Origin of the sequence: Nostoc sp., assembly GCF_036919675.1 — a bacterium.
Taxonomy (GTDB): domain Bacteria; phylum Cyanobacteriota; class Cyanobacteriia; order Cyanobacteriales; family Nostocaceae; genus Nostoc.
The window spans coordinates 1-57671 of sequence record NZ_JBALCP010000120.1; the positions used below are offsets into that span (position 1 = coordinate 1).

The 57671-nt window shown below is 41.3% G+C and carries 47 protein-coding genes and 3 pseudogenes (1 of these 50 running past the window's edge); 21 read left to right on the top strand and 29 right to left on the bottom strand.

Annotated elements, in window-relative coordinates:
* Positions 1 to 119 precede the first annotated feature (119 nt).
* Positions 120 to 650 carry a hypothetical protein gene (locus tag V7K49_RS26840; protein WP_335208347.1) on the bottom strand — a complete coding sequence of 177 codons (531 nt, stop codon included), beginning with the start codon at positions 648 to 650 and terminating at the stop codon, positions 120 to 122.
* A 540-nt stretch (positions 651 to 1190) separates the two neighbouring features.
* Between V7K49_RS26840 and V7K49_RS26845 the strand changes: the two are divergent.
* From V7K49_RS26845 to V7K49_RS26860, 4 genes and pseudogenes are all read left to right on the top strand, one after another.
* Positions 1191 to 4502, top strand: a pseudogene (locus tag V7K49_RS26845) (phycobilisome rod-core linker polypeptide); the annotation flags it as partial.
* Between the two features lie 386 nt (positions 4503 to 4888).
* Positions 4889 to 5377, top strand: coding sequence for an allophycocyanin subunit alpha (apcA, locus tag V7K49_RS26850; protein WP_334865130.1), 489 nt, complete (start codon positions 4889 to 4891; stop codon positions 5375 to 5377).
* Positions 5378 to 5442: 65 nt separating this feature from the next.
* Positions 5443 to 5931 (top strand): allophycocyanin subunit beta, encoded by a 489-nt coding sequence (gene apcB / locus V7K49_RS26855; protein WP_069068902.1) that lies wholly within the window; start codon positions 5443 to 5445, stop codon positions 5929 to 5931.
* A 222-nt stretch (positions 5932 to 6153) separates the two neighbouring features.
* Positions 6154 to 6360, top strand: a complete 207-nt coding sequence (locus V7K49_RS26860; RefSeq protein WP_334826620.1) for a phycobilisome linker polypeptide — start codon at positions 6154 to 6156, stop codon at positions 6358 to 6360.
* Between the two features lie 503 nt (positions 6361 to 6863).
* On the opposite strand, the gene V7K49_RS26865 is transcribed toward V7K49_RS26860, so the two are convergent.
* Positions 6864 to 7868, bottom strand: a complete 1005-nt coding sequence (locus tag V7K49_RS26865) for a hypothetical protein (RefSeq protein WP_335208348.1) — start codon at positions 7866 to 7868, stop codon at positions 6864 to 6866.
* Between the two features lie 496 nt (positions 7869 to 8364).
* On the opposite strand from V7K49_RS26865, the gene V7K49_RS26870 reads away from it, so the two are divergent.
* From V7K49_RS26870 to V7K49_RS26895, 6 genes are all read left to right on the top strand, one after another.
* A complete protein-coding gene (locus V7K49_RS26870) occupies positions 8365 to 9132 on the top strand; it encodes a class I SAM-dependent methyltransferase (protein WP_335208349.1) in 768 nt (255 codons plus the stop codon).
* Positions 9129 to 9860, top strand: coding sequence for a TenA family transcriptional regulator (locus V7K49_RS26875; RefSeq protein WP_335208350.1), 732 nt, complete (start codon positions 9129 to 9131; stop codon positions 9858 to 9860). The genes V7K49_RS26870 and V7K49_RS26875 overlap by 4 nt, the downstream gene beginning before the upstream one ends.
* A 225-nt stretch (positions 9861 to 10085) precedes the next feature.
* Positions 10086 to 10637, top strand: coding sequence for a heme NO-binding domain-containing protein (locus tag V7K49_RS26880; protein ID WP_335208351.1), 552 nt, complete (start codon positions 10086 to 10088; stop codon positions 10635 to 10637).
* Between the two features lie 10 nt (positions 10638 to 10647).
* A complete protein-coding gene (locus V7K49_RS26885; protein ID WP_335208352.1) occupies positions 10648 to 12096 on the top strand; it encodes a sensor histidine kinase in 1449 nt (482 codons plus the stop codon).
* 547 nt (positions 12097 to 12643) lie between these two features.
* Complete coding sequence (locus tag V7K49_RS26890) at positions 12644 to 13846, top strand: FtsW/RodA/SpoVE family cell cycle protein (RefSeq protein ID WP_335208354.1); 1203 nt, start codon at positions 12644 to 12646, stop codon at positions 13844 to 13846.
* A gap of 38 nt (positions 13847 to 13884) precedes the next feature.
* On the top strand, positions 13885 to 14730 hold the full coding sequence (locus V7K49_RS26895) for a class I SAM-dependent methyltransferase (RefSeq protein WP_335208356.1): 846 nt from the start codon (positions 13885 to 13887) through the stop codon (positions 14728 to 14730).
* Here V7K49_RS26895 and V7K49_RS26900 read toward each other — a convergent pair.
* Positions 14705 to 17020 carry a COG1470 family protein gene (locus V7K49_RS26900; protein WP_335208357.1) on the bottom strand — a complete coding sequence of 772 codons (2316 nt, stop codon included), beginning with the start codon at positions 17018 to 17020 and terminating at the stop codon, positions 14705 to 14707. The two genes, V7K49_RS26895 and V7K49_RS26900, sit on opposite strands and share 26 nt — an antisense overlap.
* A 13-nt stretch (positions 17021 to 17033) precedes the next feature.
* Positions 17034 to 19271 carry a hypothetical protein gene (locus V7K49_RS26905; RefSeq protein ID WP_335208358.1) on the bottom strand — a complete coding sequence of 746 codons (2238 nt, stop codon included), beginning with the start codon at positions 19269 to 19271 and terminating at the stop codon, positions 17034 to 17036.
* Positions 19272 to 19775: 504 nt separating this feature from the next.
* Here V7K49_RS26905 and V7K49_RS26910 point away from each other — a divergent pair.
* Entirely contained in the window at positions 19776 to 24047 is a 4272-nt protein-coding gene (locus V7K49_RS26910) for a DUF4347 domain-containing protein (RefSeq protein ID WP_335208359.1), read from the top strand.
* A 166-nt stretch (positions 24048 to 24213) separates the two neighbouring features.
* Here the strand turns inward: V7K49_RS26910 and rpiA are convergent, their stop codons facing one another.
* Positions 24214 to 24921, bottom strand: coding sequence for a ribose-5-phosphate isomerase RpiA (gene rpiA / locus V7K49_RS26915; RefSeq protein ID WP_335208360.1), 708 nt, complete (start codon positions 24919 to 24921; stop codon positions 24214 to 24216).
* A 191-nt stretch (positions 24922 to 25112) separates the two neighbouring features.
* Here rpiA and V7K49_RS26920 point away from each other — a divergent pair, with 191 nt between their 5' ends.
* Together V7K49_RS26920 and V7K49_RS26925 are read left to right on the top strand one after the other, a co-directional pair.
* Complete coding sequence (locus V7K49_RS26920; RefSeq protein ID WP_334865106.1) at positions 25113 to 25592, top strand: hypothetical protein; 480 nt, start codon at positions 25113 to 25115, stop codon at positions 25590 to 25592.
* 153 nt (positions 25593 to 25745) lie between these two features.
* Positions 25746 to 26426: an S-layer homology domain-containing protein gene (locus V7K49_RS26925; RefSeq protein ID WP_334865104.1), complete on the top strand. Its 681-nt coding sequence runs from the start codon at positions 25746 to 25748 to the stop codon at positions 26424 to 26426.
* Positions 26427 to 26460: 34 nt separating this feature from the next.
* Here V7K49_RS26925 and V7K49_RS26930 read toward each other — a convergent pair whose 3' ends face one another.
* A complete protein-coding gene (locus V7K49_RS26930) occupies positions 26461 to 27726 on the bottom strand; it encodes a hypothetical protein (RefSeq protein ID WP_335208362.1) in 1266 nt (421 codons plus the stop codon).
* A gap of 426 nt (positions 27727 to 28152) precedes the next feature.
* Between V7K49_RS26930 and V7K49_RS26935 the strand changes: the two genes are divergently transcribed.
* Complete coding sequence (locus V7K49_RS26935; RefSeq protein WP_334725560.1) at positions 28153 to 28773, top strand: CP12 domain-containing protein; 621 nt, start codon at positions 28153 to 28155, stop codon at positions 28771 to 28773.
* A 68-nt stretch (positions 28774 to 28841) separates the two neighbouring features.
* Here the strand turns inward: V7K49_RS26935 and V7K49_RS26940 are convergent, their stop codons facing one another.
* The 7 genes from V7K49_RS26940 to V7K49_RS26970 all read right to left on the bottom strand — a co-directional run bounded on the left by V7K49_RS26940 (position 28842) and on the right by V7K49_RS26970 (position 34420).
* A complete protein-coding gene (locus tag V7K49_RS26940; RefSeq protein ID WP_334865177.1) occupies positions 28842 to 29957 on the bottom strand; it encodes an LptF/LptG family permease in 1116 nt (371 codons plus the stop codon).
* Between the two features lie 305 nt (positions 29958 to 30262).
* A complete protein-coding gene (gene lptB / locus V7K49_RS26945) occupies positions 30263 to 30991 on the bottom strand; it encodes an LPS export ABC transporter ATP-binding protein (protein ID WP_334865099.1) in 729 nt (242 codons plus the stop codon).
* Between the two features lie 28 nt (positions 30992 to 31019).
* Complete coding sequence (locus V7K49_RS26950) at positions 31020 to 31514, bottom strand: LptA/OstA family protein (RefSeq protein WP_334865097.1); 495 nt, start codon at positions 31512 to 31514, stop codon at positions 31020 to 31022.
* A gap of 233 nt (positions 31515 to 31747) precedes the next feature.
* Entirely contained in the window at positions 31748 to 32140 is a 393-nt protein-coding gene (locus tag V7K49_RS26955) for a DUF309 domain-containing protein (protein WP_334865095.1), read from the bottom strand.
* Positions 32137 to 32502: a ferredoxin thioredoxin reductase catalytic beta subunit gene (locus V7K49_RS26960; protein ID WP_334792480.1), complete on the bottom strand. Its 366-nt coding sequence runs from the start codon at positions 32500 to 32502 to the stop codon at positions 32137 to 32139. The genes V7K49_RS26955 and V7K49_RS26960 overlap by 4 nt, the downstream gene beginning before the upstream one ends.
* Before the next feature lie 215 nt (positions 32503 to 32717).
* On the bottom strand, positions 32718 to 33878 hold the full coding sequence (locus V7K49_RS26965) for a DUF58 domain-containing protein (protein ID WP_335208363.1): 1161 nt from the start codon (positions 33876 to 33878) through the stop codon (positions 32718 to 32720).
* Positions 33879 to 34294: 416 nt separating this feature from the next.
* A complete protein-coding gene (locus tag V7K49_RS26970) occupies positions 34295 to 34420 on the bottom strand; it encodes a DUF2281 domain-containing protein (protein ID WP_335208364.1) in 126 nt (41 codons plus the stop codon).
* A 69-nt stretch (positions 34421 to 34489) separates the two neighbouring features.
* Here V7K49_RS26970 and V7K49_RS26975 point away from each other — a divergent pair, with 69 nt between their 5' ends.
* Positions 34490 to 34621, top strand: coding sequence for a hypothetical protein (locus tag V7K49_RS26975; RefSeq protein WP_334865087.1), 132 nt, complete (start codon positions 34490 to 34492; stop codon positions 34619 to 34621).
* Between the two features lie 229 nt (positions 34622 to 34850).
* On the opposite strand, the gene V7K49_RS26980 is transcribed toward V7K49_RS26975, so the two are convergent.
* From V7K49_RS26980 to V7K49_RS26995, 4 genes are all read right to left on the bottom strand, one after another.
* Entirely contained in the window at positions 34851 to 35069 is a 219-nt protein-coding gene (locus V7K49_RS26980; protein ID WP_335208396.1) for a tetratricopeptide repeat protein, read from the bottom strand.
* Complete coding sequence (locus V7K49_RS26985; protein ID WP_335208365.1) at positions 35053 to 35316, bottom strand: hypothetical protein; 264 nt, start codon at positions 35314 to 35316, stop codon at positions 35053 to 35055. Before V7K49_RS26985 ends, V7K49_RS26980 begins: the two co-directional genes overlap by 17 nt.
* 261 nt (positions 35317 to 35577) lie before the next feature.
* The gene (locus V7K49_RS26990) at positions 35578 to 36018 is read right to left on the bottom strand and encodes a Uma2 family endonuclease (protein WP_335208366.1); all 441 of its coding nucleotides are present in this window, start codon (positions 36016 to 36018) and stop codon (positions 35578 to 35580) included.
* Between the two features lie 66 nt (positions 36019 to 36084).
* Positions 36085 to 36291: a hypothetical protein gene (locus V7K49_RS26995; protein ID WP_442948694.1), complete on the bottom strand. Its 207-nt coding sequence runs from the start codon at positions 36289 to 36291 to the stop codon at positions 36085 to 36087.
* A gap of 123 nt (positions 36292 to 36414) precedes the next feature.
* Between V7K49_RS26995 and V7K49_RS27000 the strand changes: the two genes are divergently transcribed.
* Positions 36415 to 36858, top strand: a complete 444-nt coding sequence (locus V7K49_RS27000) for a DUF29 domain-containing protein (protein WP_335208367.1) — start codon at positions 36415 to 36417, stop codon at positions 36856 to 36858.
* A 273-nt stretch (positions 36859 to 37131) separates the two neighbouring features.
* On the opposite strand, the gene V7K49_RS27005 is transcribed toward V7K49_RS27000, so the two are convergent.
* Positions 37132 to 39816, bottom strand: coding sequence for an AAA family ATPase (locus V7K49_RS27005; protein ID WP_335208369.1), 2685 nt, complete (start codon positions 39814 to 39816; stop codon positions 37132 to 37134).
* A gap of 198 nt (positions 39817 to 40014) precedes the next feature.
* Positions 40015 to 41805 (bottom strand): translational GTPase TypA, encoded by a 1791-nt coding sequence (gene typA / locus V7K49_RS27010; protein ID WP_334872603.1) that lies wholly within the window; start codon positions 41803 to 41805, stop codon positions 40015 to 40017.
* Positions 41806 to 42460: 655 nt separating this feature from the next.
* Here typA and V7K49_RS27015 point away from each other — a divergent pair.
* The 4 genes from V7K49_RS27015 (at position 42461) to V7K49_RS27030 (ending at position 45283) form a co-directional block, all read left to right on the top strand.
* The gene (locus tag V7K49_RS27015; RefSeq protein WP_335208371.1) at positions 42461 to 42937 is read left to right on the top strand and encodes a dCTP deaminase; all 477 of its coding nucleotides are present in this window, start codon (positions 42461 to 42463) and stop codon (positions 42935 to 42937) included.
* Between the two features lie 113 nt (positions 42938 to 43050).
* A complete protein-coding gene (locus V7K49_RS27020; protein WP_335208372.1) occupies positions 43051 to 43224 on the top strand; it encodes a hypothetical protein in 174 nt (57 codons plus the stop codon).
* 9 nt (positions 43225 to 43233) lie between these two features.
* Positions 43234 to 43572: a hypothetical protein gene (locus V7K49_RS27025; RefSeq protein WP_335208373.1), complete on the top strand. Its 339-nt coding sequence runs from the start codon at positions 43234 to 43236 to the stop codon at positions 43570 to 43572.
* Between the two features lie 658 nt (positions 43573 to 44230).
* Positions 44231 to 45283 (top strand): hemerythrin domain-containing protein, encoded by a 1053-nt coding sequence (locus V7K49_RS27030; protein WP_335208374.1) that lies wholly within the window; start codon positions 44231 to 44233, stop codon positions 45281 to 45283.
* 81 nt (positions 45284 to 45364) lie between these two features.
* Here V7K49_RS27030 and V7K49_RS27035 read toward each other — a convergent pair whose 3' ends face one another.
* Together V7K49_RS27035 and V7K49_RS27040 are read right to left on the bottom strand one after the other, a co-directional pair.
* Positions 45365 to 46549 carry a M20 family metallopeptidase gene (locus V7K49_RS27035; RefSeq protein WP_335208375.1) on the bottom strand — a complete coding sequence of 395 codons (1185 nt, stop codon included), beginning with the start codon at positions 46547 to 46549 and terminating at the stop codon, positions 45365 to 45367.
* 558 nt (positions 46550 to 47107) lie between these two features.
* The gene (locus tag V7K49_RS27040; RefSeq protein WP_298909169.1) at positions 47108 to 47671 is read right to left on the bottom strand and encodes a pentapeptide repeat-containing protein; all 564 of its coding nucleotides are present in this window, start codon (positions 47669 to 47671) and stop codon (positions 47108 to 47110) included.
* Positions 47672 to 47902: 231 nt separating this feature from the next.
* On the opposite strand from V7K49_RS27040, the gene V7K49_RS27045 reads away from it, so the two are divergent.
* On the top strand, positions 47903 to 48139 hold the full coding sequence (locus tag V7K49_RS27045; protein WP_335208377.1) for a hypothetical protein: 237 nt from the start codon (positions 47903 to 47905) through the stop codon (positions 48137 to 48139).
* 87 nt (positions 48140 to 48226) lie between these two features.
* On the opposite strand, the gene V7K49_RS27050 is transcribed toward V7K49_RS27045, so the two are convergent.
* The 8 genes and pseudogenes from V7K49_RS27050 to V7K49_RS27085 all read right to left on the bottom strand — a co-directional run.
* Positions 48227 to 49987 carry a serine/threonine protein kinase gene (locus V7K49_RS27050; RefSeq protein ID WP_335208379.1) on the bottom strand — a complete coding sequence of 587 codons (1761 nt, stop codon included), beginning with the start codon at positions 49985 to 49987 and terminating at the stop codon, positions 48227 to 48229.
* Between the two features lie 123 nt (positions 49988 to 50110).
* Positions 50111 to 50299, bottom strand: coding sequence for a 30S ribosomal protein S21 (rpsU, locus tag V7K49_RS27055; protein WP_012407716.1), 189 nt, complete (start codon positions 50297 to 50299; stop codon positions 50111 to 50113).
* Between the two features lie 115 nt (positions 50300 to 50414).
* Positions 50415 to 50735: an RNA recognition motif domain-containing protein gene (locus tag V7K49_RS27060; protein WP_273762368.1), complete on the bottom strand. Its 321-nt coding sequence runs from the start codon at positions 50733 to 50735 to the stop codon at positions 50415 to 50417.
* Positions 50736 to 51750: 1015 nt separating this feature from the next.
* The gene (locus V7K49_RS27065; RefSeq protein ID WP_335208380.1) at positions 51751 to 52764 is read right to left on the bottom strand and encodes an ABC transporter ATP-binding protein; all 1014 of its coding nucleotides are present in this window, start codon (positions 52762 to 52764) and stop codon (positions 51751 to 51753) included.
* Positions 52761 to 53853 (bottom strand): annotated as a pseudogene (locus tag V7K49_RS27070) (iron chelate uptake ABC transporter family permease subunit). The gene V7K49_RS27065 and the pseudogene V7K49_RS27070 overlap by 4 nt, the downstream one beginning before the upstream one ends.
* Before the next feature lie 2 nt (positions 53854 to 53855).
* Positions 53856 to 55073: an ABC transporter substrate-binding protein gene (locus V7K49_RS27075; RefSeq protein WP_335208398.1), complete on the bottom strand. Its 1218-nt coding sequence runs from the start codon at positions 55071 to 55073 to the stop codon at positions 53856 to 53858.
* A gap of 103 nt (positions 55074 to 55176) precedes the next feature.
* Positions 55177 to 56049, bottom strand: a pseudogene (locus V7K49_RS27080) ((2Fe-2S) ferredoxin domain-containing protein).
* Positions 56050 to 56083: 34 nt separating this feature from the next.
* Positions 56084 to 57671: the 3' portion of a TonB-dependent receptor plug domain-containing protein gene (locus V7K49_RS27085; RefSeq protein WP_335208399.1), read on the bottom strand. The gene runs 452 nt beyond the window's last position; only the last 1588 of its 2040 coding nucleotides appear in the window; its start codon lies off the right edge, out of view; it ends in the stop codon at positions 56084 to 56086.

Consider the following 57671-nt stretch of genomic DNA (forward strand, 5'->3'; position numbering starts at 1 on the left):
CAACCACCTCTCACCCCTTCATAATGATTATCATTATTTTTTAAATGTCAGCTTATAATTTTTTTTGAGTAATTTATTCCTTGGAAGTCCCTTATGTAAATTCCAGGCTACACACTTAATCAAAGGTCGCATTGATTAGTTTGGCAATATTTGGCATTATTTATAAATTCTGGCAAATTTCTCAAGGGAATTATCTGAAATGATGACCCACCCTGCACCTGAGCAGTAATGTAAGCAAACTTTTGCCCGCGATAAAACTGGTCACGACCAACTTTGGTGACATACCCAGACTTCTGGAAGTCATTGGCAATATTGGAATTATAAATATTTTGTAACAGTTTCACCGCTTTGGCGTTTTTTGTGGTGAATTTGAGGCGATCGTCACCACTAACGGTTATTCCTTCTTTGGTCACTGTCCCATTTTGTTCTGTGACATCAGCATAAAAGTATAATTTTCCCTTTGTACCCTCGTAGCCGTGGGCTTCGCTGTTGTATCTCAGAGTTGGTAGTTGTGATCGAGTTTTTGCCCACTTAACAACGGTGCTGATATTTTGTTCTGGAAGCGCATTTGCAGGAGTAACAGCTGAAATAACTGCGATCGCACACAGAGTAGCATTGAATAAATAGTTAAATTTAAAACTTTTGTGCATAGTATTTTCCGGTTAAAGAATGCTGATAGCTAATGCTTAAACCACGACTATTTGAGAATTATTTCCAGGGTGGCATTATTTCTTAATATTAAGTCATCAGTAGCAAAAATAACTTAACATCGACTAATGACTACTGTCCACTGACGTTGCTGAAGGGAATTTGGTTTCAACTGAGATTTTGCCCAAATTGCAATAATTGTCGGGTGGACACTGCCATAAACTTCAAAATCGAGGTTTTCGGCACCGGTAGACCGTGCCTACCCTAGTACTTGAGTTACAAAAGTTAGGTTTTATCTCAGGCAAACAAGAGTTTCCATTGTTGAGACTGGATACATTCAAGATAGAGGTTCTACACACTTCTTAATAAACCAGCCTTGAGAACGCAAAACGTTCTAATCTAAAAGCTAACTGGGTTAATTTACTGGCAGTTTTGCAGGCAGTACTCTCAAGCTCATAAAGCACAGACACAGCGATGTGTCAAGCCTCAAAGCGACCCAGACTTAACACATAAACGATTATGATGGGAGTTTTACAAATCCGATGAGTGTTAAGGCGAGTGGTGGAAGCTCAGTTGCGCGTCCGCAACTATATCAAACCCTAGCTGTAGCGACAATTACCCAAGCCGAGCAGCAAGACCGCTTTTTGGGAAGTGGTGAACTAAATGAACTGGCAAACTATTTTGCATCTGGTGCAAAGCGTCTAGAAATTTCCCAGACGCTTACGGATAATGCCGAGATTATCGTATCTCGCGCTGCCAACCGGATTTTTGTCGGTGGTTCGCCAATGGCTTTTTTAGAAAAGCCTAGAGCAGTAGAAATAGTACCTGTTAGTGCTGGTGCTAATGTTCAACAAGGGATGCAACTGGGAACTGTAACCTACGTTGAAAGTCGTGGTGGGTTCCTAGAAAATTTACGCTCAATCTTTAACTCATCCCCCAGTGGGCCGACACCTCCAGGTTTCAGACCAATTAACATTGCCCGTTATGGTCCGAGCAACATGGCCAAGAGCTTGCGGGATTTATCCTGGTTCTTGCGTTACGCTACTTATGCGATCGTTGCTGGAGACCCCAACATCATAGCGGTGAACACACGAGGTTTGCGGGAAATAATTGAAAATGCCTGCTCTGGTGAAGCAACGCTAGTAGCTTTGCAGGAAATCAAAGCCGGGTCACTTTCCTTTTTCCGCAATGATGCTGAGGCTACAGAGATTGTGTCTCAGTACATGGATGTTTTGCTAACAGAATTCAAAGCAGCCACACCTTCAAATAAACTGCGTCAACGCCCCTCTAGCGACCAGCAAGGGTTGGAACTACCGCAAATTTACTTTAATGCGGCAGAACGGCGTCCCAAGTTTGTGATGAAGACTGGGTTATCAAGTAGCGAAAAAAATGAGGTAATCAAGGCCGCATATCGGCAAATCTTTGAGCGCGACATTACCCGTGCTTATAGCTTGTCCATATCTGACCTAGAATCCAAGGTAAAAAATGGCGACATCTCCATGAAGGGGTTTGTCCGTCGTCTAGCTAAATCTCCCCTTTACCAAAAACAGTTTTACCAGCCTTTTATTAACAGCCGAGTCATCGAACTAGCTTTCCGTCACATTCTGGGACGGGGGCCAAGTAGCCGGGAAGAAGTACAAAAATACTTCTCGATTATTTCTAATGGTGGTCTGCCAGCCTTAGTAGATGCCTTAGTAGATTCTGCTGAATACAGCGACTATTTTGGCGAAGAAACAGTACCCTACCTCCGGGGTCTGGGTCAAGAAGCACAAGAATGTCGCAACTGGGGCCTGCAGCAAGACCTGTTTAACTACAGTGCGCCTTTCCGCAAAATACCTCAGTTCATAACCACATTTGCTGCTTACGAACAACCGCTACCAGATCAGCATCCTTACGGTTCTGGGAATGACCCCTTGGAAATTCAGTTTGGGGCGATTTTCCCGAAAGAAACTCGCAACCCCAGCACCAGTCCGGCTCCTTTTGGTAAGGATACCAAGCGCATCCTAATTCACCAAGGAGCAGGGATTAATAACCAAAATAGTAATCCAAGGGCGCGGGGTGAAGCTCCTGGGACCCTTGGGCCTAAGGTGTTCAAGTTAGATCAACTGCCTGGTACTATTGGTAGAAAGGCTGCCAAAGGTTCTAGCGTCAGATTCTCCGAAAGCTCAACGCAAGCAGTGATTAGAGCTGCTTACCTGCAAGTTTTCGGTCGCGATGTCTACGAAGGTCAGCGACCAAAGGTATTGGAAATCAAGCTGGAAAACGGCGACATATCCGTGCGGGAGTTTATCCGTGCTCTGGCTAAGTCGGATGTATTCCGTAATCTTTACTGGTCATCGCTATATGTTTGTAAAGCGATCGAGTATATTCACCGCCGCTTGTTGGGTCGTCCGACTTATGGTCGTCAAGAAATCAACAAGTACTTTGACATAGCTGCCAAACAAGGCTTTTACGCGGTGGTTGATGCCATTATTAACAGCGTAGAATACAGTGAAGCATTTGGTGAAGATACAATTCCTTACGAACGGTATCTGACTCCTGGTGGTGTAGCAGGGCGACAATTGCGCGTTGGTAGCATTCGTGATGATGTTGCCGCGAAAGTCCAGAAGGAAGTAACGCCGAGCTTTGTGACACTGGGTACAGTCACAGAAAAGCGGTCAGAACCAGATATTCAGTTCCGCATTAACCAAGGTGTTAGCAAGCAACGAGAACAAACCAAAATCTTTAAGCTGGTGGCCAATACCAGTGATAAAGTTGCAGTAAAAACCTTGATCAGCGCTGCGTATCGTCAGATATTTGAGCGGGATATTGCACCCTACATTGCCAAAAACGAATTTACAAAATGGGAAAGCAAGCTGGGGAACGGCGAAATCAGCGTGAAGGAATTTATTGAAGGTTTGGGTTACTCTAACCTCTACCTGAAAGAGTTCTACACACCCTACCCCAACACCAAAGTGATTGAGTTGGGAACCAAACACTTCCTGGGACGTGCCCCACTAGACCAAGCAGAAATCCGCAAGTATAACCAGATTTTGGCTACTCAAGGTATTCGTGCTTTTATCGGTGCCCTGGTAGATAGTGTGGAATATAACCAGGTATTTGGCGAAGATACGGTGCCTTACCGTCGCTTCCCGACCCTACCTGCAGCAAACTTCCCAAATACGGAGAAGTTGTACAACCAGCTTACCAAGCAAAACGATGACGTGGTTGTACCGAGCTTTAAGCCAGTGCAAACCCGCGTCGGAGTGAGTAATGATACAGCGCTTTCGATACAGGCGATCGCAGATATATCAAGGCAAACAAATGGTATAAACCAGAGTCAGCCCTCATTTGCTGAACTAGGTCGTTCCTACAACGATGGTAGCGGACAATCTGTGGAGCTAGGTGGGCGTAAACATGCACGCATTTACCGTCTGGCGGAGAGCACCAACCAAACCGAAAGACAACAGGCAATCAACGCCATTTACTGTCAAGTGTTGGATGTTAGCGGTGAAGTGCCTGATAATTTCCGCCGTACTGACCTAGACAGCAAACTCCAAAATGGTGAAATTTCCGTCCGGGAGTTTGTGCGTGAACTAGCCAGTTCCCAAATTTATCGCCAGCGCTTCCACATCCCTTATCCTCATGCCAAGGTAATTGAGTTCCTCTTCCGTCACCTGTTGGGGCGTACACCCACAACTCAGGAAGAAATTCGCCAGTATAACAAGCTGCTAGCTGATAGTGGTTTGTCGGCTGCTGTAGAAGCAATAGTCGGAAGCCCAGAATATAGCCGCTACTTCGGTGAAGATGTTGTGCCTTACAACCGCTTCCCATCTCTGCCAGCAGGTAACTACCTCGGCAGTATACAGGCGGCTGAATAGGGAATAGGAATTGGGGATTGGTGACTGAGGAGTTAATTTTCTTCTCAATGCCCAATACCCAATACCCAATATCCCTTCGTAACCTTTCGTAATATTGCTCTCAGATTACAGCTAAAACAGGAAATTCTGAAAAGCAATATTACAAAGTGTTAAGAGCAGTCATAAATGCTCAACAGAATGCCGGAAAATGTTTTGCGGAAGGTAACTGAGTTTAAAAGCTTGTGTACTTGTGTTGACTCAAGAAAACTCCTAATTCATTAGCTATAGCAGTTATTAAACTGTTGTATCTAAAAGAACTAGAGAATAAACTCAGTGAACCAAATTAAAGTCGTACCAGTTTAATCAAATCCTGGTTTCATTCGTATTGGAGGAATCCATTAATGAGTATCGTCACGAAAGCTATCGTGAATGCTGACGCAGAAGCTCGCTATCTCAGCCCTGGCGAATTGGATCGGATCAAATCCTTTGTTGCCAGTGGTGAACGCCGTGTGCGGATTGCTCAAGTTTTGTCAGAAAATCGCGAACGGCTTGTTAAGCAAGCTGGCGATCAACTGTTCCAAAAGCGTCCCGATGTTGTATCTCCTGGTGGGAACGCTTACGGTCAAGAATTAACTGCTACTTGTCTGCGTGACCTAGATTACTACCTCCGCCTCGTTACCTACGGTATCGTTGCTGGTGATGTTACCCCCATCGAAGAAATTGGTGTTATCGGTGCCCGTGAACTGTACAAGTCCTTGGGAACTCCTATCGATGGTGTTGCTGAAGGTATCCGTGGGCTGAAGAATGTAGCTGGTACATTGCTGTCTGGTGATGATGCTAGTGAAGCTGGTAGCTACTTCGACTACCTAGTTGGCGCTCTTCTAGGATAGGGTAAAGCTGTTTACCTACTAAAACAGAAGTATTGCAATACGGTTGGAAATAAGGAATTAACAACATGGCTCAAGACGCAATTACCGCTGTCATTAACTCCGCAGACGTTCAAGGTAAATACCTCGACTCTTCTGCTTTAGAGAAGCTTAAAGGCTACTTTGCTACTGGCGAACTGCGGGTACGTGCTGCTAGCACCATCAGCGCCAACGCTGCTGCGATCGTCAAAGAAGCTGTAGCAAAATCTTTGCTATACTCTGACATCACTCGTCCCGGCGGCAACATGTACACCACCCGCCGCTATGCTGCTTGCATCCGTGATTTGGATTACTACCTCCGCTATGCCACTTACGCTATGTTAGCTGGCGATCCTTCCATTTTGGATGAGCGTGTATTAAATGGCTTGAAGGAAACCTACAACTCTTTAGGAGTTCCCGTTGGTGCTACCGTGCAAGCTATCCAAGCAATCAAGGAAGTAACCGCTAGCTTGGTTGGTTCTGATGCTGGTAAGGAAATGGGTGTTTACTTAGACTATATCTCTTCTGGCTTAAGCTAAGAACTAGTTTGCGCTTAAGAATTTAGGTGCGGCTTTATTAAGGTCTGGAAATCAACTGTGAGTGCTAGAACGTTATATTGCTTATCTTGGTAAATTATCAGTGATGAGTGTTGGTGGTCTAGTATTGATGTTTGATTTCCAGCCTTTGAATATTAAAAGATTTGCACTCAAGATTTTGAGATAAAAAAAGTTTTCACAAAGTATACAGGAGATTTTCAAAACATGTCCCGTTTGTTTAAAATTACTGCTCTAGTTCCCAGCCAAACCCGAATTCGTACCCAACGCGAACTGCAAAATACTTACTTTACTAAGCTAGTTCCTTATGAGAACTGGTTCCGCGAACAGCAACGCATTCAAAAAGCAGGCGGCAAAATCATCAAGGTGCAACTGGTAACTGGTAAGCAAGGTGCTAATACTGGCTTGTCGTAATTCTGTAAATAGAAGGTTATTTTAGGGAATTGGTAAGAGGTCAGCAAAGACCTCTTTTTTGTTGAGAATGTGTATAATTAGCTTTTATAATATATATATCTTCTGTCCACTTCCGTATGTGTACCCTGTTTGAAGTAAATATCTAGAATTTCTCAAGATGTTATTTCATTTCGGACAATAGATGGAAAACTTCTATTTTGGAAAATTAGACTATAGCGGTTCTCAATTGCATGGAATACAGACCTAACAAGAACAGCCCCAACCCTTGTAGCGTTGGGGAGTAAGATTCAAAGCCTCTGACGCCACGTGCAACAAGAGTGGCTCGCCGCCCAACGCAGTGGCTCCTTCTTTTAGAATAGAGGTTTGGAGAGGTTAGAGTGTATTGCATCCAAACGAGAAGCGCTATACCGCAAAGTTTATGAATCTAGCTCTATGGGTAATAAAGATTGATAAAGAGGTCTGGTATTAGACCTCTTTCTTTTTGTTGCTTGCATTTATGAAAGTTAAAAGTTGAACATTTCTATAAGGCGATACCCGCGAGTATATAGCGGAACCGGAGCGCCAGAATTCTGTTTTTTCCTTGCTTGTTCAGAACTTTCATCAAACACAATTAGTGTTTCCTTACCAACTTTTAGCCAGTCTTCATAGGGCACACTCATATCTTCTTCAATACCACCAATATTAGGTGCTACCATTGCCCGGTAAGCTTCATTGAATTTCCTGCGAAACCGAAAATCTACTGAAATTCTCAAACCTTCAGTTTTCCTTCTTACTGTTTGATGCAATCCGCGGGCATCATTAAAGTACATTGTACCGTGTTGCAGTTGTGCTTCCGTGTAGGAGACAACCATTGGAATATTACGACCTTCATCGAAGTCTGACATCACATGCATAGCCTGTAGTTCCATCTCACGTGGCATTTCACCCGCTTCGATGGTTATATTATCGATGTCGCCAAATAGTGGCAGAACCACTACAGTCGCATCAGCGGCAACACCTGCCCAGACATCGCTATGGCACTTTGAGCTAGCGAAGGGTAAACGCAACTTTGTCGAGTCAGTCTTACCGTAGACCATACGGAGATTGACTGGTAAATCCACGGCATCAATCAGGTCATTTGCTCCTAGTTGGTAGAAAGCTTCAGCTACACTCTTTTGAAAGAGGTTAAATGCTAGAGTATGTTCTCGCTTGGGCATCAAAAGACCAGTGCCTGTGTAGTTCGGCAAAGTATTTCTTGCTTCCAGTAGTTGTTCAAGCATTTCAGCTTCCGAAAGAATGATCGGACTATTCAGACATACTGAAATATAACCCGCAGCAGCAATGCGGATCTGCTGGAATAACTCAGGCTTTAATATGTGTTCAAACAGCAGTCGGTACTGTCGCCTTGTCGCAACCCGATCAGCAAGCTCATCAAAGAGGCGATCGCCAAGCTGAGAAAATGCGATCGCACGCTCATATTGTAAGCGATCGCACACCAATGATTCTGCTAACAGTTCTTTTAACATCATTTTTTCCAACGTTATTCTAAATTATCTAAATAACTCATGCATCCAAAGCCATTTCGTTTTTAAAACAAATCTGACTATTACAAATTAACAAGATTATTATTTTTAAACTTCGTCGAATATACTGTTTTATTTGTCCTATTTATCTTGATTAAAAGAGCGAATTTTAACCATATTAGTAAAGCATAGATAAAGTTAAAGTTTCAACCTCAAACTAGCTATGCATGAAGTAGCTCTTAACTAAGTATTTCTAACAATTTATGAAGCTCAATTATATTTAGTTGTTTATATTTTAAGAAATTAACAAGTTAAATATTTTTAACTTGGACATTACCTTAAAGGCTATCCTTCTTAAACACCAAATCAACAAGTAGATAAAAATAGGTAAAATCAACATTAGCAATAAATTATGCAAATGCTAAAACATATATATTCATGATTTGACTCTTATAAAACGAGATTGATGAAGGCAAACATAATTCAAATTAAATAGTTAAAAATGTCAAAATTGAATCACACAAACTTAACTAAAAACTTATATAATCGCACAGCATCAGAGTGGATTAGAGGAGAACCTATTTCCCTATCAGACTTTACAGCACGCCCTTTTTTACTAGAGCTTTGTGAGCCGATTGCTGGATTGCGACTACTCGATATAGGTTGTGGTGAAGGTTATTGCAGTCGAGAATTACGCCGACGTGGTGCTGCACAAGTACATGGAATAGACCTTTCTCAAGCCATGATTGCAGCAGCAAACTTGCAAGAATTAGAAGATCCTCTAGGTATTAGCTATGAAGTAGGATGTGCCACCAATCTCAAGCAGTTTAATGATGGCGAAATTGACTTAGTTGTTGCAGTATTTCTATTTAACTATTTGACAATTTCTCAGACCCAAGAATGCATGGCAGAAGTTGCACGCATTCTTCGTCCAGGCGGTCGATTTGTATTCAGCGTTCCCCATCCATCTTTTCCATATATGCGGGAGGCAGCATATCCGTTTTATTTTCAAGTCGAGGGTACAGGTTACTTCAGCAAGCGAGATCAGCAGTTTCCTGGTCGGATTTGGAAACGAGACGGCTCCTGGCTAAATGTCCAATTGATTCACAAAACTCTTGAGGATTACTTTAATGCCCTGAAAATTGCTGGCTTCAATACGATGCCAATCCTACAGGAATTGCGTGTGACTCCAGAACATATCGCATTAGACGAATCATTTTTTAGCCCATTACTTGACCAACCACTCCATCTAGCCATAGAAGTATCATGATCACACAGACATCTTCTTTAGTGAGAAATTCCTTCCATGAAATAACGGATAATCATCCTCTATGGAGCCATGAATTCCTAATCCGCTGTCGGACTGGAAATTTATTTTTACCAGACGTACAGGTACTAGCTGTTCAGATGTACAAATTCTCCAAAGAATTTAATCGGATCTTAGCTAGCATCTTGTCTTGCTGCCAAGATGAAAGTAGTCAGTTAGTCATCTTGGAAAACCTCTTTGACGAAATGGGACAGGGAGATATAACTCAGTCCCACCCAGAATTATTTCGTCAATTTACCCGCGCACTTGGTATCGACGACGAAACTCTGACAGCATTACCCACTGCACCTGAGACTCGCGCCCTGATTGAAACCTACTTGCGGATGCCACATAAGTACGGCTATTTAGCTGCACTGGGTGCCGTCTGTTATGCTTCCGAAGGGATTGTCAGCTCACTGTACACGCAACTATACAAAGGAATTGTCGGTGCTGCTCCCTTACCCAAAGAATCCCTGATCTTTTTTGAAGTCCATATTGATGTGGATGATAGTCATGCAGCGAAGCTAGCAGCAGTGATTGAACCTCGGATAACCATGAATGAGGAGGATATCAAGGTAAAGCTGGCTATTGTAGAAGCTATGGATGCCCGTGTCCAATTTTTTAACGGAATTCAGCGTCAAATCTCTAAATCTAGCTTGTATCCTAATTCATTGCTACTTCTTAATGCATAGCCGTGGGTAAAACTAATAAGTGAAAATACGGTTGTAAGAATGAGTATTTGTAGCATTAAAATGCGAACAGTTTTCCCTATTTTTTCGGTTTTTAAAGCTGTAATAAAACATTTTAAGGTTTGATTACAGAAAATTTTGTCATTTAAATAAGCCTTTTAAAGAACTAGTTGTCGAGTCTTGGCATAATTCACAAAGCAAAATTAAGTGCAGCAAGAGGAGGCTTCCATGTACGGATTAGTGAACAAGGCGATTCAAGACATGGTATGCAGTCGCTTTGGTGAAGATATTTGGAAAGAAATTAAGCACAAAGCAGAGGTGGATATAGATATTTTCCTCAGTATGGAAGGCTATCCCGATGACATGACCCACAAGCTGGTAAAAGCTGCTAGTCTCGTTCTGAGTTTATCTCCCAAACAGATTATGCAAGCTTTTGGAGAATTCTGGGTTCAGTACACAGCCCAGGAAGGCTATGGCGAAATGATGGATATGAGTGGAGATACACTACCTGAGTTTTTAGAAAACCTCGACAATCTTCATGCTCGTGTGGGAGTTAGTTTTCCCAAACTCCAACCCCCATCATTTGAGTGTACTGATATGGAAGAAAATTCTCTAACCTTACATTATCGCTCTGATAGAGAAGGGTTAACGCCAATGATTCTTGGACTAGTTAAGGGATTGGGAACCAGGTTTGATACAGAAGTTCATATTACCCAAACCCAAAGTCGAGATGACGGTGCTGAACATGATGAATTTTTAGTGATTTATAAACCAAATTGAGTGCAGTAGCATGGCTCCTCCTCACCTTACGCTTTCGCCAGAGTTGTTGGCGAAAGCTTTTCCCTTCCACTTTGCCTTTAGCCGTAATCGGGAAATTGTACAAGCTGGTGATGTCTTAGGGCGCATTAGTTCTGAATCACTAGTTGGTAAATTGATTGACCAGCATTTCCAGATAAACCGGCCAAAAATTTTGCTCGATTTTGATGCTATTAGTAAACAGTCTCGTGCCCTGTTCATATTAGAGTTTCTCCACAATGGAATGCAGCTCAAGGGTCAGATGATGTATCAACCAGAGCAGGAGGTGATATTTTTTTTAGGTTCTCCCTGGATTACAGATACAACTAGTCTGGCTCCTCTAGGTATCAAACTCAAAGACTTTGCGATTCACGACCCAATTGTTGATTTCCTGTTTCTACTGCAAGCTCAGAATACTGCTTTGGCTGATGCTAAAAAGTTAACAGGTGAACTCAAACAGCAAAGGGCACAACTACGGAGTGCGCTGCAAATCAAGGAGAATCTAGCGGAAATTGCTGAGGCTCAGGCTAAAAAATTGGCAAAATCCCTCCGGGAGCTACAGCAAACTCAAGCCCAATTAGTCCAGGCTGAGAAAATGTCCAGTCTGGGACAGTTAGTTGCGGGAGTTGCTCATGAAATTAACAACCCTGTTAACTTTATTTACGGAAATTTGAGATATGCAAAAGAATATACACATTCTTTGTTAAAGCTTGTGCATCTTTACCAGCAATTTTATGGCAATCCTGTATTAGAAATTCAAGAATACATTGAGGAAATTGATTTAGATTTTTTACTAAATGATTTTCCCAACATTGTAAATTCGATGCAAGTAGGAGCCGAACGGATCTCTGAAATTGTCTTATCCCTCCGGAACTTCTCTCGTCTTGATGAAGCGGGGAAGAAAAGTGTTGATATTCACCAGGGACTGGATAGTACTTTGCTGATTTTACAGAATCGCTTCAAGAATAACATTGATCATCCTGGGATCAAAGTAGTGAAAAATTATGGAAATTTACCTTTAGTAGATTGCTACGCTGGCCAACTCAATCAAGTATTCATGAATATTATCAGTAATGCAATCGATGCGCTCGATGACTATAATAGTGAACGCGCGATCGCAGAAATTCACGCTAATCCTAATACAATTACAATTACTACAGAAGTTATAGGAATAAACTGTGTTATCCGAATTACTGATAATGGTTCCGGAATAACAGAAGCAGTTAAGGAACGACTGTTTGATCCATTTTTCACAACTAAGCCTGTAGGTAAGGGTACAGGATTAGGTTTATCAATTAGCTATCAGATTGTAGTTGAAAAACACAGGGGAACACTGACATGTTTATCAGAACCTGGACAAGGAACTGAGTTCTGGGTTGAAATTCCCCTATCTATGGACAAACAACCAGTTAATTGCGTTAAATCATTGAGTTTGATTAAATAAATAGGTATTTGTCCCCACCAAATTGTTCGCGTAGCGATCGCCACAACAATCCTATTGATAAATTCCCAATACTTAATTTAATTGGGTCTTCAGCACCTGTTATGCCAAATTATTAGTTAAACATCAAAATTTGACTTTAAAATCAAGCTTATAACGCTTAAATCTCTAGAAAAGCCTAAACTATTAAAAAATAATGCCTGTTTTTGTTGTAAAGCAATATTTTCAGCTTTTTAGCGGATTGATTTAGCATACCAAGTACTGAAGAGCCATTTAATTTAGTAGGACTTACGCAAGAACTCTCTGAAACTTTATAGTAGTCAAATTATTGTATAATTTATTACTTTTGTTCCTAGCGATACCTTCTCTACGAGACGTTACGCGAACAGGAGGCATAGCGATCGCAATTTGTCAAAAATACTGATCTAGCAGTTTATTAAAGTTGACAATTTTAAGATTTATGGTTGTAAAGCTTACTTATGAGTTATAAGTTATGATTTATGAGTTTTATTGCTAACTTCTAATTCCTAACTTTTTACCCGTACTGATCGTGAATCTACGCCGCCTGATTCCAATTTTTGATAGTTCAGTCTCCAACTGGGCATTAGAAGCGCGGTTGTTGCGCTGGTTAACGTTGATTTGGCTGTTCGTCGGCTTGATCATGCTATTTTCAGCATCCTATCCTGTGGCTGACGCCCGTCATCATGACGGGCTGTACTACTTTAAGCGTCAACTGCTTTGGGTATTAGTTTCTTTAATCGGATTCAATATTATTGTTAATTTCCCATTGCAGAAAATTTTGGGACTATCCCATTGGTTTTTGTTGCTATTTTTGGCGTTAATTTTCGTCACACTGATCCCAGGATTGGGAAAGAAGGCTTTTGACGCAGCGCGTTGGATTGCGATTGGGCCAATTCCGATTCAACCCTCAGAATTAATTAAACCCTTTTTGGTGCTGCAAAGTGCGCGGCTTTTTGGTCAGTGGGAACGAATCAGTTGGCGGGTTCGCTTGGCTTGGTTGGGTGTTTTCGGTCTGGTACTTTTAGGAATTCTTGCCCAGCCTAACTTAAGTACAACAGCACTTTGCGGCATGACTATTTGGCTAATTGCTCTAGCTGCTGGGTTACCTTACAAGTACCTGGGAGGAACAGCAATTGGTGGAGTGATGTTGGCAATCCTCAGTATTAGTATTAAAGAGTATCAGCGTAAGCGGGTGATGTCATTCCTGAATCCGTGGGCGGATGCTACAGGAGATGGCTACCAGTTGGTGCAAAGTCTACTAGCCGTAGGTTCTGGTAGAACTTGGGGAGCCGGATTTGGGCTTTCCCAACAAAAGCTGTTTTATTTACCAATTCAGGATACCGATTTTATTTTTGCGGTGTTTGCCGAAGAGTTTGGCTTTGTTGGCAGTATGGTGTTGTTGGCACTTTTAGCTACATTTGCGACTCTCGGATTAATTGTGGCGCTGAAGGCTAAAAATATAGTGCATCGATTGGTAGCGATCGGTGTGACGATTTTGATGGTAGGACAGTCATTGCTTCACATCGGTGTTGCTACAGGTTCTTTACCAACTACTGGCTTACCTTTGCCCATGTTTAGTTATGGTGGTAATTCCATGATTGCCAGCTTAATAGCTGCTGGGTTGCTGATTCGGGTAGCACGCGAAAGTAGTGAAGCTGAGGTAGTACCGTTGCGGAAACCCCTGTTGGAAAATGGGCGCAGACGCCGAGCTTTTCAGAAAAATAAGAATTGAGCTACTACGCTCTTTGCACGATCAAAATTAAATAGATTATGAAAGACCTAAAAAAAACAATAATCAGCTACTCCAGCACAGACCTAGAACAGCGCAAAAACTGGTATTCTCCAGCAGCAAAAGCTTACAACAAGGCAAGACCCCGCTATCCTCAGGATTTGATTCAGCAAGTTGTGGAAGTTGCTCAACTCTCGACAGACTCAAAAATTCTGGAAGTGGGATGTGGCCCTGGAACTGCAACAGTAGCAATCGCTCAATTGGGTTGCTCAATGATTTGCTTAGAACCAAACCCAGATTTTTTCCAGTTAGCTCAACACAATTGTCAACCGGATTCCAATGTAGAGATTCAAAACACATCCTTTGAAGAGTGGAAACTCAAGCCATTTGAATTTGATGCCGTCTTAGCAGCAACTTCTTTTCATTGGATATCACCAGAAGTTGGATATCCAAAAGCTGCAAATGCCCTACAAGAAAATGGCTACCTGATTTTATTGTGGAACAAGGAACTTCAACCCAACTACGAAGTGTATCAAAGTTTATCACAAGTCTATCAACTACATACTCCATCTCTTGACCGATATGAAGACCAAGAAACACAAGATTATATCTTGAGACAATTAGGAAATATGAGCATTGATTCGGGGCAATTCAAAGACTTGATATCCGGACAAGTTATATCAGAAGTAACCTACACTGTTGATGAATATTTAACACTTTTGAATACTTACTCGCCATACATAAAATTAGATCCACACAATAAAGAGTCTTTATTTTCAAGATTGAGGCATCGCATAGAAGATGATTTTGGAGGCAGTCTTCAACTTTCATATATCTCTGCTTTTCACATCGCCCAAAAAGTTACCTCTGAGGGAAGGGAGTCTTAAATGGGCTATTGTTGCGTGGCAGAGTAGATGGAATTGGGTTAATGCTAGGAATAGGAGTAGGAGTAGGTACTACTTTTTTGATGACTGTAATTGCAAATCCTCTTTGCTGGGGTTGTTGCTTGCCAGATATGTCATTAACTTGCAGTGCGATTTGAGGCGGGAAGGCTTGATTGACTGGAAGTTTTATTGAGTCAACTGGTTTAACGTCATTGCCGTATGGCAGAAGTTTAACCTGAATATTTTCTCCCTCTACTTTCCAACTTAGAGTAGTAGATTCCCCTTCCTTGAGAACTAGATTTGGTTGCTCACTACCGTTGATTCTAAAAGAGACAATCTTAAATGGTTTTGGTAATATTTCAATTTTTGAATCAGTCTTTTTTAAACTATTTTTTTGACTTCCATTGTTAGAAAAAGCTTTGATTTGAAACGCAAAGTTTCCAGCTTTATTTGCTGGTATAGGAATATTTGTACATCGTAGTTGTTGATTTTGTTGTGTACATAGTTTTTGAACTTTAGGGTCGGCAATCTTACCTTGAATAAATTTATAAGCAATTTGTTGACCATAGGATGTACCATCATCTGCACTGCCAGCAATTTGAATTTGTGCCAACAATAATGGACGGGCAATTGTCCAACTTAAAAGAATATTTTGACCTTTTGTATATAGTGGTTTATCTGCTTGAAAACCAAGTACTTCAGCAATTTGTTTTTCAGCTATTTCTACTTGTGTTGTTTGGTTGACTACTTGATTATTTGGAGAAAATAATTGTATACCATTACGATAAAAGGCTTGTAAATCAAAAGTGTAATTACCTTTTGTTTTCACTCCAGTTTTAACGTTGCTACAAATTAGCTCATGTTTTTCTTGCACCTGACAAGGAGGTATTTCATTAGCACTTCCTTTACCTAGTGTTTCAGGAATGCCATTGCTAAAGTCATAGGTAATAGGCTGAATAGGTTGCGAACCTTTGGTCGTCAGAACCAACTTTTGCAACTGTTGATAATTGTGAATGTCCCACTTTAAAGCTACCTCATCCTCCTCTTCAGTAATTCGAGGGTTATTGGCACTAAAATTTTCTAATCTCAAAGGATCAGGATTTAAAATTCGCCAAATGATAAATCCTATCCCTCCGAGTAAGCCCAAAATTGCCAAAAGTAACAGAATAAATTGCCACAAAGGACGAGGTTTCCATACCAAACTTCCCTGAGGCAATGTGTTAGGTAAGGGTAGATTTTGTTCGTCTTTGATATCGAGTTGAAAGTTGACCACTAGTCCTGTACCAAACCACGGTCTTCGCCACCAAGGTCTGGGTTTGACCGTCAAATTGGCGGCCGCACTTCTATTGGGTAATAATCTTACTTCAGTCGGATCAAATTTGTAAGTATATAGTTCTTCTTCGTCTCGACTTTTTAAACTTAATATTAGTTCGCGAACAATATTGCCCTGGTTCGCTAGTGATAATTCGTACTTGCCAAGACTACGGCTAACTTGTCCCAAGATGGTATTAAGTTCTATATTTAGACGATAATTTGTCGGAATTTGGATGTACACCAAATCCAGCAGTACTAAGTCTGGAGAGCTTTCTGAATACAAGCGGATTGTCGGAGAATAGCTTCCCGCAAGGGTATCCCCAGGTGGATAAAATTTCAACAATATTTGACCTTGAGTACCAGGGTTAAGTTCTAGTGCACTCACATCAGACACCAACCCTGGCCCCTCAAGTCCAGTTGTGGGGTAATTGATTGTAAACCAGTCATCATCTAAATCTGGGCAACTCAAGCGGAACCTGTCTACGAGATAAGAGCGATTGTCAACTATCACCTCTACTTGCAGAGGCTGACTAGGATTGAAAATTAGTGGCTTGTTGGGGTTGGTGTTAGGGCTAATGGAAAATGTCGGGTCATTCACCCGAATTGCGGTCTGTTCTTTTAGTAAAACCTTAATTTGGTTTGGGAAGGTTATGGGAGTATCTTGTGGATAATGTAGAGGAGAATCTACGACTAGTGTATAGTCATAGGTTCCTGGGAGAGCATTTGCGGCGATTTGAAATTCAAATGTTACTTCGTCACTATTCTGTTGGGGAGCTAATGCTAAACTTTCTCTAGGAGAACTAGACCAACCGGTTAAATTTTGAAATACTTCGTCAAAAACAAAATATAAGTCAATAACCGCACTCTGGTCTCCCTGATTGATTACAACAACATACAGTTGAATGGTATCTCCTGGCATCCCAAATTGAATTCCAGGTGGGTTGATAATAACTTCCAGTGGATTAAATTTAGCTTGCATGTCATCGACTCCCTTATTTGATGCGGTGTAGTTTGACCTGAAAATCTTCACTACCACTCACAATCATGGTTCCTTGATTAGTTTTCAAGTCGATACTATTGATTTTTTTAGAGCTTTGGTAAATGGTTTTACCTTCTGCTGCCTTTGTTTTGTCGAGCTTATGTTCGGGGGTTAAGTACCAAACCACTACTCGTCCATCATCGCCACCACTTACTAACAGACTACCATCATCACTAAATGCCAGACTACGCACAGATGTTTTTGATGCTGACCATCGGTCTAGTGGCGAACAATTGAGTTCATTAACTTTTTCCTGTGGATTCTGATTTTTGAGAGTTTGGCACTGATTTAAATTCCAAATCGTAATGAATCCCGCAGAATCGGAGGTTGCTAAGATTTTTTCTGCTGAGTTAGGAACAAAAGCCAATCCCCAAATATAGTCTTCACGCCCAACTAATGGATCTAGTTTTTCTAGATTTTGGACTGATAAACCTGGGAATTGTTTATCAGATTGAGTTCGATTCCACTCCCACAAGATGAAACGCTTAAAGTTTCCGGCAATTACTAGAGTTTTTGCATCTGGGCTGAGATTTAATGCCCGGACTTGGAAACCTGATAGTTTCAATGTACTTTGTACGTCGATAACTTCTCGCGGTTCTGGCAGAAAATCGCTGTTAGGCGCTGGTCTTGACCATAATCTAACTTTACCACTGCCATAACCACTGAATAAGTTAAGTGAGTTTGAGGTGAAAGCTATGTCAAAGACGCGATCGCCTTTTGCCTTTGGATCTTTAAGGTCTTGAAGCTCACTGATCTTTGCACCTGAGGGGACATCTCTTAGTTCAATTACACCATTATCTAAACCAACAGCAACACGATTATTTTGTAACGGCATGAAGCGTAAGACTTCTACGGCGTCGTCAGTAATCGCCATCAAACCTTTGGGCTGTTGCGCTTTATCACAAGCAACAGGCCGCCCAGCATATGTTACTCTATCGTCGGGGTCTAACCTATCAGCACCAATGCTCCAAAGTCTTAAGGTGCAATCATCTGAGCCACTGACCACAGATAAACCAATGCCACTAAAACGCACTGAATTCACAGAACGTGTATGCATTACATCTCTTGGTTGCAGTATCCATGCTAGGAGTGCAGCTAATAATGCGATCGCAGCCAGCTGTAGCCATAGAGGTATAATTGACAGAGTCTCCACTTCCAATGTCTGCGTGGCGGGGTCTGTACTCCCTAAACGTTGGTCGGATAATTCAGATTTGGCCTCCAGCAACAAAGTTTTGCCGATTCCTACCCAAGGGCGTTTTGTTTTAACATCGAGGATGACTTTACTTGTCTCTCCTAGATGGAGATTGGCAATTTCGGGAAGCTTTTTGAAACTACATTTTCGCCAGTCTCTACCCTGCACTTGTAGATTAATTTCCTGGTTGAGGTTGCTAGCGTTTTTAAATAGTAATTCAAAGGAAGCTGTATCCGACTTCCAGTCAGGCAACCATGCCGATTTACTAGGAATTTTCAGGTGTTTTTGTGTAATACCAAAGTCTACAAAACCCACAGGCAAGACTTCAACATTACCTTCAGCACTAGTTGGATAACCATTATTGCTAACAGCTTCAATAGTAAAAGGGTAATTTTGACTGGGCGCTTGCATTACAGAAGGAGGTTGGCATTGGAATGTCGCTTCTGCTAAACCACCTGCTTCTAAGAATAATCGGCGTTCTGCACTACCTGTTAGCCAAGAAGGATCAACGCCTGTAAAACGTAGTACCACATCGGTAGGTTGTTGCCCCAAATTCCGCACCCGTACTGGTATATCTACAGAATTTCGGGGATAAACTTGGAACTCCCGCACAGGCAATTCTACACTTAAATGTGTTGGTCTGTTGTCTCGCTCGATTTTCAGCCTCAGCACAAGTCTGGACTGCTGTGCTAATTGCGGTGAAAAAATCTTCACCATCAGGTTGACAGTACCGACAAATCCCGGAATGGGTGTATTGAATATGAAGACTTGGAATATTGTACTACTGCCTGGTGGCTTCGCTGCTGCCACCTCTGGTTCGAGTCGATACCAGAGATATCCTGTGTTCCGGGTTTCTCCTGCTGCGGTAATTTCTATCTGAAAATTGACAAAGCGATCGCTGTCATTATTGACCGTTACCTCAAATGAGACAGGAGTATCACCTGGACGAAAGGTTAGGTTCTGAGTAGAAAGACTGGCATTAATAACACTTTTTTCCATGCTATTATTTATACTTGTTTAGTATTTTGCATGACTAAGACTCTTAAAAAATTAATATCTGCGAAAATGTCACAATAGTTCTTTTGGTTTGATTATTCAAATGTATATATTCAATATTGTGTAATAAATTTGTCAATTTATAAAATTCATTTTCAGAAAAGCTATATATTCAAATCGAAATTCATCAATTGAATATCTGGTACAATTCCCAACAAAACTTGATAAACCGGGTTTATGGTCGGAAAATTCAGGTTTTCAGGTTGAACCAGTATAAATGGGACCTGATTTTTGATGCCCATGCTAAATATAAGTTTGGCAACTTAGTAAAATTATATACTTATCTAGCTTTACAAAAGCGGCAACTTGCTAGATAATGGCAACGAAAGGGAAAATAATTAGTAAATATATAGTTTTTTTAGTTCTCGGTAGTTGTGTGAAAACCCTGTAATTACAAGGCTGAAGTCGGTTTGAGTTTCCCTCATCACCTTAGCTCAAAGTAACAAAATGGCTACGCTACATACCTCACACTTCCAAGTAAATCACGCAACTTCCACCTCCAATACCCATAGTCTAGTCTTGATCGACATGGCCGTTGAAGACTATAGCGATTTAGTCAATGGCGTGCTTGATAATACCCAAGTGTTCCTACTTGACTCGACACAGAACGGTGTTGAACAAATTACGGAAATTCTGAGGAGTTGCGCTGGCTCGAATTTGACTAATATTCATCTTGTCTGTCACGGTGCGCCAGGTTACTTACAATTGGGTAACACCCATTTAGGACTTGATACCCTCGAGGAATATAGCCAGCAACTGCAACAATGGCAGAAAATATTTTTAGCCTCTACCAAAAGCGATAACCCCTGGAACTTACTCATCTATGGTTGCAAAGTGGCTTTTGGTGATGCGGGGGCAGAATTTGTTGAAAAACTGCACCAACTCACAGGAGCGAATATTGCCGCTTCCCGTCAGCGGATTGGCAATGCAGCATTGGGTGGTAACTGGGAGTTAGAAGTTCGCACTGCTGATATGGAAGTAAATCTTGCGTTTGCAGAAACAACGCGAGAAGCTTACCCAGGAGTACTGGCAACGTTCACAGTGAATAATACCGGAGACACGGATGATGGGAATGCGAACAACGGCATCACCACACTCCGGGAGGCAATTAACTTAGCCAATGCCACTCCTGGGGATGATACCATAACCTTTGGGGGTGTATTCACTGATACTACCCCAGATGTGATCACCCTCACCTCTGGACAACTGACCATTACCAATGATATTACCATCTTGGGGACTGGGGCATCTAAGCTGACTGTAAGTCGCAAGAATGCCTCTACAATATTCGAGATATCGGGATTAGCGACAGGTGTCACTATTGATGGCTTGGCGATCGCTAAGGGCAGTATTAAGGTTAATAGAAATTCCATCCTCAGCGTAGCTAACACCAGTGTGTCTGGTAATATAGCAGAAAGTGGTATCTCTAACAGTGGTATCCTCGGTCTTACTAACACCAGCGTCTTTGGCAATACACAGGGCGGTATCTATAATGGTGGTACTCTCAGCCTAACTAACAGCAGTGTTTATGGCAATACCGGGGAAAGCGGCATTTTTAATGACCGTTCTATGGGTAAAACTGGTACTCTCAGCCTAACCAATAGCAGTGTCTCTGGCAATACGGCAAACTTCGGCGGTGGCATCTATAATCAAGGCGGTACTCTCAGGCTGACCAACAGTACTGTCTCTGGCAATAGGGCAAACTCCGGCGGTGGAATTTTTAACGGAAATGATAATGGTTATTCTTCGGGTTCAGCTACTCTAACTAATAGCACCATCTCTGGCAATATAGCGTTAGAGGATGGCGGTGGCATATACAATGGCTATTCCTACGTGGCTGACAACAGGCTCACCCTAATCAGCACCACAATTAATAACAACACAGCTGACTCAGATCGTAATGGTACTGGCAATGGTGGCGGTGTTTTTAGTTACCTTGATTCTTCTATTAACGTCAATGTTAGTAACACCATTATTGCAGGCAATTTTGACAACTCCACCTCCGGTGATATAAACCCCGACGTGCGTGGTGGACTGATTGACTCCGGCAATAACCTGATTGGCAATAAGACTGGTAGCACTGCCTTTACCACCAGCACCCTCATCGGCACAAGTGCTAACCCCATTAACCCCAAACTCGGCCTGCTGCAAAATAACAGTGGTGCAACCTTAACTCATGCCTTACTTGCGGGTAGTCCCGCTATTAACGCTGGCAAGAATTCCTTAGTTCCGGCTGGGATCACTACTGACCAACGCGGTGCTGGATTTAACCGAATATTCAACGGTGTTATTGATATTGGTGCTTATGAAGTCCAGCCCCCCACAACTAAGCCACCTGTTAATACTGCCACAGTGGTGACTAATGCCAACGATTCTGGGGCAGGGTCATTGCGGCAGGCTATCCTCAATGCCAATGCTACTCTTGGGGCAGATACGATTACCTTTGCGGGTGTGTTCACCGATGCCACCCCGGATATCATCACCCTCACCTCTGGGAAATTGACGATTACCAATAATATTACAATTTTGGGGACTGGGGCATCTAACCTCACCATTAGCGGAAATGATGTCTCAGGCGTGTTCGAGATATCGGGCACAGGCACAGATGCAAGCATTGATGGCTTGAAGATTGCTAATGCTAATGACCCCTTGGGCAGTATTTTGGTCAATAGTAATGCCAGCCTTAGCCTGACAAGAAGCACTGTCTCAGACAATAAGGGGGTGGTAGGCGGTATATTTAACAGAGGCACTCTCAGCCTGACGGGAAGCACTGTCTCTGGCAATAGCGGGTCGTCGTTAGGTGGAGGCATCTTTAACAAAGGCAACCTCAGCCTGACAAAAAGCACTGTCTCTAATAATAATGCATACGTCGGTTTCTACCCTGCCTATGGCGGCGGTATATTCAACATAGGCAAGCTCAGTATAACAGGAAGCACTGTCTCCAATAATAGTGCGTTCGCTAGTGGTCTTAATCGGGGAGGCCCTGACCCTTATCCATCCTCTGGTGGTGGCATTTATAACTTAGGCAACGTCGATATTACTCGCAGCACTGTCTCTAATAATAGTGCCGCAGACGGGGGTGGCATCTCTAACTCAGGTACTTTTAGCCTGACGGGAAGCACTGTCTCTGCCAATAGTGCATACTACAACGGCGGTGGCATTTATAACAGCGGCACTCTCAGCCTTGCCAACGACACCATTACAAATAACACATCAGAAGGCTTTTTGGGGGATATAGGCGACGGTGGGGGCGTTTTCAATAAATCTGATGGGACTGTTATTGTTGGGAACACCGTCATTGCAGCCAATTTTGATATGATACCCAACGGGTATTCTGAACCCTTTATCTTCAACCCTGACGTTTCCGGCAACTTTACCGATGCGGGTAATAACCTGATTGGCGATCGCACTGGTAGCACAGGCTTTACCACCAGTACCCTCGTCGGCACCAGCGCCAACCCCATTAACCCCAAACTCACCCCCCTGCAAAATAACGGTGGTGGAACCTTTACTAATGCCTTACTTGCGGATAGTCCCGCCATTAACGCAGGCAAGAATGCTCTGATTCCAGCAGGGATCACCACTGACCAACGTGGCGCTGGATTTAACAGAATATCTAAGGGTACAGTTGATATTGGTGCATTAGAGTTTAACGGGCTGAATGGAACCAATGGCGCTGATCATCTCGTGGGCAAGAACTATAGTGACATCATTAACGGTCAAGGCGGGAATGATACGATCACAGGGAATCAAGGCAACGACATCCTAACTGGTGGCGGCGGCAAGGATAAATTTGTTTACAACTTAGGTGACGGTGTTGATACAATCACCGATTTTGGTGGATTAGGTAAAAGCTCAAATCCCTCGGCAGCAATCATTGGCGAATTGGATACCCTGAAATTCCAAGGGACTGGATTGACAGCCAGAAATCTGCTACTTACCCAGAATGGTAACAATCTGGAAGTCACCTTTGAAGGGGTGGCTGATGACAAAGTTATCCTGCAAAACTTTCCCCTGGAAAACCTAGACAACCTATCGGCACTGGGCAATATCCTGTTTAATGGGCAAAGTAGCATTCTTGAAAGCTTTGATGTCTTCGATGCCAACTCTACCCAAAGCACCATCTCCAACAAGAACACAGTCACGTTTCTCAATGACCTGAACAACAATATCAATGGTTTTGACAACTCAGCTGATGTGATTAATGGTCAGGAGGGTGATGACTACATCAATGGCTTGAGTGGCAACGACTTGCTACGCGGTGGTACGGGTAACGATACCTTGGTTGGTAGTGCTGGTGATGACATCCTAATTGGCGGTAAAGGTAGCAATAACCTCAGTGGTGGTGCTGGTAATGACATCCTCCTTGTTGGTAATGATGATGCTGGGGATTATTCTGATGCTGGTGAGCATAATGATATCCTTTACGGCGGTAGTGGTAATGACCAGTTTATCTTTCAAACCGATAGCACTAATAATATAATTATTGACTTTAATCAGAGTGAGGATAAGTTAGTTCTTACTAACGTGTTTAAGAGTCGGGGCTACACTGGCAGCAATCCCATAGCTGATGGCTATCTACAGTTTGTGCAATCGGGTACTGCTACAAAAGTTAATTACTCTTCCTTTAGTAATGGTGGTGATTTCAATGAGACCTTGGCGACTCTGAATAATTTCACGGCTACAAATCTGGTAGTTGGTACTAACGTCATCGTCTAGCACTCAGTTATAGCCTGGAGTGAAAAACAGCCGTAGCAGTGCTACGTCTCTATTAGGGTTTTGGATAACGCATAATTAATTTCTGGAGATATCTATTGCTTAATTTTAGATTTTAGATGTTTCTAAAATCCAAAATCTAAAATCTAAAATCCAAAATCTAGAACTCTTACAGTTGCCGCACTAATGGCTGACCATCTTTGACTTCACCAATCAAAACTAAATCGACACAGTTAACGAAGATACCATTTTCCAAAACGCCAGGAATGTTATTCAATGTCTTTTCTAGGCTGACTGGATCTTCAATAGAGTCAAATTTGACATCTAAGACAAAGTTCCCTTGATCAGTGATCACTGGGCCAGCTTTTTTTACACCCATGCGGAGTTCTGGTTTACCACCGAGTTTTTTAATGGCATTGGTAACAGGAGTAATTGCCATTGGAATCACTTCCACAGGCACAGCGAAACTAGAACCCAAGCGGTCTACTAACTTACCACTATCTACCACGACGATGAACTGTTCTGCCAGGTAGTCTACGACTTTTTCGCGGGTATGTGCTGCACCACCGCCTTTAATCAAATTCTTCTGCGGATCAACTTCATCTGCACCATCAATGGCAATATCGATGTGGTCGATAGCATCCAAGGTGGCGAGAGGGACACCGTACTGCTTCGCCAGGACTTCTGACTGAAACGAGGTAGGTATACCAATGATATCTTTGAGTTCACCAGACTTGAGGCGATCGCCCAAAAACTGAATCGTATATGCTGTAGTTGACCCCGTACCCAACCCCACGATGGAACCAGATTTTACCAGGGCGGCGGCGGCTTTGCCAACTTCTTGCTTCATCAACTTTACGGGATCTGTTGCTGTCATTCCCAAAACTCCTGAAAAACTGACTATAGTCCATAGTAGTGGGCAGATAACGTCAAAAGATGAAAGGTAAAAAACAAGTTTTTGCTAATTTCTACTTCCTTAATTAGGGACTTCCAAAAAATAAAACATCATAGTGTCCGGGACAAAGGAAATGAATAATGTAATATAATGTATATTAATATACGAAAATTATGAATAAGCCACAGTACACTGCTTCTACTTTTGAGCAACTTTTCGCTGAGATTGCCCCGGAAGTAGCAAATACCTTCACGGTGGAGCAATTAGAAGCCATAAAAAGGGGTTTTGTCTCTCGTGGTAGGATCCGTCATCCTTTAGACATAAGAGTTTCAGTGCCAATTCCCGGATTAAGGTTTTATCTGGTGTTATTAGCAGGTTCAGAACGTCGCTCTAAATTGCGTTTACGCTCTGAAAAAGGTTTATATCCTTTTTGGACTCCAGCCAATATCTTGTTCCTCATCGGATTTCTAATCATTCTATCGGCTTGTGGCTACACTATATTTTCTTTTGCATTGTCTTCACTTACTCCCATATCTGCCTCGTATTACCCTGCTTCAATTCCTTGGATTGACGATAAATCAGAATGTGAATATACCAGTAGAGTCTGGCATGATGGGAAGTGCTGGGATTCTGAACACAGTCCTAATTTTTAAAATTTCTAGGTACACCCTACCTAGTGGGAGCAACATTGCCGAGTCTAAATTCGTCACTAGTTGAGTTACAGGTTATTAGGAATACTAAACTTCGCCTTAACCTCAATAACGTAGTTTTTTAAATTCATTTAGCAGCTAAAAGTGGTTATTATAATGCGTCAGCTTTCAATTACTCTATCTTTAGTGGCCCTACTACAAAACTTACCAGCAATTGCTCAAGCTCAAGTGCCAGAAACTACTTCTGGAATCCCATCTGATTCCATTCAACAGGTAACTACTGTCAAATGGATGACAAACTTTTCCGATGGCAAGTTTTATCCAGAAAGGTTAGTGAGTAGGGCCGAATTAGCATCAATTATGGTAAAAGCATTTGAGCTAAATAAAAGACAAGCTGTTAGCAAAGAAAATTTAGCTATTCCAGATGTTCCTGCTTCTCATTGGGCATTTAATGATATACAGACAGTCTTAAAAACTGACATTATGAAAGGCTATCGGGGCAATGAATTTTTCCCTAATCAAAAGGTGACAAGGGCAGAAGCTCTTGCTATTTTCGCCCAGGCTTATGGCGTATTTCAGTTTCCTGATGACGCTGTTAATGAGATTCTGGCTTCACATCCAGATGAAAAGTCTATCCCAGCTTGGGCTAGAAAAGCGATCGCTACAGTGGCTAGTGAGGGATTTCTTAATACAGATGCTCAAGGAAATATTTCCCCATTAAAACCTGTTACCCGTGGGGATATGGCTTATGTATTGAGTAAATATTTGCAACGACAACAGCGACAACCCGAAACACCAGAAATTCCGGTTATTCCAGATAGCCCACAATCTCCTTAACTGAATAAAATTCAGTTAAGCGACGTGTTTAAAATCAGTTTTGACCCGGACTTCTATACTTGTCTCGAATCTGGCGAAGATATAAGGAATTAGACTGTGTTGGTTGCTGCAACACATAATTCCCATAATTAGACTGTGGTAGTTGCGTCGGTTGCTGCAAGCCATAACTCCCATAATTAGACTGTGGTAGTTGCGTTGGCTGCTGCAAGCCATAATTCCCATATCCCACAGGGTTTATTGGGGTGACAACGCCTTGACCCGGAATCTGCCTAGAGTAAGGTGAAATATTACTTGGTGCGGCAGAGCTGACTGGGGGCGTCACTGGTGCTACATTAGGCACTACCTGACCACTATTTAAATTATTATAGGGATTTTGCGGTAAGTTGGTACCCGTTGACGGATAACCTGTACCAGTATTTAACCCATTACTAGGCAATACCTGACCGTTATTTAAATTATTATAGGGATTTTGTGGTAAGTTCGTACCCGTTGACGTGTAGCTGTTCCCAGCAGTTAACCCACTACTTGGTAGAGAATTCTGACTGGGTAAGCTGTTGATCGGTGGCATTAACGTTGTTCCTGAGTCAGAGACTCGACCCAAGGGATTTGTCTGAGTTGCAGTGATCCCATTGAAGCTAGACGATTTCTGGTTTTTTGATTGGTTGAGTGCTGCTTGCAGAGGGCTGAGGGAGACAGAATTTTGATTTTTTTTGGTTTGATTAGTGAATCCAATATCCAGGCTAGAGGATGTTTGTTCCCCCTCTGTTGGTTCAGACCCTGTATTTAAGGTCTTCAGACCTAGAAACTGGTTATTACTATCAACCGTCCCAGTCCGTAATAAATTTTCTGTTTGGACAACAAAGGGATTTTTCACGGCTGGGGAGGTGTCGCCATTAACGCCTAAACCAGGATTTAATTTGGTATCACTACCAGACTTTTGTTTGTTAATTACATCCTCTAATAAGCTTTTGCTCTTTTTTTCCTCAGTGTTTTCATTAGGGGTATTTGGCGTTAATGAGACAGTTGCTTGGTCAAAATCATTAAACAAAACTGGCAGGTTATCAATATCTGCGGCAATAGCTCTGTCTTCTGCTGACAGTGAGGAATCAGCAGGCTGTTGTGAAGCGACTTGGTTTTTTTGCTTATAAACGAAAAAATCTGGGTTTGACCAGTATTCCCAGGTTACTAGCCCTACTATAGATAAAAAAATTGCAGTTCCCCAAAAACCAGGTCGCCCTAGATTCCATAACCTGGCTTTGAGATAGCGTAAGTAGGCGGGAGGATAATGACGATTTGGCATGGGATTGGTAATTGAAATTTACTTGAAATCGGAAAAACTTGACGAAAGTTGAAAGCGTTGCTGTTTAATGCTTTTGCTTTCCTCAACAGAAAATATCTCAACTTAAGTTTGAATGGTGATTTCATCCTAACTTCTCCATCAGTTATTAGTCATTACCAATAGACATGTAGTAGTCAAAAATTTACTTTTTAGCGGCTGGAGTCCTTTGGCAAGATTTTCTAGAAAGTTATGGTAATTCATGCTCAGTTTTTGGCTATCGGTCACATTGGATAACATCAGGAGTTGACAACTGGTCTAATTTATTGTTGTGGCGGGACAAAAGTTCAACTTTTTTACTTTCTAGTTAGCAAACTGTGCGCTGCAATGCTTCGATACGCCTCTGAGGGCACTGTGCTGCACCGTACTATTAACCAGGAGACTACAGCAATGATGAAAGCTGAAGATATCATGACCAAAGATGTAGTTACCATTCGCGGTTCGGCGACTGTTGCTGAAGCGGTAGGGGTAATGAAGGAAAAAGGATTGCGGGCGCTGGTTGTGGATCGTCGCTATGACAATGATGCTTATGGCATTGTCACAGAAACGGATATTGTCTATAAGGTAACAGCCTACGGTAAAGACCCAAAGCAAGTGCGGGTTTACGAAATTATGAGCAAGCCCTGCATTGTGGTCAATCCTGATTTGGGTGTGGAATATGTAGCCCGGTTATTTGCTAACACTGGTATTCATCGAGCACCTGTGATTCAAAGCAAGCTGTTGGGCATCATCTCGATTACCGACATTTTGACCAAAAGCGACTTTGTGGAAGCTCCAAAAGCCCTACTGCTGGAGGAGAGAATCCAAAAAGCCATTGAGCAGGCTCGGTCTATTTGCACCGGACAAGGTGCTTATTCTAAAGCCTGTGCAGCTGCCTGGGATGAGGTAGAAGAACTTCAAGCAGAAGCAGCTCATCAGAAATCTGAGGGTATGGTATCAGCCAAAGTTTCTTTTGAAGAATACTGCAAGGAAAACCCAGATGCACCTGAGTGTCGAAGTTATCATCCGTAATTGAGGTGTGGGGATGAAGAGGAAGGGGGCAAAAGGGCAGAGAGACGCTCCCCTGTTCCCCGCTTCCTCTACCGTTTGGCAACTCGCATCAATAAAAATAAACCTATTCCTAAAAAAAGAAAGTTCGGCAACCAAGCCCCCATAAAGGGAGAGAGGACACCTGCTTGCGCGATCGCACCACCAATAAAGAAAATTAAGTAGTACGAAAATATAACTACAACGCTAATCCCAAAGCTGGTACCTCTTCCAGTTCGCTGGGGTATGCTTCCCATCGCTGCACCTACCAAGCCAAAAACTACACATACAAAGGGCAAAGAGATTTTTTGTTGAATCCGCACTTCGAGTTTACGAATTTTTTGGCGATCGCCACCGAGAAGTTCCACTTGTAGTTGATCTAGGGCTTCAGAAATATTCATCTCACCATAATCGCGGCTTTTTTCTGCCAGACTTAATGGTGTGCGCGGTAGTTGCAGTTGTTGGTGTTCAAATCTAACAATGTTGCGATAGGAGCGATCGGCAGCAACAAAATAGATCGTGCCGTTGTAAAAATCCCAGACATTTTGAGAAGCATTCCACTGGGCAGATTCTGATACCACAATTTGATTCAGACCTTTTGTTGAGCGGTCTATAATCGTCAAACCTTTCATCCGCTTCCCATCAAACTGGTCTGCGTAAAACAACCGTGTCAATATCCTATTCTTAGAGCCATCTGGCTGGAGAGCATCCTGATATTCAGGATAGAAAATATTTTGCTGTTTAAAAGTTGGCTTATCTGATTTCAGGGCTTTATCCAGAGTCATTGCCGCTTGGTAATTTGCTGCTGGTGCAATTTGTTCGTTAAACATAAATGTCATTCCTGTAACCACAAGACTCAACATCACAGCAGTTAGCACCATGCGATAGACGCTGACCCCACAACCACGCAGGGCAATTAGTTCGCTCTCGCTAGAAAGACGACTGTAGGTCATCAAAGTAGCCAGCAACGTAGACATGGGGAAGGCTAAAACGATAAAGTTGGGAAATTTTAACAAAAAAACTTGAATCGCAATGTCTATAGGTAGCCCAGATTCTACGATTTTTCTGATGAGATCAAATACAGCATCAATAGTGACACCAAGTGATGAAAAAGCTCCGACACCAAAGAAAAACGGCGCTAACAATTCGCTGGCAAGATAGCGATCCATGATCGTAAAAGGCAGCAGCGAATGGAGGTTGTAGAAAGACGTGAACTTCTTTGATATCATAAGCAAAATTCAATAGTTAAATATTGGCAGCTCTAGTGAAGTAAAGTATATCTACTGTATTTAGGATCAAAATTTCATTTTAAATAGCTAAAGTTAACTAATAAATTCATGCTTATACAAATTCTTTAGAAAACTGCACAAAATTAAGCTTGGTCAGACTTGGGGCAAAATTCCCTTGTTCTAGAGCAACCTCAGAATAAAAAATCAAAATAGCCTTTGAAATTATTAACTAAATAATTGTTAATTTAGACTTGAAAATTATCCCCTAAATAATATTGCCGCACAAGGGAATTGCCGTAGAGTTCGTCAGTAGCGCCAAAAGCGAGAATTTGTCCCTCGCGCATGATGTAGGCGCGATCGGTGATCGCCAGGGTTTCGCGGACATTATGATCTGTAATTAAGATTCCCATGCCGCGATCGCGCAGTCGGGCGACGATTTGCTGAATTTCTGAGACTGCTATAGGATCAACTCCAGCAAATGGTTCATCCAAAAGTAAAAATTTTGGACCTTCTTGTCCAGCAGCTAAAGACCTTGCTAATTCTGTCCGCCGTCGCTCACCACCAGAAAGTTGAATTCCTTTGCTATTGGCTAATTTTTCCAACCGAAACTCCCGCAGTAAAGTTGTGAGTCGTCTTGTCCACTCCCATCGTGGCACATTAGTTTGCTCTAGCACTAACAGAATATTATCCTGTACCGAAAGTTGGCGGAAAACACTTGGTTCTTGTGCTAGATAGCCAATACCCAGTCGCGCCCTTTTGTGCATTGGCATTCCCGTAACGTCCAGATTACCTAGCCAGACTTTTCCCTGATTGGGTTTTTCTAAACCTGTGGCAATGTAAAAGGTCGTCGTTTTACCAGCCCCATTGGGGCCTAGTAAACCAACGATTTCGCCCTGAGCAACAGAAAGATTGACACGATTGACAATTACTCGCCTGCCGTAAGATTTATGAATATTCTCTAAAACAATTTTCATTGTTCGCGCCCTTTCTTGATAGTAGATGCTAATTAGAACGCTTAAATGCTGGTGTCTGTGGAGCAGGTTTTGCAGTTTGTCCATCATTATCTGATTCCTCGATCATGTAGATGGACTCTACCTGACGATTGGATTGGGGTAAGGCAACAAATCGCCCTTGATCAATTAAATAGGTTACTTTCTCCGCCCGGATACTGTTACCGCCCTGTTGCAAAATATAGACATTGCCACTGAAATCAATTCGGCGTTCCTTACTAAAGTACTGTGCTTGGGCAGATGTTGCTTGAATTTGGCGAGCCGGATACGACATTTGCACGTTACCACGAGCAGTGATTACTTGATTTTTGGCGTCATATTCTTGGATATCAGCACGGATAGTGAGGGGGCGATTTTCTCTAGGTGTTTGTGCAGTAGCAGTTTGCAATTGGTTAGGGAAGGCGACGCCCAAGAGTGCAACTGGCAGCATTAAAGCTAATCCAAAGCGACGCATCTGGGATATGGGCAATTGATAGCAGGGCATCATAGCAATTGGGGATTCAGGATTTCAGCTTGCATTCTAATTATCTCAAGTACTTTATCCAGAGATGAAATATCCAATCTGGAGTGATTTACGATAACTACTGGCTGAAATAGTGACGCTACGCCCAACCTCAAGGTTTCAGGTAATTGGCATTTAAGTGAAAATGACGTAGGCACAATTCATGAATTGTGCCTACCAAGGATTTCGGGCAACGCATAATTAATTTCAGCAGATGTCTAATCAGTAGTTAGCAGAATTATAGGCAATGATAAGACTTGATTTTCACCCAGATCACCAGCCATAATCAAGTCTGGCCCTATTTGTTGTAATGTCGTCAACAACACTGCGCTCTGACTCAATAGCTCATCGACATCAACACCGCTGTAACTAGATGGGTAACGGCGTAGGCGATTGCTGCCTTCTCCGAGTAGAATTACTGCACCTCGCCAGTTCCGATTCTCCAAATGATACAGCGCTACAGCAATTTGGAGAATGCCTTGATAAAAGGTTTTTTCCGGTTCGCCAGCTTCAATCCACAAAGCTTCTAAAGTGTCATGACAGGCGTAGAACTCACCAGAATTGAACTGTTCTACGCCTTGCCAAAACTCTTGGGGGATGGTTTGGCTCATCCCATGCTGTCTCGGACTTCTTTAATTGTTTCGAGAGAGATTTCTTGTTTTTCTCCAGCAAACTCGTTCTCAGGGGTAAGGAACAACATGCAGTGACACTCTTTGCGTTCTCTCATTGGTACACAGGGACAGTTCCAATATGTGCCGTGAACCTCAGCCTCTTTATCTTCGTAGTGGCGACAGGGACATAAAGGCGCACCCAGTTCATCTTTATGTTTGGCTAGTCCCTCGATCACAACTGCGGTAACAGAAGGTTCAGAACAAAAGTATGTTCCAGTCCGCTTGGCGTATTGTTCGGAAAAATGCCGCATTGCCTCTAGGCTTTTATCGCTGGATTTTGTGTTAGCTTCTGATGAGATCATGTGGATCGGCGACTCATAATTTAAATATTTCTTTGCATTGTACCTCAGCCTCATGTAGGGATTACTGGGTGTTTTTCCCCAACCTTACCTGCTCAAATTGTTTTACCTTTGCTCAAAGGCTGATATGTCCGGTGGGCTGGGATCAGACAAAATCTAGGAAATCGCAGAAGCTTAACTTCTCAGCAGTCTTTTGGAATTATAAAATTTGAATTGATTTATGAATGTAATGTTTTTTGTAGTTGGAGTTGCAGAGCGTAATCGCTTTGCAAAATTATACCAGGATGTTCCCAATTGATTACCTCTTGTGCTGGTGGTGAGGAAATATTTGGCCACAAAACCCAGCGACTGCCTTGAGGAAGAGTAGAAAGGCTCAGGGAGTTTTGAGTCAGCCAAATCAAGGGATAGCTTTTAGGAACTACTGAACTGGCATCTTCTAGGGCTGTGGTTGCTGCTAAGGTTTCTAAAACAAAACGCTCACCTTTGATTAAACTTGTTGATGCTGTCCAGAGTTGCACCTGTAATTGCTGTTGCTGTGCATAAAAATACAGTGATGCTGCGGCAATTACTGCTTGTTCAAAGTTTTCTTCTTCCCAATTGCTAGTACTATCAAGGGCAATAACTATCTCTTGTCCACCTGTGACCATTTCTAACTCCCGCACCCTTAATTCGCCATAGCGGGCGCTAGTCCGCCAGTGAATTAGACGAGTAGGATCTCCGAGGCGATAAGGACGGAGCGATCGTACCAGCCCTGTTGTCGCTGTCTGCAAGGGTCTACCACGAGGATCGCCCCTTTTGCTCTCTTCTTGTCCCATTTCGTCTACTAGGGGGCAGGTAGCCAAGGGTAATACTGTGGGATAGACGATCGCTGTGGCAGCACACTCACGTTGACGGCGACACCAAAACAATCCCAAAGGCGCACCAGAACCTAGTTCGACTGTGTGCCAACGATAGACACCCCGGCGCTGGGTAGGGTGGTAATATACCCAACGGTAACTACTTTGACTAGGAATTGTTTCTATTGCCTTTTGTACTGGTTTCCCTAAGACGAAGGGCAACATATCCTCAATTTGCAACAAGCTTACAGGCTGCTGTGTCTGATTGCGGATTTCTAATTCTACCGTCAGATCATCGCCGGCTGAAACAGGTTGGATAGGACGGCGGGAGATGGCTAGACCTGTGAGCGATCGCGGCGGTAAGATGGCTGCTACACCCAAAAGGGCAAAACTGATGCCACTAATGGCGTATAGCCAACCAGCCATCGTATTGATACCTGCGCCAAAAAAACAAATAGCCGTTGCTGCTAGCACCCAACCACCGTATGCAGGGGTACAAGCGCGAGTTTCTAACCAATTGGTGATGGGTTTGATGATTTTCATGTTTCTTTTTTAACTCAACACCACCCGAAATTCACAGTGGATCAGGGGTTCGCTAAAAAAGCCATACATAACCAGGTTGTGACTAGAGGTTTTGTCAAACCCATAACCGCAGTTCGATAAGCCCTGTGCTGGGGTTGGGTGCGATCTACCAAACAAAGTAATACCCCAGCATCGCACAAAATCACAGGTTGAGTCCTTGTTGCCGATATTTAGTGAGCAGGCGTTGCTGATATTCACTGATTGGCTCAGTTGGAGAGACTTCTAAACCATCAACTACTTCAAACCACTCTGCCCATTCTCCAGAGAGATTGGTTTCAGGTTGAGGATTAACTGTACTAGTACCGCAAGGCGGAAGTCAAAAGTCAAAAGTCAAAAGTATTATGGAATGGGCTTTTTAGGGATTTTAAATGGTTGCTCTATTTACGCCGTGGCGTACTAGGTTGATGTTTATGGAGGATGAAGTCGATAAAGTCATTAATCTCTTGTAGAAGCGGTTCTGGAAGTTGCTGCAACTTTGCGATCGCGGTTTCTAGAATCGTCATCAGAATCACCTCTGCCAAAATTCCTGATTTTGCATCGACATAAAATTTTTTATTCTTCTACTCTACCAGATGAATATTTTCTATGGATTACTTGCTCTCAGGGCGATGTCTACGACGGGCTATTTGGCGTTGCACTTGGCTTGTGCAGTGATGAAATTAATGGGCGATGTCTACGACGGGCTATTCGGCGTCACACTGTAAATCTATGCTGCTAATTAGCGAAAGGGTTACGGGGCGGAACGCACGTCGCTATGTCACGAATAGTTCTCAGAATTGCATCTTGTAATCCTCTTTATTTTTAACACAATGCTGACAACATTGCGGTTGGCTAACCGGAAAAAGTGTTTGGCGCGTTGGTAAACTTTGTCTAATAGGTAATCGTGATTTAATTATTCATGACTCTTGTTAATACTCTTTTCGCACTCATATATCAGAAAAGACCTAAGAACTTTTTTTTCTGTCCTTGAGCCTTCAAAGCAGTCTCCAAATTGTTATGAGCATTTACATAGTTAGGGTCAATTTGAATGGCTTTCCGGTAGGCTGTGATCGCCTCATCCAACTTTCCTTGAGCCTGTAGAGTAAACCCCAAGTTGACGTGAGCATTTACATAGTTAGGGTCAATTTGAATAGCTTTACGGTAAGCTGTGATCGCCCATAAATCCCATCAACTTTTGAGCATTGGCTACATTCACCTCAGCCATTAATAGACCCACCAGAAACCCGCCTAATGCTTTGTTACCCTCTGGTGGACTGGGATCAAGAACACGACCAACTGCATCTACCTCGTCAATTTGCTTGAGTTCAGTAATTAGCCGTTGAACCTGCTCGTCTTTTTCTTCCGCATCCAAGTCAGGGTCATTGAAGGCGATCGTAAACTTAATACTATTTGCGGTCATACTGCACTAATTAGGGTTTAGTCAGTTTTATTATCTACTGACAATTATCACAGTTATACCAGTAAAAACCTCATGCCTTAATTAACAGAACAAACAGTTGTACAAATCTTCACAGAAGACATACTTATCTTTTCGGTTACAACTCCGACAAACAAGACTAGAAAGTTTCAAGGACGTGAGAAACCCGGAAAAGCTATGCACAGAGGAAGGCGTATAAATAATTGAATTATATTTATCTTTTTAAGTTTTTCTTCACTAATGTCAATTTTTCTGTTGTAACCAAGCAAAAATTTCATCAACAGAGAGTGTTAAATTCATATCTTCTAACACTGATAATATATCTTGTCCTACTAACAAATCTGGTAAAGAATTAGGCTGATAAACTAAAATACAGCGTTCACTTGGATCAATCAACCATCCTAGCTGACTGCCATTTCTCAAATAGTGTAAAATATTGCCAGTTACTTTCGTTTGACTTTGAGCAGGGGAAAGAATTTCGATAACCCAAGCGGGTGCAAAATCAATACCACTGCTAATAATCTCACCGCTTTCATCCAGTGGTAGTTGATTGGTAGAAATAACAACCACATCAGGGACTACTGAACTATTACCGCAGGTACAGCGTAATTCAGGAAAAGCTTCGTAGTTACTGCCCAACGCATCAATCACTGCAACTAAGTAGGTGGGCGTTAAAAAATACAACTAAATTAAGAAATATAAATTAATTAAAAGCTTATATTGAAAGCCTTTCTGGTGCTTTACATAAGTTTAAGTAGTTGGGTTTAATTGCGCCCACCTACTTAAACGTTTTTGCAATAAACTGTGTTTAGCCCCTCCCATTGGTTTCTGAATTGCCTCTTTGTTAATATATTCCCAAGCTGGTGACTCCTCAATGTATGGAAGTTTTAAGAACTCCTCTAGAGTCGTGCTTTCTGTAACTGGAATTTTTCCTTGCGTCAACCCAATATTTTTCATAATGTGGAGTTACTTAGGAATTGTATGCACAACTTAACAAGTTATCTGGATTTGGGTGGTTTGCATCTATAAATTTATAATTGTATATGATTAAATTATGGAATGTAGGTAGAAGGTAAAAATATGACAATTACTACCAAATTAAAACAACTCTATGAAACTGATGAGAATTTATGGTTAGAAAAAACTATTGAATTATTAAAACAAAAACAGTTTAACCAACTTGATTTAGAAAACTTAATTGAGGAATTAATCAGTTTGGGGAAAAGAGATTTAGCTAAAGCCAAAAGTCTTTTAAGGCAAATTATTATTCATATATTATTACTCCAATATTGGCAGATAGAATATGAAAGAAACTATCGTCATTGGATTGGAGAAATTAAAACTTTTAGATATGATTTAAATAATCATTTAACGACGAATTTAATAAACAAGTTACAGGATGATTTAGAGAATATTTATCAAAGTGCGGTTGATTTTGTGAAAATTAAAACCGATTTAACTATTTTTCTAGAAAAGTGTCCTTACACTCTTGTACAATTATTAGATGAAAATTATTTACCTTAAATATATCAGTCTTATGTGATTTTTGTAAAATGAAAGCAGCACCGAGAGGCGATCGCACTGTAAATCTATGCTGCTAATTGGCGATTTTGAGGATAACGAATCCATCTCTATGTTTAAATGCCTGGCGCTTAGACAGTTCGGGGTTGAACAGTTCCTTCGCAATACTTACATTTATATCCATATATACAGCTAGCCCTCAAGCTTAGTGACTTCATAACAGTAATAATTAGATTCTCTGAAATTAACTTGGCACTATGCAATCGCAGAATATTACTAGCGGGGGTTGGACTTCCTTCTTTTGTTGGAAGTTGCAGGATTACCAGAAACTTCAGCAGTTTTTAGCTCGGAGACGGTAGGTTCTTGCTCATTAACCAGCTGTGCTTGCCCATCCACAACGAGTTTATCTATCTGCACCTCTTCAAGAACTTCTTCAGAAATAACTGACTTCTCTGCTTGAACCTCATCGAGAGTTTTTTCTTGACTAGCTAAAAGCCCTGCATACTTAATTCTTTCTAAGCCCACCTGAAATCCAGTATAGTCGTCAATCAATTTATTCATATCAATATCAAGCTTGTAATCACGACGCAAATTTTGAATTTCGCTCTTAGTTGCTTCAATTTCCTTAATTGATTCATTCTGTATATTGCTCTCTAAAATTCCCTCAATCTCATCAAACAAAATAACGCCATCCTCACGTTTTCCAGAAATAGGATGGCGTGCAATAAAGTCCTTCTTTAGACGCTCTATTTTTTGAGACAATCTTTCTCTAGTCAATTTCTGCTGGGCACTGCGCTGCATGACGTTCAACTTTTTAAACAAAATTTTGAAGTTCTGCTCAAAAACTCCTAGTGCATCGATTTCACGTTTATTCAGTGAATTTCGTTCTCGTGACCACTCATTCACTACTCGAATAACATTCCGAGCAAAGCCAGCCTTACTAATTTTTAACTTTTTATCAAGAAAGTTTTTTAGAGTTTGTTCTATAACATCAAAAATAGTTTGACCAGCAATATTGCTTGATATTAAATCTTCAGTCAAGAATAAAAGCTCTGTTTCTTCAATTAGAAGAAACTCTTGCAAATAAAGTTTTGTTGCTTGGATGCAAATTTGTAAGGGAATAATATCTTCTATTTCAATTTGTGTTGTTACATTGTCAGTTAAAAAGCAGAATTCTTCTTTTATATCAGCAAGTTGAAGAATAAACTTCTCTTTAAGTAAAGGTCTTTTATGTTGACCTCCTTTACCTAATAAATCCTTCTTAGCCTCATTGCCACTCTGATCACTATCCAATAAAACGATGGCTGCAATTTCATCAGCGTGCCTTCCACAAGCTAGATAGACCATGTAGGGAATTTGTGTGGCTCCTCCCGAATCAACAATCGTGATTTGGTTTAAATCTAAAGTTTCTAAATTAGATACACCATTGGCTCGAAGATATATTGCGGCTCCTGCAATGAGGATTTGATCACCAATACCTTCGACCATTAAATTACAATTACCAATAAAAACTGTTTCGCCTATATGAGGTCCAATCGAAGACCTTAGAGGTTCATAACGGTTTATGGCAAAATCTTTGACTACACGTGTTCCTTCATCCTCATTTCCCTTCTGCAAGACCCGAATACGGTCAGAATGGTTCTTATCAATTAAAAAAGGAGAGTGAGTTACGTAGACTACCTGAATTGGATTAGTTAAATGTGAACCTGTTTGGGGACTTGCGAACAAGTCAAATATTCTGAGTAAGTCTTGTTGGGCTTGACTAGACAGGTAAGCATCTGGTTCGTCCATCAACAGGATCTCAGTTTTATTTGGATGTGGTTCATGAGATCGGTACTCAATGTAGTAGCTGAGAAAGTATTGTAATCCTTGGCTTCTCTCATCAAATGAATATTCCGTTCCTGTCCTATCTGTTATGGTAAAAACTAAGTCATAGTCTCTTGCCATAACTTTTAGACCGAATTTCCGATCTTGAACCCAATAGTTGGGAAAGTTTAAATTAATGGCTAATTGGCGATTAATCTTTTCAATAATTCCATTTGCATAACCTTGCATTCCATCTTTAATTGCCTTAGCTAAATCAAGTAAGGCAATAGCATCAACCTGGGCAATATTGCAAATTAATTTATAAGCTAAATTGAATTCTTTTTCTCTTCTTTCCTTCTCTGGGTCACTAAAACCGACTTCATCAAGTGCTGACATAATTGACTTGATTGCCATAACTGCTTCAGAGTCAATTTCTTCCTTATTTTCACCCCAAAGACCGCGAACTTTAGTAATCAATTCTTGATTATCACTAAAAACATCAAGTGCATCTATTATTTTGTTTCTTTGTTCTCGATCCAGAAGTTCAAATTTTTTACCACCTAAATAATTTTCTTGACCCAACTGAACTAATTTTTTAATGGGAACACTTGAAGGAAGTGCAATACTAGACTCAATTCTAAACGTTCTAGGAAGTAATTTGTCTAACTCAATAACCTGTTTTTCATTAATTGGGTATGGTGTATACTCTCCTTTTTCAGGTAAATAGATCGTTAAACTATCAACATTATTGCAAAATATGAAAAAATTCTTAATAATCGCATTCCGATGAATTTCTGGAATAATTTTTCTTAAGCTGTCCTGTTCAGGCTTAGAGAGTTCAGCCCATTCAGAACCAAAATCAGGATATTTTAATTCATTCTGTTTAACTGTAAAAAAAGGAGAATAGCGGCAGAAATCACTGCGCTCAATATCTTTGCCGGATATAGCCTTTTCAATAGCACTTAACAAGTGAGACTTTCCAGATTCATTTGCACCAACAATTGTCGTAATTTTGGGTTCAATGGAAACTTTAATATATGGGTAATAAGTATCATTTATAAGTTCCCAAGGCTTAGGCTTTCTATTCTCCTGTTTTCTGAGGAAGTCGTCATTGAAGGATTTATAGAAGCGAATGAAGACTGCGTTGAGATGCATAGAGTAATATTTGATAGTATTTTTGTGCTATTTACGTAGCTTTCTCAGTTATAACAGTATTTTGTGAGACATGCTATTACGCAGCCAAAAACAATTCAATATATCAGTCTGCTGGATCACGCATCTGATCCAATCTAAATAACAAAATAAAAAGCCCGCATCAGCGAGCTTTCTAAATTAATTAAGTTATTGCTTGACTTAACGTTTCGCCAACTTCTTTGACATCTTCCGCAGACGAATTGATTGGGGCGTAACTTCCACCAATTCATCGGAGCCAATGTATTCCAAAGCACGCTCTAGGCTCATGTCTATCGGTGCTTGCAGTTGCACCAGTTCATCGCTACCAGCGGCGCGGTGATTGGTTAACTGCTTGGTCTTACAGATATTCAGTTCCAAATCTTGGGGACGATTGTGTTCTCCCACAATCATGCCTCTGTAAACCCTTGTGCCAGGAGTAATAAAGAATGCTCCTCTATCTTCGGCGTTTCTCATGGCGTAGAAGGTAGAAACACCCTCTTCAAATGAGATTAAAACGCCTTTGTTACGAGCTTCAATGTCGCCACTGAGTTGACGGTAGTCTAAGAAACTGTGGTTCATGATGCCTTCACCACGAGTCATCCGCATGAATTCACCCCGGAAACCAATCAATCCACGGGCGGGAATGACAAACTCTATTTGGGTGCGATCGCCACTACCTGGTTGCATATCTTGCATTTCGCCTTTGCGTTGTCCCAGGCGTTCAATACAGCTACCCACACCATCAACAGGAATGTCTAACACCAAGAGTTCATAAGGTTCGCAAGGTTGTCCGTTGACTTCGCGGTAAATTACCTGTGGCTGAGATACCTGAAACTCGAACCCTTCCCGGCGCATGGTTTCAATTAAGATACCCAGGTGGAGTTCTCCACGACCGGAAACGAGGAATTTATCGGGAGAATCAGTTTCTTCAACACGCAAAGCAACGTTGGTTTCAAGTTCGCGGAATAGGCGATCGCGCACTTGTCGTGATGTCACCAACTTACCTTCTTGACCAGCAAAGGGCGAATCATTCACACAGAAGGTCATTTGCAAGGTTGGTTCATCCACTTTAATTAGTGGTAAAGCTTGCGGTTCATTGGGGTCAGTAATCGTTTCCCCAATATAAGCATCAGCGAAACCAGCCACCGCGACAATATAACCTGCGGTTGCTTCTTCCAGGTCTACGCGCTTCAGCCCTTCAAAGCCCATCAACTTGCTAATTTTACCCTTGACAATAGTGCCATCTTCTGTAACTAAAGCCGCTTGTTGTCCTGAGCGGATAGTACCGTTGTGAATTCTGCCAATGACAATCCGTCCCAGATATTCAGAATAATCTAAGGTTGTGACTTGCAATTGTAGAGGCTTATTGCTGTCGCCCACTGGTGATGGAACGTGTTGCAGAATCGCGTTAAACAGGGGTTGCATATCTACCGATTCTGCTTCCAAGCTTTCTTTGGCAAAACCTGCCATACCAGAGGCAAAAAGATAGGTAAAATCACACTGGTCTTCATCTGCCCCTAATTCCAAGAACAGATCTAATACTTTATCGACAGCAACGTGAGGGTCAGCTTGACCACGGTCGATTTTGTTGATCACAACGATGGGGCGCAGACCCTTTTCCAAAGCTTTTTTAAGTACAAAGCGTGTTTGGGGCATGGGGCCTTCGTTGGCATCGACAATCAGAAGACATCCGTCAACCATGCCGAGTACTCGCTCGACTTCGCCACCAAAGTCAGCGTGTCCAGGAGTATCAACAATATTAATTAGTGTTTCTTTGTAGCGAACCGCCGTATTTTTGGACAGGATAGTAATACCCCGTTCCCGTTCTAGGGCGTTGGAGTCCATAACGCAATCCGGAACGTCTTCGCCTTCGCGGAAAATGCCGGATTGTTTGAGGAGTGCATCAACCAGGGTGGTTTTACCGTGGTCAACGTGGGCGATAATGGCGACGTTGCGAATTGGGAGCGTCATAGAAACTTTTGGTGAACTCTAGAGGGGGTTTTGAGATTTACATTTGAATGCTAGGCTTTTGTAACAGAATTAGGTATCATTAGCAAAACTCTGTAAAGAACCTTTAACAATTCTAGCGTAATCGTCACAATTGCGGTGAGGTTTGTCAAGGCTGCATTGCGATCGCCTGAGTACACGTCACTGTAAAAGCGGTTCGGAAATATTGAAACTTGATGTTAGGTTTCACTACCCTACGGGAAGCTACCCTTTGGCTGTCTACGTTCTACCCAACCTGCGAATGATTAAATTTCATCCCCTTTTTGTGCTGTCTCGACCAAACTAGAAATAAAGGTTGAAGACAAGTAGGGGAAACAGCGGGAGAATTAACCATAAAGGTTTATGTAGTGGACTAGCAGATTGATTCTTAATAGTACTAATGTACTATTTTAATAGATTTAAACTAAAATATAGGAATCATATTTGATTTATAAAAAAGGCTACGAGATAATACGGGGGGATATATCTGTTTAACAGCAAACAATGAGAAACGAGTATCTACAAGCTCTGATCGCTCCCTTTCAGGGGCTACTTATACTAAGCGGTTTTGCCTACATATTGCTATAACTATATAACCTCAGCAGAAATTTTGTGAAATGTTTGTAATTTAGGTTAAGTTATGCGCTTATCTAGCACAGACATCAGAAGATTTTTAGAAGAAGGAAGCCTTAAAATAGTTGGTAGAAGTGAACTTGGGTTCAATGTTAATGAACAAATCAGACCTTCTTCTGTCGATATTCGTATTTCCGATGATTTTTGGAAATTTAAAAATTATGAAACACTTGAGTATTTAGATATATTAGATATAGAAAAAGCTAGATACTTTAAAGATAATCCTAAATTAATTTATGAACAAATACATTTATTAAATGGAGAATATTTAGAAATAAAACCCGGCGAACTAATTATAACTGAAACTTTTGAGTGGATAGAGTTACCAAATTTTCTTTCTGCAAATTTGAAAGGAAGAAGTAGTTTTGCCAGACTAGTACCGCAAGGCGGAAGTCAAAAGTCAAAAGTCAAAAGTCAAAAGTATTATGGAATGGGCTTTTTAGGGATTTTAAATGGTTGCTCTATTTACGCCGTGGCGTACTAGGTATTTCAATACATTGCACTGGTGATTTTATAAATCCTGGATATAAAGGTCACATGCCGATGCAGTTAGTTAATCATAGTTCTATACCAATCAGAATATATGCATATCTAAGTATGGCACAACTAGTTTTTGAAACAGTATCTTCAGAACCAGATGTTGATTACCAGAAGCTCTCAAGCAGTATATACAAATCTGACAGTGGAAACGTCGGTGGCTTATCTTTATGGTTTCGTGATAGAGAAATAGAAAAAGTAGCACTTCGTATTAGTGGTGAAAAATTTGAATAAAAAACTCAAATGATAATTGAAGACGCACTAATTAGAAGTGAAAAACGAACATTAAAACAAATAGAAAGTTATCTTAAACGAGCTAAAGTATCAGAACCAAAGCAAATTGAAAAACGGTTGCAGAATTTTGAATCTAAAGACATCAAGCGTGACAAGAAAATGCGGATATTTTTCTGGATTTTTACATTGCTTTTTGGAGCAGATTTAAGTGTATTTATCCCTGAACTTATTAAATTTATTATTACTGGAAATATTCATGAGCCAATGTTTTGGATTAGTTTCATAATAGGATTATTTTCATTAATTATTCTATGGATTACATTTGATATCAAATTTATTGGGTTTTAGTAAAAGTTTTGGAAGGTTTAATTAAGGATCAATATCCCATAAATTCTCGTAACGAACCTTGATCTAGAAAGATTGAATTAGCTTAAGGATGGTTATTTTATAAGTTAGAGTTTAAGGTATCCAAAGGCGCTTCGGGACAAATTAGATTAATGTATTTAGTCAATACAACTGATTGTGTAATCATAAAGCTTGTGTGGATTTATAGCCACGAGCAATTTGAATAACGCCCTACTGAGGTGGATTTAAAGAACGTTATTAAGAAAATCTTAAATTGTTAATATTTTAGTTTTTAGATTATTTTAGTAGCTAGGTGTAAATAAATTAAAGTTTGTAGTAAGGACTTTAGTCCTGATAATTGTTGTTTTGAGCGATGAATCACTCAGTACGAACTATGATTTTATTTTATGCTTAATTATACCTACCTACTTAAGATGTATGGTTGTAGAAAATTAGCATTAAAATGTTATCCGCCTGAGGATAGAATACAGATTTAAATATTATCTATCTAAAAGTATAATCACATAATTTGTAACTAAAAGTATTGTTTTTCTACCCATAGTTATGAGAGCGATCGCTCAAAAGAAAGATGGAATATCCCTAACCTCTATGTCAAAGTTATATCAGTTAAGAATTATGAACACTGCCGAGGAGAACACGGATGGTAGCTACATTAGATGATACTAAACGCAATGCTATTGCTCTGAAATTGGCAGACCTGAAAGCACTCCAACAGTTAGTTATTGAAAAAGAACAACTGTTTTTGAAAGAAGGACTCGATGCCGAAATTGCTGATCGCATCCGAAATTTTATCAATGATGATGAAAAAAATCTTGGCGTTCTGGAAACCATAATTGGTCAGTATGGCATTCAGGCTGAACCAAGAAATATTGTGAGAGAATTCATTGAAAAATCGAGAGAATTGTTCAAAAGTTCTGAGTTAAGCTTGTATGACAAAGTATCTCAGCATGAATTGCTGAAACATCAACTAGTAACCACTGGCTTGATAATTCACAAGGCTGCTCAAAAAGTTGGTGCTGACGTTTTGCTAGCGATCGCACCTTTGAATACCGTTAATTTTGAGAACCGCGCTCACCAAGAACAACTCAAAGGTATTTTAGAAATTCTCGGTGTCCGCGAACTCACTGGACAAGATGCAGATCAAGGAATTTGGGCCCGTGTTCAAGACGCTTTGGCCGCAGTCAGTGGTGTGGTAGGTAGTGCTGTTACCCAAAGCAGCGACAAAAAGGATATAAATATCCAAGATGTTATCCGCCTCGATCATGGCAAGGTAAATACCCTATTTACCGAACTCCTGCAAAGCGACAATCCACAGAAGATCCAAGAATACTTTGGTCAAATTTACAAGGATTTAACTGCCCACGCCGAAGCTGAAGAGGAAGTAGTATATCCAAAAGTACGTCCTTTCTACGGCCAAGATAACACCCAAGAATTGTATGACGAACAAGCTCAGATGAAGCGGGTGTTAGATCAAATTAAGGCTATCAGCCCTTCTTCATCTGAATTCAAAGATCAAGTTGGACAGCTTATGGAAGCTGTTGGCGATCATATTCGTCAAGAAGAAAGCACAATGTTTGCTGCCATCCGCAACAACTTGAGCACTGAGCAAAGCGAGCAACTGGCTACTGAATTCAAAGCTGCTAAGACCCGAATTCAACAAAAGCTAGGTGTTGTAAATGAAGCGAATGTGTAGGATGCTTTCGAGCTTTCTATATCCGCTAAAAAAGGTTAGTTAAACAAAAACTCCCAGCGCTGATCTGCTGGGAGTTTTTGTTTAAAAACTTTGCTGACAGTATTTATAAGCCGCATAGGCCATAGTCACAACCCCGGTAACAATGGCAGATTCATCAACTTCAAATTGGGGATGGTGTAATGGGTGGTTAATGATTCTTTCTTTGTAGCCTACACCCAAGCGAAACATCGAACCGGGGGCGTGTTCCAAATACATAGAAAAATCTTCAGATCCAAGGGAGGGTTCGAGTAAAACTTGGACGCGATCGCTACTCCAAGCTTCTTCTGCGGCTGATTGCAACAATTGCGTCAGCGTGTAATCATTTTGGACGCTGGGTACGCCCTGGCAATAATTGACTTCATATTTTGCCCCGTAAGTATGGCAGATATTAGATACAATATTTTCAATCCAGTTCGGGAGATCGGCACGGGTTTCGGGATGGAGCGATCGCACGGTTCCTAATAACTGCACTTTATCCGCAATTATATTCGGCGCTTTGCCACCATTAATCTTCCCTATGCTCAATACTACAGGACGCAAGGCATTTTGTGTCCGGCTGATAGCTTGTTGCAGTGCAGTAATCACTTGGCAAGCAATCCAAATTGCATCAATCGCCTCATGGGGACGCGCCCCGTGCCCAGATTCTCCCATAATCAGAATCTCTAAATTATCAGAGGCGGCTGTTAATGCTCCGTAACGCACGCCAATAGATCCTGCGGGTATAGAAGGGAAAACATGAACCCCTAATACAGCCGAGACGTTTTCCATCGCCCCATCTTTCATCATCCAGTTTGCCCCTTGAGCAATTTCCTCGGCTGGCTGAAATAAAAACCGCACTTTACCACCCAACTCCTTTGCCACTTGAGACAGCACCATCGCTGTTCCTAATCCCACTGTGGTGTGGACATCGTGACCACAAGCGTGCATAATACCCTCTGCGCCAGAGGCGTATTCCAAATTGGTGCCCTCTTGAATTGGCAAGGCATCCATATCGGTACGAATTGCCAGTAAACGGTCATTTTGGCTAGTGCCTTGCAGTTCTCCAATGACGCCCGTTTTGCCAACTCCCTCTTGTACATGCAGACCACTGGAAGACAAAACACCAGCTACATAGGCTGCTGTTTGGTACTCCTGACCGCTGAGTTCTGGGTGAGAGTGGATGTGGCGGCGAATTTCAATTAAGCGAGGCGCTAGTTCTGCTGCTAAGTCTTTAATACGGGTAAGCATCGATTTAATTAATCTATAGGCTTTTTTCCCATGATAAAGAAATGTTAACAAACAAAATGCTTTTTGCCATACAACCATAAGTGAAGGATGAAGCAAAAGGGCAGGGGGGAGAAATAATTCCTCATGACTTAGGCAGTGAAAACCTGAAACCTTGATCCCTGCTTAAAAAGACTACGTGTACACACAAGTCTCTCTCAATGTAATTTATGGTTTATCGAATAGCCCAATCAAACCTCACCCTGCTTTTGCTACGCAAAACATGCCCCTCTCCTTGGTAACGAGAGGGATTAAAGTCAGGACAGGGTAAAGTTTTAAAGGACTTTTAGGTAATCAGATAACTTGTGTGTACACGGTAGCTTAAAAAGCAGGGAACCAAAGAGCCAACTTTTTAACGGGGTTGGCGGATCTATTGTGCATAAGTCCTATTCCTAACTCCTAACTATCCAATGACGCCACTTGCTTCTCCTAAGGGAGACGCTTTTGCTAGCTTGCTTCCGCGTAGGGGTACAAGCCGGGGAACCCGTTCAACGCAGTGGCTCCCCAATCCCCTATTGCCAGTTATTTTGAATAGCAGGTTGTGCCTCGAGTATTTTCGGGTTGGAACTCGTTACATTCTCTGGGATTTTGACGCTCTAACGACCAGCCATAGGGCTTGTCGGAGGTGACAACACCATTAGCTAGAGTTGTTAGTCGGAAGTTAGCCCCCCGAAAATTAGTAAACTGCAATTTGGTATCTTTTAAGTTTGCTGCTTCCAAATTGGCGCTGATCAAACCGGCATAAGACAGATCGGCGTTTTCCAGGGATGCTGATTTCAAATTTGCTCCTGTTAAGGAAGCACCACTGAGATTCGCCGAATTCAGAATCGCACCTTCTAAATTTGCACCGGTGAGATCGGCATTCGTGAGATTAACTTGAGATAATGTAGCGCTGCTCAAGTCAGCCCCTCGCAAATTTGCTCCAGTTAGATTCAGTCGAGTTAGGTCAGCACCACTCAAATTACACCGGGGACAGGCACTTGTTGCCTTTAACTGATCCAAGTCTAGCTGATTTAAGGCAAGGGCCTGCTCTGCAAACCCAAAACAAGCTAACAGGACGACGGTAGCAACAATTTTAAGTTTCATATTTTACAGATATTTACAAAAATGACAATTTACGCACATTGCATACTGTCATACTTAATAATATGCTTCCCAAAAGAACAACAGGGATGAAGCATTGATTAAGAAGCTGTGAAAATAGTATAAATTCTAATGGTAAGACTACTCAAACTGAAATATAGATTATAGAATCGAATCGTAAGCAAGTATACCGAACCTTTTATAGACTACCACTTATGTGATCCCCCTAGCTCGATGAAAAACGCGACTAGGGGGATCTTGTTTTTAGGTATTGGGCACTGGGCATTGGGCATTGATTATTTCTCCCTCATTTCCCTGATCCTCCCCTGCCCTCAATACAGTTTAGTTAAGGATTTCTTCCTTCTCTTCCTTCTCTTCCTTCTCTACGAGACGCTACGCGAATGCGTTCTTCTCTACGAGACGCTGCGCGATGGCGGTACCTTGCGGGAAGCCGCTTTGCGTCTACATTAAAAAAATTGACTTTGATAAAGAGTTAAGCCTTAACTGAAGTGTATTGCCCCTGCCCCTCTGCCCCCTGCTCTTTGCTCCCTGCCTTCTTCACCGCCACCCAAAAAAGCGCAATCCAGGCACAATTAGGTAGTAACTCACTCCTAACCAGAAGCTGATCAAGAAGCCCACAGAACCAAAAAAAGTCAGAGGCAAGTATAACTCTGACCAGGCAGGTTGACTAGAAAATTGGAAGATCGGAGGTGCTAACCTCAAAAGAATCAAAACTGCATAGGCGATCGCACTGCCGAAGGCAGCGAACACAGCGTATACTATGTGATGGCTGCGAAGACCTAAACTCAAGGTGAGTAGGCAAACTGCCACTAAAATCACTGCCACTAAGCCCTCGCCGCTGTCTTTTGGTGTGATTAATTGCAAAATCAACCAGCCGAAGCCATAGCTAATCATGCCCATCAGCGATGCCACTAAAAAGCGCCGCCGTTGAGCAAAACACCCAGATACTGTTAGTCCCCATGCGGTTCCCCAGCCTGCGGCGACGAACACCAAAATATCTGCCCCGAAGACGGGTTGAGTATTTGGTACTAATTGGTTTAGCTGACTCAAAATCAATTCCACAACCTGACGACCCAAGCTTGTGTGATATGCCAAAATAAAACCAGCGATCGCACCAAAACAAGCGCCGATACTAGTCAGGATCATCGCCCAAATCGTCGCTAAACAAGCTTGGAAAGTTTTGATGATTGCCTGAGCAATAAAAATAACGGTTTTAGTTACAGCTTGGCTAAAGTTAGCTAAAGCTTGTTTAATAGCTTGTGTTAGTAATCTAAATCTCTGGGAAGCTTGCGTTGAGGCTTGCTTAACGTTGTTCCGTAGTTGGGAAAATAACCCTGGCGGCGATAATGGTCGAGAAATCTTCGCCAACCGTTTTTGAATCATAGCTGCATTTGCTGGACGCGATCGCACATCCTCCTGCACCATCTCGTCAAGCAAAGAAGCTAGTTGCGGGTTGACATTTACCGCAGTTCGCCAGCGTAATTTCCCTGTTTGCTGATCTTCCAACTCTAACGGGTATTTGCCTGTTAGTAGTTCAATCACCGTTCGACCGAGGGCATAAAAATCGGCATTTGGCCCGACAATACCTCCAGTTACTTGTTCTGGTGGACTGTAGCCAGAAGAAAATAATCGGGTGGAACTAGACTGAGAACGCAGCTTAGAGCTGCTAAACTGTTTTGCCCCTCCAAAATCAATTAGTACCACGCGATCGCCCTCTGTTTGCCCTTGAAGCGGGGTTACAGATGGCGAAGAGGTTCCCAACATTAAATTAGAAGGTTTGATATCGCGGTGAATAATTTGACGTTTATGTAATTCCTGTAAAATCTGTACAGCTTGGGCGAACCAGTTTAAAACCAAATCCTCTGGACACCCTTGGGGAAACTTTTTTAATATCTCCTCTAAAGTCCGCCCATTGATTTTTTCCATTACCAGACAAGGCAGTTGGCGTGGTTTGGGATTAAACAATTTTACGTGAAAATACCCATCGGCATCAACTCTGGGGACGCCTGGATGCTGCAAGCTAGATAAAACTGCCGCCTCTTGGGTAAATAATTCCAGTGCCTTTGGTGAATCTTCTACCAACACTTTCAGAACTTTTTCGGTTTGAGTTTTTTCATCCCAAACCGTGTAAATTTGAGCAAATCCTCCCGACCCCAAGGGCTGAAGTGGAACATAGCGGTCTAACAACTCTAGCGGTGCGCCACAGCTGTTGCAAAATTTGTTTCCCCAAGGCTGAGGATAAGGACGTTGACAATCAGGATTTATGCAGTGAACCGCACTCTGAGTGATGTGGGACACAACCGCTACAATACAAAGGCTGACTTGATTTTAGCGTTTCTTTAGGTTTCCTGATTTTAAAATAGACAAAAGGAAAACCCTCATAAAATCTATGAGGGCATTCGTTTATATGTATTTCAGTCCTTAATTACGAAAACTTCTCTTACTCTGTCTGTGCTTGGCAACTTCTTTGCGCTTGCGTTTTTCTAGGGGCGTTTCAAAATGACGATGCTTTCTCATGTCTGGAAAAATTCCAGCCTTGGAAACTTCTCGCTTAAATCGTCGTAAGGCTGACTCAATGTGTTCATTGTCACCTACAATTACTTGGGTCATTATTTCTCCTACTAAGTTGACTTTATCAATAGCTATGCAGGCAGTAACAGTGCAAAAAAAAGACAGACTCTTTGTCTGACCTTAAGACTCTTGGTAAATTTTTTTGTTTCCAAGGTTAGTAGCGGGAGCGTCCGCCACCGCCACCGCCGTATCCTCCTCGGTTACCACCAAACGAACCTCTATCACCTCTGTCTTCTTTAGGTTTAGCCTTATTCACTTTCAGGTCACGACCCATCCACTCAGCACCGTCTAGAGCTTCAATGGCAGCTGTTTCTTCGGCTTCAGTTCCCATTTCCACAAAAGCAAAGCCTCGTGGACGACCAGTTTCACGGTCAGTAGGTACTTGAACCCGCTTTACAGTACCATATTCTGCAAAAATACCACTTAAATCCTCTTGTGTAACGTCATAAGAGAGGTTACCTACATAAATTGACATCGATTCTCTCCAAAATCATCACTGTGTAGAGATTTTAATTTCTCTGAGAAGTCTGTAAATACTAAAAGGAAAAAGCCCTTCAATACTAAAACCAAAGACATCACCGAATTAACTCTCCTAAATCTAGGATGACATAGGAGCCAGCTCTCTGCATCCAGTAGATAGTTAACCAGTGATGCGATCGCGTAGGTGCGATCGCCTCCCCCCACCTACCCTAAGTACAGCCCATTGCAAAAAAGGTTTGGAAATGCAAGAAGATAAATTCTGTAGGGTGATAAAGGAAATCAGACATGGAGGGGCGCATCTTTAATATCCGAATTGAACGTTTGACTGCATTAACCATGAAGCATTACTCCCAAATTTTAATATGAAAGGCAAAGTCAGGCAACAAATAAAGGCTATGTCGGCTTGTACTTTTTTGGATAACCCGCTATGAAAGCAACTGCGGTCTTCTCCCAGCTTGAAGGAGGATCGTCCAAAAGTTGGGGAGCAAGTGGCGTAAGAGGCTAAGGGTTGAACTTCTTTTATGGCCGCGGTTACGCAAACGATGATTTTGAATTTTTTTATGACATTTTGGTTATGTCTCCTTATCATCACCTTTCCAAGCCGTTTCCAATTCGGCTTTGACAACTTGAGCGGCCTCATGTTTGCTTAGTGCCTGCAAGCCAAATAGAGAACGCCCATAATGGGGATACTTTTTTAAACTCTCTATAATCACCCTTAGCCAAAAGCACACTGCCCAGAGATTCCCGCGTGGGAAAGTAGAAGTCTGGTGATTCTAGGTAATCAAGTCCGGTATGATTTGGGTTACGTTTGAGAACAGATTCCAAAACAGAATTAAAACTTGTCTTAAAGTAATCTATAAACATTGCAACGCTTTCTTAGCAAGCAATAACTAATCAACTGCAATGATTACCATTATAACATAAACGTTTTTTGCATTTACTTCTCTTGCTACTTCCTTTTATAGCCATCAACTTGTGCAAATTTTGATAACGTTTATGGGACAGCATTTCTATAAGCAATCCACAAATTTAATCATTTCATACAACGAATGATGAGTGTATACACTCTGGCTATTTGTTATTCTCCACAAAACTTGTTTAGATTTTGTTATCACTTCTACTGAGATTCGTAAGCCATTTTTATTTTGATTAACTTGGAAGCCTGCACGTTTTAAAGCACGAATAGTCCACACAGAGGCAATCCCCTCGCCTATCACATTAATTTCTCCTTTGTGGTATGTATGGAGATGAAATTCACCAGAAGCAATATCAAACTCTACACCTTCACTACGGAAAGTATCAGCAAATGCACCACTCAATACCAAATCTTCCGGTGCGCCAACGTGTAAAATGCCATTAGTTGATAATAGCCAAACTTTATCTGCAATCCGCAAAGCTAAATCTAAATCATGGGTAGAAAGGAGAATTGCTTGATTAGTTTCCCGTACTAACTGGCGCAATAATTGCATAATTTCTACCCGTCGTGGTAAATCGAGAAATGCTGTTGGCTCATCAAGTAACATAACAATAGCTGATTGAGCCAAAGCACGCGCAATCATGATTTTTTGACGTTCACCATCACTTAATTCGCTAACTTGGCGTTCTGCTAAGTGTACTGCTCCTACAGATTTAATTGCCCAAAGTACTATAGCTTCATCTTGGGGTGTCAAATTTCCCCACCAGTCAGTGTAAGGATATCGCCCCAAACTCACCAAGGTGTAGGCTGATAGCATTCCCACATCAACTTTCTCGGTGAGTACTAAACTTAGACGTTTTGCTAATTCTTGTGGTTTTAAATGATATATGTTTTCTCCCAAGAGTCGCACTTGGCCTACTATGGGTGGTTGCATTCCGGCGAGCGATCGCAGTAATGTAGATTTACCTGCACCATTGGGGCCAAGTAAACACACAAGTTCCCCAGCTTCCAAAGATACAGAAATATCAGACGCAACACACCGAACAGTTTTTCGGGATGTCTTGTAACCAATAGTCAGGTTGTGAGTTGTTAAAATCGCATCATTCATGAGGGAAAAGATTTTTGGGAATTACGCCGCAGAATTACCCAAGTGACAACAGGAGTTCCAATTAAAGCGGTGACAGCATTTAAAGGTAAAACCATCTGACTTACCCAAAGTTGGGAAAATAAATCTGCAATTAGCGCTAATATTGCACCCATGATTATTACACTAGGGATTAATATTCGATGGTCGGAAGTATTGAACAGACTACGACACAGATGGGGAATTGCCACACCTAAAAATGCTATAGGGCCACAAAAAGCAGTAATTCCACCTGCTAATTATAGATGCACTAGTAATAATAGAAAATCTGGTTTTTTGCACCGTTAAACCTAGACTACGTGCATAAGATTCGCCAAGTAAAAGTGCATTCAAAGATTTTGATTGCAGCACTGCTAAGAATAAACTCAAAAGTATAACTGGAGTTAAAACAACTAACTGTCTCCAAGTCACTCCAGCAAAACTACCAAAAGTCCACATGATATAACTTTGAATACGTTCTTTTGAACTAAATTGCAGCAGTATACTGACAATTGCACTCGTAGCATAGCCAAACAATAAACCTAAAATCAGTAGTGTCATTGTGTCTTGCACTCGGCGAGAAACAACTAACATCATTCCTAAAACTGATGCTGCGCCGAGACTTGCAGCTATAACTAAACCAAAATCGCCTAAATACCCCAAATTTGCTAATAATGTTGGTGTACCCGTAGCACTTGCTGTCAGCACAACTAACGCTACACCTAAACTTGCACCAGAACTAATTCCTAATATAAAAGGTCCTGCTAAGGGATTTTTAAATAAAGTTTGCATTTGCAAGCCACTTACACCTAAAGCTGCACCCGCTAAAGTTGCAGTTAAAGCTTTAGGTAAACGAAATTTGAGAATAATATTACCCCATGTCGCTTTTTCTGGTTCTTGTCCTAGCAAAATTTTGACTACTTCATTAATAGGAACATCAACTGAACCTAAAGCTAAGTCCAATAAAAAGGCAAATATTAAACCTATCAGCAAACTTGAAAAAATAATAATTTTTAGAGCCAGAGGTTTTTGGTTTAGTAGGGGGATTTTCAATTTAGATTTTTCACTTAACATTATTAAATAAGTTTGCGGTAATAAAATAGTTGATGATTAGGTAATATATCTGGATGCAGTATCTTAATCAAGTCAGATAAAACGACATCTGGGTTACTAATACCATCTTCCCAGTAATCATTACCTCCACTTTCATTGACACGGGCATTATTATTATAAAGATTTCCCTGTTTCGCAGCCTTAAAATCAGCATAACGATTATCTTCAGCAACTAAATCTTTTAAAGTATTCCAAGATTGACGAAAGTTTAACCAGTAATCAGCATTAGCCGCACGTTCTAAAACAACTTCAAAAGATAGAGGTAGACTACCAGATGATTTATCATCACTCCAGAGGTAGTTTGCTCCTGCATCAGCCAGATATTTAGCTACGTAACTTTTACCCCCAGGTGTATACCAAGTTCCTTTAAAGTTAAATCCAACAAATACAGTCGGACGATTTTTTACAGATTTGGCTTTTTGAGCTATTTGTTCATATTTATTGGCAATTTCATTAAAGATTTTTTCTGCTTTTTCTTCTTTATTAAAAAACAAAGCCGTAAATTTCAGCCATTCACTTCTTCCCAATGGTGTGTCTTCCATATATTCCGCATTTATCCCCACTTTCAAACCCGCCTCTGTGAGTTTGGCATAGCTATCGGTTTGGGAATTTCCACTACCATAAGTTGTTACCAAGTCAGGATTTAATTCTAATAATTTCTCTATATCCACATTGTCATTATTACCTATTTGTGATACTTTCCCAGCTTTGATTCTTTCTACCACATCAGGAGTATTTATTTGCTTACTATTACTAACACCAATCAATTTATCAACTACTCCTAACTTTGCTAAGTGCGGTAAATGAGTAGTAAAAAGAGAGACTATAGAATTTACTGGTACTGTAATTACCTGTGTTTGATTAAATCCTTGTGGCGTAGGAGTTCCACATTGAACTAGAACATATTGAAAACCTGTCTTAGCATTCTGCCAAGGGTTTTTGATTGTGACGACTTTATAGTGTTTATGATACTCTACTGCCAAGCCTGTTGCATGGGTAATCTTGATTTTATTAGGGAAATAATCAGTTTTGAGGTCATATTTTTGAATACAGGCGTTATTGTTGGTCTTAGTAGATATGTTAATCGCTGTACTATTGCAGGCAATTATTAAAGTTGCTATTAAAAGTAATTGGCATAAAAAAATTATGGGTTTTGGATGATAAGTTTTTACCAATTTCATGGGTTTCATAAAAATATTTTTTTCATGCAAAGAGTTAGAGTAAAAGAGGATGAGATAAATAAAAAGTGCTTTATATCTTTGTATGAGATAAAAAAAGGATAAACTACACGGAATCTGGTGAATAGCAATATTCAGTAACTTTGTTACCTTTTACTAAATGTTCATTAACAATAATTTCAGCAACATTCTGGTTAACACGACTGTACCAAGTTCTATCATTTGAATAAAATACAACTGATCCTAGTTGGCAAACTTCCAAACAGCCAGATGTTCTCACTTCCACTTCCACACCTGCTTTTTCCACTGCTGATTTTAAAGCATCAAATGTAGGTTGCCATTTCCGTGAAGGAAGACAGCGAGTTGAAGTGCAAACTGAGATATAAGAATGTTTTAGGGGATTTTTGGTAAACGGTATAGGTTTGTTTCCCAATACATGGATATCTCGTAGTTCCTGATAAAGAGCTAATTTTGATAAGTTAGGCTTGGCTTCTGGTAATAAATTTTCACCTTCTACATATGGATTTGGCAAGAAAATAGTCATAAGGTTTTCATCTGCACCATTCCAAAAATCGATTCCCTAACTTCTAGGGACACCTTCTGCATTAAACCGTCGATAAAATGCAGCACGATTTACTTGACCTTGTTGCCTTAATTCCAAAGGAGTCTTACAATGAGGGCCACCTAAATTAGCCTCTATACATAGGTGCAAATGCCAGCCTTCTGTGACTACTGTGAGATATCCATCATAGAGGATACAAATTTTGGGTGGAGCATTAAATTCTAATTCTAATACACCTCCTTGAACAATATGCCCTACCCCAACCTGCGGCCAATTTTGCTCAAATAAAGTGTAAAGTAGCAATGACAAAATATCACTCCCACAATCCAAATATTCATATTCAATAGACCCTTCCGTAGATAAAGCCTCAGTGACAACTTGATTTAATGGTGTTACCCAAGAATTGAATTCAGACATGAGATATTCTCCTTATATTAGTCACCTTATTCCATCAAAATGTTGAACTTAAACCAACTTGAAAAACTCTCCCCCCATCAGGAAAACCAGGGAATAATTGGTATCTTTGGTTAAAGATATTATCTCCACTGCCTGTTAACACTAATGTATCACTGATACTAACCCGCATTTTCCAATCAAAAGTAGTGTACCCAGATAAAGATTCTGTATTGGTATTGTTTATTGGATATGCACCTAAAGAATGCATCAGTATTCCAGCATATAAACCTTCACGAGTTTCATAAGAAAGTCCTGCATTTAAACTATCTGCGCCGGCAAACCGTAATTCTTTATCAACTTCGGCAGAGTTTGTACTTTTTAAAATCCGCGGATCATTTGCTGTATAACTAACAAAAGCATAGATATTCTTTGCTAGCTGCAAATTTAAAACTGCTTCGATTCCCGTAGTACGAACCTTACCAATATTTTCGTAAGTAGCTACAGGAACAGCAAAGTTATAAGCGATTAAATCTGATATTGTGTTGTTGAAATAGGTCAAGCGCAATAAACCAAAATTACCTAACTTCTGGTCTATTCCAATATCATAACTATCGCCTTTTTCTGGACGAAGATTAGGATTTCCAACGTAAGTACTACCATTGGCATATAAGCTAAAAAGATTCGGTGCGCGGAAATTCTTGATATAATTAGCTCTCAGGCTGGTAGAGTCGGTAACTGCAAATTTTGTCCCGACACTCGGTGATGTAAATGAACCATTTGTCAAGCTGCTAAAATCTTGGCGTAAACCTAAGTTGGCAATGAAGCTAGGGGTAAAGTTAATTTCATATCTAGCAAATAGCGCCCCTTGACTAATACTATCGTCGTAAGTGACTGTTTTTGTATTAGCAGAAAAGTCGAATGTACTGTTAGTAGCTGCCACATTGCGGTAATCAAAGCCATAAACTAGGGTTTGATTATTAGCAAATTTCCAACTATGTTGTGTTTGCAATCCATAAGAAGTTTGCCCGTTATCATATCGTGCTTGGGATGAATTGCGACTATCATAGCGAGTGTTAAGGAAATCTGCGTAAACTTTTGCTGTTAGCAGTGAATCATCCCCACTTCCTAGTTTTGAGTTCCAGGTTAAATCGGTGAGAACTTGGTCTGTGTATTTGCGATCGCTATCCGTCAACGAGTTAAAATAACCTTGACCATATAATGGTTCAGGAATGGGGACTCCTCCTGGTACTCCTTGGTCTTTACCTAAATATAGGGTTGAGAGGGTTATGGTATTGCGAGAACCTAAATTCGGCTCTAACTTGACATTAAAGTTATTGTAGAGAGTGTCATTATTTTTCCTGGTTCCCTCAAAGTTGGCTTTTGGGATGGAAAAAGGATAATTATTTTCGGCTTCGGTACGGTTGTAACCTACAACCCAAGAAATATTCCCTACTCTGCCGCTATTGTTGATAGTCTGCTGATTTAGCCCATAAGCGCCAAGGGTGACTCCCGCTTGTGTTGTCACTTTTTCTGTGGGACGCCGAGTGATAATGTTAATCACTCCCCCAATCGCATCAGAACCATAAAGGGTAGAACCACCACCCGGTAATACTTCCATTCTTTCAACAATATTGGTAGTAAAT

Bases quoted from the DNA above. Each gene is read 5' to 3' on its own strand.
- V7K49_RS26840 (WP_335208347.1), bottom strand. From the start codon at position 650: ATGCACAAAAGTTTTAAATTTAACTATTTATTCAATGCTACTCTGTGT.
- apcA (WP_334865130.1), top strand. From the start codon at position 4,889: ATGAGTATCGTCACGAAAGCTATCGTGAATGCTGACGCAGAAGCTCGC.
- apcB (WP_069068902.1), top strand. From the start codon at position 5,443: ATGGCTCAAGACGCAATTACCGCTGTCATTAACTCCGCAGACGTTCAA.
- V7K49_RS26860 (WP_334826620.1), top strand. From the start codon at position 6,154: ATGTCCCGTTTGTTTAAAATTACTGCTCTAGTTCCCAGCCAAACCCGA.
- V7K49_RS26865 (WP_335208348.1), bottom strand. From the start codon at position 7,868: ATGATGTTAAAAGAACTGTTAGCAGAATCATTGGTGTGCGATCGCTTA.
- V7K49_RS26870 (WP_335208349.1), top strand. From the start codon at position 8,365: ATGTCAAAATTGAATCACACAAACTTAACTAAAAACTTATATAATCGC.
- V7K49_RS26875 (WP_335208350.1), top strand. From the start codon at position 9,129: ATGATCACACAGACATCTTCTTTAGTGAGAAATTCCTTCCATGAAATA.
- V7K49_RS26880 (WP_335208351.1), top strand. From the start codon at position 10,086: ATGTACGGATTAGTGAACAAGGCGATTCAAGACATGGTATGCAGTCGC.
- V7K49_RS26885 (WP_335208352.1), top strand. From the start codon at position 10,648: ATGGCTCCTCCTCACCTTACGCTTTCGCCAGAGTTGTTGGCGAAAGCT.
- V7K49_RS26895 (WP_335208356.1), top strand. From the start codon at position 13,885: ATGAAAGACCTAAAAAAAACAATAATCAGCTACTCCAGCACAGACCTA.
- V7K49_RS26900 (WP_335208357.1), bottom strand. From the start codon at position 17,020: ATGCAAGCTAAATTTAATCCACTGGAAGTTATTATCAACCCACCTGGA.
- V7K49_RS26905 (WP_335208358.1), bottom strand. From the start codon at position 19,271: ATGGAAAAAAGTGTTATTAATGCCAGTCTTTCTACTCAGAACCTAACC.
- V7K49_RS26910 (WP_335208359.1), top strand. From the start codon at position 19,776: ATGGCTACGCTACATACCTCACACTTCCAAGTAAATCACGCAACTTCC.
- rpiA (WP_335208360.1), bottom strand. From the start codon at position 24,921: ATGACAGCAACAGATCCCGTAAAGTTGATGAAGCAAGAAGTTGGCAAA.
- V7K49_RS26920 (WP_334865106.1), top strand. From the start codon at position 25,113: ATGAATAAGCCACAGTACACTGCTTCTACTTTTGAGCAACTTTTCGCT.
- V7K49_RS26925 (WP_334865104.1), top strand. From the start codon at position 25,746: ATGCGTCAGCTTTCAATTACTCTATCTTTAGTGGCCCTACTACAAAAC.
- V7K49_RS26930 (WP_335208362.1), bottom strand. From the start codon at position 27,726: ATGCCAAATCGTCATTATCCTCCCGCCTACTTACGCTATCTCAAAGCC.
- V7K49_RS26935 (WP_334725560.1), top strand. From the start codon at position 28,153: ATGATGAAAGCTGAAGATATCATGACCAAAGATGTAGTTACCATTCGC.
- V7K49_RS26940 (WP_334865177.1), bottom strand. From the start codon at position 29,957: ATGGATCGCTATCTTGCCAGCGAATTGTTAGCGCCGTTTTTCTTTGGT.
- lptB (WP_334865099.1), bottom strand. From the start codon at position 30,991: ATGAAAATTGTTTTAGAGAATATTCATAAATCTTACGGCAGGCGAGTA.
- V7K49_RS26950 (WP_334865097.1), bottom strand. From the start codon at position 31,514: ATGATGCCCTGCTATCAATTGCCCATATCCCAGATGCGTCGCTTTGGA.
- V7K49_RS26955 (WP_334865095.1), bottom strand. From the start codon at position 32,140: ATGAGCCAAACCATCCCCCAAGAGTTTTGGCAAGGCGTAGAACAGTTC.
- V7K49_RS26960 (WP_334792480.1), bottom strand. From the start codon at position 32,502: ATGATCTCATCAGAAGCTAACACAAAATCCAGCGATAAAAGCCTAGAG.
- V7K49_RS26965 (WP_335208363.1), bottom strand. From the start codon at position 33,878: ATGAAAATCATCAAACCCATCACCAATTGGTTAGAAACTCGCGCTTGT.
- V7K49_RS26970 (WP_335208364.1), bottom strand. From the start codon at position 34,420: ATGACGATTCTAGAAACCGCGATCGCAAAGTTGCAGCAACTTCCAGAA.
- V7K49_RS26975 (WP_334865087.1), top strand. From the start codon at position 34,490: ATGAATATTTTCTATGGATTACTTGCTCTCAGGGCGATGTCTACGACG.
- V7K49_RS26985 (WP_335208365.1), bottom strand. From the start codon at position 35,316: ATGACCGCAAATAGTATTAAGTTTACGATCGCCTTCAATGACCCTGAC.
- V7K49_RS26995 (WP_442948694.1), bottom strand. From the start codon at position 36,291: ATGAAAAATATTGGGTTGACGCAAGGAAAAATTCCAGTTACAGAAAGC.
- V7K49_RS27000 (WP_335208367.1), top strand. From the start codon at position 36,415: ATGACAATTACTACCAAATTAAAACAACTCTATGAAACTGATGAGAAT.
- V7K49_RS27005 (WP_335208369.1), bottom strand. From the start codon at position 39,816: ATGCATCTCAACGCAGTCTTCATTCGCTTCTATAAATCCTTCAATGAC.
- typA (WP_334872603.1), bottom strand. From the start codon at position 41,805: ATGACGCTCCCAATTCGCAACGTCGCCATTATCGCCCACGTTGACCAC.
- V7K49_RS27015 (WP_335208371.1), top strand. From the start codon at position 42,461: ATGCGCTTATCTAGCACAGACATCAGAAGATTTTTAGAAGAAGGAAGC.
- V7K49_RS27020 (WP_335208372.1), top strand. From the start codon at position 43,051: ATGGCACAACTAGTTTTTGAAACAGTATCTTCAGAACCAGATGTTGAT.
- V7K49_RS27025 (WP_335208373.1), top strand. From the start codon at position 43,234: ATGATAATTGAAGACGCACTAATTAGAAGTGAAAAACGAACATTAAAA.
- V7K49_RS27030 (WP_335208374.1), top strand. From the start codon at position 44,231: ATGGTAGCTACATTAGATGATACTAAACGCAATGCTATTGCTCTGAAA.
- V7K49_RS27035 (WP_335208375.1), bottom strand. From the start codon at position 46,549: ATGCTTACCCGTATTAAAGACTTAGCAGCAGAACTAGCGCCTCGCTTA.
- V7K49_RS27040 (WP_298909169.1), bottom strand. From the start codon at position 47,671: ATGAAACTTAAAATTGTTGCTACCGTCGTCCTGTTAGCTTGTTTTGGG.
- V7K49_RS27045 (WP_335208377.1), top strand. From the start codon at position 47,903: ATGAAAAACGCGACTAGGGGGATCTTGTTTTTAGGTATTGGGCACTGG.
- rpsU (WP_012407716.1), bottom strand. From the start codon at position 50,299: ATGACCCAAGTAATTGTAGGTGACAATGAACACATTGAGTCAGCCTTA.
- V7K49_RS27060 (WP_273762368.1), bottom strand. From the start codon at position 50,735: ATGTCAATTTATGTAGGTAACCTCTCTTATGACGTTACACAAGAGGAT.
- V7K49_RS27065 (WP_335208380.1), bottom strand. From the start codon at position 52,764: ATGAATGATGCGATTTTAACAACTCACAACCTGACTATTGGTTACAAG.
- V7K49_RS27075 (WP_335208398.1), bottom strand. From the start codon at position 55,073: ATGAAATTGGTAAAAACTTATCATCCAAAACCCATAATTTTTTTATGC.